This window comes from Thermobispora bispora DSM 43833 (assembly GCF_000092645.1).
GTDB classification, from domain to species: Bacteria; Actinomycetota; Actinomycetes; order Streptosporangiales; family Streptosporangiaceae; genus Thermobispora; species Thermobispora bispora.
Map to the genome: position 1 here is coordinate 853,217 of NC_014165.1, position 57,671 is coordinate 910,887.

The window sequence follows — 57,671 nt, forward strand, 5'->3', positions numbered from 1 at the left end:
TCGGGTTCTGCGGCCGGGGCGTGGCCGACCGGGCGAGGGGCCTCGGGGCGAGGGTCATCGTCACCGAGGTCGACCCGGTGAAGGCGCTCGAGGCGGCCCTCCAGGGGTACCAGGTCGAGCCGATGAGCCGGGCGGCCGAGCTCGGCGACGTGTTCATCACGGTGACCGGCAACCGGGACGTCATCCGGGCCGAGCACTTCGCGGTCATGAAGGACGGCGCGGTCCTCGCCAACGCCGGCCACTTCGACGTGGAGATCGACGTGCGCGCGCTCCGGGAGCTGGCGAGCGCGGTGCGCCACGGCGTCCGCCCCAACACCGACGAGTACGTGCTGCCGGACGGCAGGCGGCTGCTGCTCCTCGCCGAGGGCCGGGTGGTGAACCTGACGGCGGCGGAGGGGCATCCGGCCGCCGTCATGGACATCTCGTTCTCGGCCCATGCGCTCGCCGCGGCCTGGCTGGTCACCGAGGGGCGCGGGCTTCCCCCGGGCGTGCACGACCTGCCGTCCGCCATCGACGCGGAGATCGCGCGGCTCGAGCTCGCCGCCGCCGGGGTCACGATCGACACGCTCACTCCCGACCAGGAGCGGTATCTGCGCTCCTGGCGGCTCGGCTCCTAGCTCCCGGGCCCGGCGGGGCCGCGCGCGGAGCCGTACGGCCCGCGGCCCGGCCTGCGCCGGACCGCCGTCCCGGGCGCGCCCGTCACGGCGAGGCGACGGCCGGCGTATGGCACGGCGGCCCGCCGGGGCGGCGGCCCGCCCGGCGGGCTGGGCGGGCCGCCCGGCGAGCGGGGCCGCCCGGGTCCCTGACGCGGGTCACCCCGGCCGTGCCGTACGGCGGGGCGGTGGCTCCGATCCGGGGGAGCCGTGGCGGTCACCCGAGCTCGCCGGGGATGGCGGCGGCGATCGCCGCGGGCGGCGGGCCGGGGTGGACGACGCCGAGGCGCCGGGTGGCGCGGGTCATGGCGACGTACAGGTCGTTGCGCCCGCGCGGCCCGGCGGCGAGGATCGCGGCCGGGTCGGCGATGAGGACCGAGTCGAACTCCAGCCCCTTGGCCTGGCGCACGCCGAGCACCACCACCGGGCGCTCCAGATCCGGGACGGCGCCGTAGGAGGCCTCCGGGACGACCGCGGCGATCGCCTCGCCGAGCTCGTCCCGCCGGGCGTCCGGGACGATCACCGCGAGCCGCCCCTCGCCCAGCGACGCGAGCTCCCGGGCGGCGCACTCGGCGAGCACCCGCGGCAGCTCCTCCGGCGTGGTGCGCAGCCGCCACGGGGGCACGCCCGTCTCCCGCACCGAGCGGGGCGCCTCGGGCTCCGGCTCCCCGGCCGGGGCGGTGGCCGCCAGCGCCCGGGTCGCGGCCGTCATGATCTCGGCGGGGGTGCGGTAGTTGACGGTGAGCCGGGCGAGCCGCCAGCGGTCGCCCACGTGTGGCCGCAGCACCCGGTCCCAGGAGGTGGTGCCCGCGGGGTCGCCGGTCTGCGCCACGTCGCCGACGATGGTCATCGACCGGCCGGGACAGCGCCGCATGATCATGCGCCAGGCCATCTCGGAGAGCTCCTGCGCCTCGTCGACGACCACGTGCCCGAACGCCCAGGACCGGTCACCGGCGGCGCGCTCGGCGAGGGTGCGGTGGTCGGCCGCCCCGTGCCGTTCGGCGAGCCGCCGGGCGTCGATGACGTCGGTCGCGATGAGGATCTCGCCCTCCTCGCCCTCCTCCAGGTCGCTGGAGCGGGAGCCGACGAGGATGTCGAGCACGCCCTGCGCGTAGGCGATCTGCTCGGCCCGTTCGATCTCCTCGGGTGTGGGGCCGGTCCGGGGGGCCTCGCCGAGCAGCTCGGCCGCCTCGTCCAGCAGCGGCACGTCGGCCGTGCTCCAGCCGCCGCCGGGCGGGCGCTCCAGCAGCTTCCGCTCCTGTTCGCTGAGCATGGGCGCGGCGGTGGCGAGCCGGCCGGGGTCGGCGAACAGGTCCGTCAGCAGCCGCTGCGGGGTCAGGATGGGCCACAGCTCGTCCAGCGCGGCCCGCACGCCCGGGTCGGCTTGCAGTTCCTTGCGGAGCTCGGCCAGGTCGGCCTCGTCGAGCATGGTCTCCCGGCCGCCCTGGGTGAGCGGGCCGGGGCCGGCTTCGAGCAGCTCCGCGGGGTACCCGGCCGCGAGCAGGGCGCGCCGGTCGGCCTCGGTGAGCCCACCGCCCGGGTCACCGCCGTCGAGCGGCCGGCCCTCCTCGTCGAGCGCGACGGCCTCGAGCCGCTCGGCGGCCTGCCGGGCGAGCAGGTCGAGGATCTCGCGCCGGAAGATCCGCCCGGCCTCGTTGTGGGTGGCCCGGCCGGCGCGGGCCCGCTCGGCGGCGCGCAGGCAGTCCCGCTCCGTAAGCCGCAGGGTGCCGGGCCCGTACGGGATCTCGACGTCCCCGCGGGACGGCGCCTGGCGGTCCCGTACCGCGGCGGCGATCACCTCGGCCATCACGGCCCGGCCCTTGATCTCGGCGGTCTCCGGCGGCTCGGGCCGGTCGGCGACCACCCCCGGGAACATCTCGCCGACCGTGGTGAGCAGCACGTTCGTCTCGCCGAGGCCGGGCAGCACCTGGCCGATGTAGCGGAGGAAGGCGGGGTTGGGGCCGACGACGAGCACGCCCCGGGAGGCGAGGTGCCGGTGCGTGTAGAGCAGGTACGCGGCGCGGTGCAGCGCCACGGCGGTCTTGCCGGTGCCGGGACCGCCCTGCACGACGAGCACGCCGCGGTGGTCGGAGCGGATGATCTCGTCCTGTTCGGCCTGGATGGTCTCGACGATGTCCTGCATCCGGCCGGTCCGGGCGGCGTTCACCGCGGCGAGCAGCGCGGCCTCGCCGACGAGCCCGTCCTCCGCGCCGGCCGCTTCCCGGTCGAGGAGCTCGTCGTCGAGGGCGGCGACGCGGCGGCCGCGCAGGGTGATGTGGCGGCGCCGCCGCACCCTCTCGGGGGCGGCCGCGGTGGCGAGGTAGAAGGGGCGGGCGGCCGGGGCGCGCCAGTCGAGCAGCAGCGGCTCGCCGTCCCCGGCGTCGTCGTCCGCGGAGATGCCGATGCGCCCGATGTAGCGGCGGCGGCCGTCGCGCATGTCGAGGCGGCCGAAGCAGAGGCGGTTCTCGGCGGCGTCGAGCCGTGCCACCCGGTCGGCGTACCGGGCGACCGCGGACTCCCGCTCGATGAGCGCCTGCTCGGTGCCGCCGTGCTCGCGGAGCACCGTGGCCAGCCGCTGGGCGGCCTCCTCCCGCAGCTCGTCGAGGCGGCGGTAGAGCATGTCGACGTAGGCCTGCTCGCGCGCGATCTCGCTGTTGGCCAATTGCCGCTCCTCTGATACGATATAATTAAAGGTGTTCGTGTGCCTGCAGGTCATGCAGGTGTCCATGGTACTGCCTTCCGGCATGCGCGTGCGCGCCTTCGCGTCCTGATCCATACACCGCGGCCGCCGGCAGCAGCTCAGCGCGGTCACCGCGCCGTCACCGTGCCACCCCGCTATCCCATGGCCGTGCGTCCATGGGGATGCCGCGTCGCCGAAGCCGTGATCCCGCCCTCGCGCCCGCGCCGCTCGCCGGCCGTCACCGCTCATCGCCTGATCGTCGCCGAGGCGGCCTGCCGGATCCCGCCTTCGCTGACCCCTTGGCGCCGCCGCGGCCGGGGTGGTCGCCGCGATCAGCGCGCTCGGCCCATCCCGTCCACGGGGCAGGCGATTCTCCGATCGTGCCCGGCGCGTCCCGGCCCGTGGAGGAGGCGTGGGGAGGCCGGCCCGGGGTCGGTGCGGGTCGTGCGGGTCAACCGGGGTGGCGGCGCGCGGCCGCCATCCTGCGGCACCCCACGTCCCGGCCCTCGCGGCCCCATGAGCGTACGGCCACGGTCCCGCCGGAGGCCCACGGCCTGATCCTCGCGGCCCCATGGGCGTGCGGCCGCGGCCCCGCCGGAAGCCCGAGGCCCGCCCGGGGACCGCGGCGCGTGGACGGCCCGCGCACGTCAACCTTGGCATTTCTCGACGTATGCATATCGGCGGACATTTGTCACATTGAGTGGGGCCGGCACGGTGCCGCGATTATCGCCGCGCCCCTTTTTGAGTTTCGGCGGAACCCAAAATCCGCGGACCGGGTGTGGCGGATGCGATCCGGCGCGGAAACCGCCCGGCATCCGGGGCGCCAGCATTAGAGGATCGTTCCTGCAGTGCGCCGGGCCACAGGAATCCGTCCGCCGGCCGCCGGAAGACCGGCCGGCGAGCCCGCCCTCAGCCGCGTTGCGGCGCATCATCCCAGGTGAGCGCGGGTGAGATGGTGCGGCCGCCTGCGAGCCATGCCATGCCGTACCGGTAGGAAAACGTGTTAGTAAACCGGTTGGCCGGCGGATAGTCAACCTTCGCCGGATAAGTTATTCAGACCTGTTACGTAAAGCCATGAATTACCAATGACTTTCCCCTCATCCCTTTTTAAGCCGATCAATTGGGGTATACGATTGACGTACGTGGCTGAGGTCGATCATCGTGACACCCGTTTGGCCGACGACCTGTATTTCGTCGTGCATCACGACCGGACCGGTCGGATGCGGCTCCATCCACGGCTGATCGACCTCGGGCTAGCCGCCGCCATCCTGGGTGAGCTCATGCTCGCCGGGCGGATCACCGTCCAGGAGGCCTCCGGGCAGCCGCGGGTCGTCCCGGTCGATCCGGAGGCGACGGGGGACGCGGTCACTCAGCGGGCGCTCGACCACATCGTCGCCGAACCGTTCCATCCCTTCCGGGTCTGGCTGGAGTTCCTCGCCAAGACCGCCCGGCGCGACGTGGCGGACCGGATGGCCGCCGCCGGGCTGCTCCACCCGCCGGGACGGGGCCTGCGGCGCCGATGGGTGCCGGTCGACCCGGACGTGGCCGTGATCCCCACCGGCCGGCTCAACCTGGCGATCCAGTACCAGGAGCCGATGAGCACCCAGGAGAGCGTTCTCCTCGGACTGGTCGTCGCGACCGGGGCGGCGAAGGTCGTGCTGTGGGACCCGGGCTCCGGGCACATCCGCGCCACGATCGCCTCACTTCCCCCGCCGTACCGGGAGCTGATCGCCCAGACCACGGCCGCTGTCGGCGGCGCCGTGCTCAGCCGCCGATAGCCAACCCCCTCCCCAGGAGAAGCAATGTCCCTCACGGAGCAACGACAGAGCGTCGTCACCGCGGCGCTCGCCAAGGACGCGCTCGGCGTGCCGTCGGTGGTGTTCTTCGTCATCTCCGCGGCCGCCCCGCTCATGGTGAGCGCCGGAGTGGTCACCACCGCGTACGCCGCGACCGGGGTGCTCGCGGTGCCCCTCGCCTTCATCGTGCTGGGCGCCGTCCTCGGGATCTTCTCGGTCGGCTACGTCACGATGGCCCGCTACACGGTCAACGCCGGGGCCTTCTACGCGTACACCTCGCAGGGCATCGGCAAGCCGGTGGGCGTGGCGACCGCGTGGATCGCACTGATCGCCTACAGCGTCCTCCAGGTCGGCCTGTACGGCGTGATCGGCCCGGCCCTGGAGCCGCTGCTGACCGAGTGGTTCGGCGTGGCCCCGCCCTGGTGGGCCATCGCGCTCGTCGGCTGGGCGCTCACCGCCATCCTCGGCCTCATGCGGGTCGACGTGAACGGGCGCGTCCTGGCGGTGCTGCTCGTCGCGGAGATCACCATCGTGGTCGTCTACGGCATCGCCAACCTGTTCGCGCCGGCGCCCACCGGCCTCAACCTCGACGTGTTCAACCCGGCGAACTTCTTCGTCCCCGGCGTCGGCGCGCTGATCGCGCTCTGCGGCGCGGCGTTCTCGGGCTTCGAGGCGTCGGTGGTCTTCTCGGAGGAGTCCAAGGATCCGAAGCGCACCGTGCCGATGGCGACCTACGTCGCGCTCGGCATCATGACCGCCCTCTACACGCTCTCCGCGTGGCTGATGACCGTGCCCGTGGGCAAGGACAAGATCATCGACGCGGCGCGCGACCAGAGCACCGAGCTGCTGTTCGGCCTCGCCGGCCAGAACATCGGGTCCTTCGCCGCGACCATCGGCTCGGTCCTCTTCGTGACCAGCATCTTCGCCGCGATGATCGCCTTCCACAACACGCTCGCCCGCTACGTGTTCGCGCTCGGGCGGGAGAACGTGCTCCCGGCGTTCTTCGGCCGTACCTCGCCGACCGGGTCGCCGGCCGCCGGCTCGCTCGCCCAGAGCGCCAGCGGCCTCGCGGTGATCGTCATCTACGCGGTCTTCGGCCTCGACCCGCTCACCCAGCTCTTCTTCGTGGCCGGCGCCTTCGGCGGACTCGGCATCCTCCTGCTGCTCCTGGGCACGTCGATCGCCGTGCTCTTCTTCTTCGCGAAGCGCACGGATCTCAACGAGACCGCCTGGCGGACCCGGATCGCCCCGGCCATCGCCACCGTGCTGCTCCTGACCGTCCTCGCGGTCGCCATGGCCAACTTCGACGTCGTGCTCGGCGTCTCCCCGGACTCGCCGCTCCGCTGGGTGCTGCCGGGCGTCTACGTCGCCGCCGCCGTGCTCGGCGTGGTGTGGGGGCTGGTGCTCCGCGCCAGGCGCCCCGAGGTCTACGTGAACATCGGCCTCGGCCCGGAGGCCGACCTGAGGAGGAGGCCATGACCGAGATCATCCGGGTTCAGCCCGGCGGCACGGCGGCCGAGGACGTCGCCAAGATCATCGCCACGGCCTTCCACGAGCTGGAGATGTCCGCCTGGCTCGTCCCGTCGGACGAGGAGCGGCGCCGGGTGATGCCGCCCTACTTCGCGCTGTTCACCGAGCACGCCCTCGCCCACGGGGAGGTCTACGCCACGGCCGACATGTCGGCGGTGGCCGTCTGGCTGCCCTACGAGACCCCGCCACCGGAGATCCCCGACATGGGCCCCCGGCTGGCGGCGGTGGCCGGCCCGCACGCCGAGCGCTTCGACGCCCTGGGCGAGGCGATGGACAAGCACCATCCCACCGATCCCCACCACTACCTGGCCTTCCTCGCCGTGCTCCCCGAGCGGCAGTGCCAAGGGCTGGGCAGCAAGCTGCTCGACCACTACCACGCCCGGCTCGACGCGGCGGGGAAGCCGGCCTACCTGGAGGCGAGCAGCCAGCGCAGCCGGCGGCTCTATTTGCGCCACGGCTACCGGGACCACGGCGAACCGCTGAACATCCCCGGCGGCGCGCCGCCGATGTTCCCGATGTGGCGCCCGCCCGCCTCCTGAGCGGACCCGCGGCCGGTGGGGCGTGGACCGGGCTAGCCCCGGCCTGCTCCGCCGGCCGGGCCGGTCCGCCACAGGTCGTCGACCGTCGCCGGCACCCAGCCCAGCCGCTCGTTCTGCTCGGCCGCCGTCCGGAGCGCGGTGTCGAACCCCTCGGCCCGCATCCTCCGGTCGGTGTAGAGCACGCCGGTCACCCCCGCCTGGAGCGCGTAGGTGATCGCGGTGCTCACGGCCGCACCGACGAAGCTCACCGCCGTGCCGATCCCCTCGATCGCCTCGAACGGCCGGAACAGCACGAGCACGACCGAGCCGAGCAGCCCGGCGATCAGGTTGGTGAGCACGACGATGCCGAGCACCCGCCACGACCCGCCCTGCACCAGCCGCCACGAGCGGCGCAGGGCACCGGTCACCCCGAGCCCTTCCAGGGCGAGGGCCGGTGCGGTGACCGCCAGCCTCGCCACGAGGAACAGCACGTAGGCGAGGTAGGCGAGGCCGAGCAGGAGGAGCAGCAGCGTCCCGGCGGCGACCTGCCCGGACGGCAGGCCCGACGAGCCGAGCAGGAGCGTGGCGCCCAGCAGCGCGCCGGCCGGCAGGACGAACAGCAGGAGCTCGACCACGGCCAGCCCGAGCAGCTCCGCGACCCGGGGACCGGTCGCCCGCCACGCCTCGCCGAGGCTCATCCGCCCGCCGAGGACCGACCGGCCGAGGACCGGGCTCAGCACCCCCGTGTAGACCGTTCCCCCGGCGAACGCGACCATGGCCGCGAGCAGCTGCCCGAGGAGGACGACGGAGAACCAGTTGAGCATGGTCCGCAGGCTCTCCGGGTCGGTCACCTCCGTGGGCAGGTTCCCGGGGACCTGGCGGACGAGGGCGTACTGCACCACGCCCGCGATGAAGGTGGTGATCGCGGCGATGATCGCCGCCGGCGCGAGCACCGCCTGCGGGTTGGCCCGGAGCAGGTTGACCACGCCCGCGTAGATCTCGGGGAGGACGAGCGGCCGCAGCGGGATGATGCCGGGCTGCGGCGCGAGCGGGCCGAAGCCGTACGGGGGGACTCCGCCCGGTGGCGGGCCGCCGTACGGGCCGGCCGGGCCGTAGGGGCCGTGGGGTCCGTACGGACCGGGGCCCGGGGGCGGGGATCCGTGGGCCCCGTGGTGCGGCCGCGGGGCGCCGGGCTCCTCGGGTACCTGGCCGGAGCTGTTGGTCATGCCCCCATGCTGGCATGCCGGTGCGCCCGGCACGCACCGTCGCCCGCGGAGAGCGGACGGGTCATCGCGGGCTTTTCTTAACGGCGCTTACACTCCATCCTTTGTCATGGTCGTGTGACACCCAAGGGCTAGTCACAGGTACGCTTCCGTCTTAACTGCGGCAAAACGCCCGGATCTTGCCCAGCGTGGATCGAATGAGGAGCCATGAAAGGACGCGTGCTGGTCGTCGATGACGACGCCGCTCTCGCCGAGATGCTCGGCATCGTCTTGCGCGGCGAGGGCTTCGAGCCGTCGTTCGTGTACGACGGTGACAAGGCGCTTGATGCGTTCCGTGAGATCCGACCGGACCTCGTCCTCCTTGATCTTATGCTCCCCGGAGCAGACGGCATCGACGTATGCCGCCGCATCCGCGCTGAGTCCGGCGTGCCGATCGTCATGCTGACCGCGAAGAGCGACACGGTCGACGTGGTCCTCGGCCTGGAGTCCGGCGCCGACGACTACATCATCAAGCCGTTCAAGCCCAAGGAGCTCATCGCGCGCATCCGGGCGAGGCTCCGCCGTACCGAGGAGCCGACCCCCGAGATCCTCCAGATCGGCGACATCACGATCGACGTGGCCGGCCACTCGGTGAAGCGGGGCGACCAGACGATCAACCTCACGCCGCTGGAGTTCGACCTGCTGGTCGCGCTGGCGCGCAAGCCGCGCCAGGTGTTCACCCGAGAGGTGCTGCTCGAGCAGGTCTGGGGTTACCGGCACGCCGCCGACACCCGGCTGGTCAACGTCCACGTCCAGCGGCTCCGCGCGAAGATCGAGAAGGACCCGGAGCACCCCGAGATCGTGGTGACGGTCCGGGGTGTCGGCTACAAGGCCGGCCCGGCGTAATCCTCTCGCCCGGTCATGTCGACGCCTGCGAGGAGTCGAACCCGCCGGCGGACTCCGCGGCAGATCGCGCGGGGCGTACGCAGGCGTGCCCGGCGCGCCGCGGGCGCGGTTCGCCGGCTGTGGCGGCGATCCCTGCAGCTGCGGGTGGTCACCAGCACGCTCGTCCTTTCCATGGCCGTGGTGGTGGTGCTGGGGGTCTTCCTCATGCAGGCGATCACGACCTCGGTGCTGCACAGCAGCGAGGTCGCGGCCTTCCAGGAGGCGCGCGCCAACATCGCGACCGCCAGCGGGTTCCTCAGCACCCCGCCCGCCGAGGTCGCGGACATGTCCCAGGGCGACCCCGGCGGCACCCGGACCGGCAACCCGGTGGAGGAGGCGGCGGACGCCCTCGCTGTGCGGTCCGGGGGCCGCTACCACGTCGTCATCCTCAACGAGCACCGGGTGGGCGAGGGCCGCGCCACCGGGAACGTGGACCGGGCCAGCATCCCCGAGGCCCTGCGGCAGAAGGTCCGGACGAGCCAGGAGGAGCGGCAGCTCTACCGGCAGTACGCCTCGATCAAGTACCTCGGCCGGCACAAGCCCGAGAAGGGTCTCATCGTCGGCGCCCGGGTGAACGGGAGCTACGAGATCTACCACCTGTTCCCGCTCGTCGCCGAGGAGCGGACCCTCTACTCGGTGCAGCGGATGCTCATCGGGACCGGCATCGCGCTGCTCTTGCTGCTCGCCGGGGTGGCCTCGCTCGTCACCCGCCAGGTGGTGACCCCGGTACGGCTCACGCGCCAGGCGGCGGAGCGGCTCGCGGCCGGCCAGCTCGAGGAGCGGCTCAAGGTGCGCGGGGAGGACGACCTCGCCCGGCTCGCCGCCTCCTTCAACGAGATGGCCTCCAACCTCGCCGTCAAGATCCGGCAGCTCGAGGAGCTCTCGCAGGTGCAGCGGCAGTTCGTCTCCGACGTCTCGCACGAGCTGCGCACCCCGCTCACCACGATCCGGATGGCCGCGGACGTGCTGTACGAGAGCCGGGAGTCCTTCGACCCGGGGGCGGCGCGGGCGGCCGAGCTCATGCAGAACCAGCTCGAGCGGTTCGAGGCGATGCTCACCGACCTGCTCGAGATCAGCCGGCACGACGCCGGCGCGGCAACGCTCGACCTGGAGTCGGTCGACATGCGGGACGTGGTGCTGCGCGCCGTGGCGGACTCCGAGGCCCTCGCCGAGCGGCACTCGACCCGGTTCGAGCTCCGGCTGCCGAGCGAGCCGTGCATGGCCGAGGTGGACACCCGGCGGGTGGAGCGGATCCTGCGCAACCTGCTGTTCAACGCGATCGAGCACGGCGAGGGCAAGGACATCATCGTCACGCTCGGCGCCGACCGGGACGCGGTCGCGGTCGCGGTGCGGGACTTCGGCGTCGGCCTGAAACCGGGGGAGGAGAACCTGGTCTTCGACCGGTTCTGGCGGGCCGATCCCTCCCGGGCGCGGACGATCGGCGGGACCGGCCTCGGCCTGGCGATCGCCAAGGAGGACGCGGAGCTGCACGGCGGCTGGCTCCAGGCGTGGGGGGCGCCCGGGGAGGGCACCCAGTTCCGGCTCTCGCTGCCGCGGGTGGCCGGCACCGAGCTCAAGGGCTCCCCGCTGCCGCTGGTCCCGCCGGAGGTGGAGATGCGGCGCACCTGGCGCGGGCACGGCACGCCCGTGCTCACCCCGGCGATCAGCATGGTCCCCGAGGTCGGCGACGGGGCGAACGGCGGTCAGCAGGACCGGCGGGAGGGCGTGGGCGCCCGCCAGGGCCAGGAGGGGCGCCGGTGAGGGCTGAGCGGATCCGCCGCCGGGCCGTCCGGCGGTACGGCCTGCCGGGGCTGGCGTTCGCCCTGATCGCGCTGGGCGCGGGGTGCGCCATGGTGCCCGCGAACAGCAGCCCGCGCCTCGCCGACGAGGGCAGCGGGCGGGACACGCTCAGCCGGCCGTACGTCCGGATGATCGCCGAGTCCCCGAAGCCGAACGCCTCCCCGGAGGACATCGTCCGGGGCTTCCTCGCCGCCATCGCGAGCTTCGACGACCCGCAGCTCACCATCGCCCGGCAGTACCTCACCGAGGAGGCGGCCGTGCGGTGGAACCCGTGGCGCACCATGCGGGTGTACGAGGGGCGGATCTCCATGTCCGTCCCGGCCGCGCAGCTCGCCCGCGCCCAGGAGACCTCGGTCACCCTCCGGGGCACGGCGGTGGCGACCATCGACCCCGAGGGCCGGTACACCCCGGCGTCCGGCGAGGTCGAGGAGACGTTCACCCTGGTCAAGGTCGGCGGGGAGTGGCGCATCGCATCCGCCCCCAACGAGCGGCTGCTCTCCACCGACGACCTGCAGCGGGCCTTCCGCGCGGTCGACCTCTACTTCCCGCCCACCATCCCGGCGTACGGGCTCGTCCGCGACCGGGTGTGGGTGCCGATCGACCCCGCCCGGGGCCTGCCGGAGACCCTGGTCCGCCGCCTGCTCGCCGGGCCGACCAAGCCGATCGCGGACGCGGTGAGCACCGCCTTCCCGCCGGGGACCGACGTCAACCAGATCAGCGTCGAGGGCGACACCGTCGTGGTCGACTTCACCTCGGCGATCGAGTCGGTCCCGCTCACCCAGATGGAGGCGATGAAGGCGCAGCTCGCCTGGACCCTGGGCGACCTGGCCACCGGCCGGACCATCGAGATCCGGGTGAACGGGGAGCCGTTCCGCGACGGCGGGCTCCGCTTCCGGCCCGCGGACTACGCCCGGTTCGACCCGGACGCGATCGGCTCCCAGCCGCAGGCCTACTACATGCAGCGCGGCCGGTTGCACCGGGTGAAGGAGAAGGGCGGCGGTGAGCCGGTCGCCGGGGCGGCCGGTGAACCGGGCACCGCGTTCATCCACCCGGCGGTCTCCGCCGACGACCCGCCCATGGTGGCGGCCCTGGTGGCCGGGGACGGCATCTACACCACGACGATGGCCCGGGGTGTCCAGTGGCAGCGGTGGATCGCCGGCAAGGACCTCACCCCGCCCTCCTGGGACCGGTACGGCGCGGTGTGGACGGCCGAGTGGGCCGACGGCCGTACCCGGGTGTGGGAGGGGATCTCCGGCCAGGCCCGCCGGGTGTTCATCCCCGAGGAGCTCGCGGCCGAGCGCGTGGCCGCCCTGCGGGTCTCCCGCGACGGCGCCCGGGTCGCGATGATCATCGAGGGGTCGAAGGGCCGCAAGGTCAAGATCGGCACGATCATCCGGCAGGGCCAGCAGTCCCGGATCGACAACGTGTTCACGCTGATCGACGCCCAGGAGGGCCAGGAGATCAAGGCCATCGCCTGGCAGGGCTCGGCCGAGCTGCTCGTGCTCACCAAGGGCAAGGGCGGCCAGGAGCTCGCCACCTGGTCGGTCATGGAGGGCATGCCGGTCCCGGACGCGGCGATCAAACTCGACGCGCAGGCGGAGATCGACCGGATCGCCGCCGCGCCGGACCACGTGCTCGCCGCGGTCGACGTGGACGGGGACCCGAAGACCGCGGACAGCGAGGTGCGCAGCTACGACGCGGACAAGCGGACCTGGACCCCGATCGCGAAGGACGGCGCCACCGACCCGATCTACCCGCTGGGGTGACCGGCCGCCCCGCTCGGCCTGCTCGTGCTCCCCGCCGCCTCCGAGGGCGCCGGGCGCGCCGATCACCGGGGTGACCCGCCGCCCGCCGGGCCGTTGTGGCGGATCGCGGTGCGCCGGGCGTGCCGGGTCGCCGGGGTCACCCGCCGCCCAGCCGGGCCGTCCTCCGGATGCGCCTGCCGTGCGGGGACGGTGGTCTCCCGGGCGTGCCACTCGGACGCCTGCCGTTCGCGAGGCATGGGGGTGCCGGGTCACGTGACCGCGCCGGCCGGGCGTGTTCTGTCGGTGGCGGGCGGCATGCTCGGGGTGTGCTCGCCGCCCTGCTCGACCTGCTCCTGCCGCCCCGCTGCGCCGGTTGCGGGGCGCCGGGCGCGCCGGCCTGCCCGGGCTGCACCGCCCTGCTGCGGGCGCCAGCCCCGCGCCCGCCGGAGCCCGCGCCACCGGGTCTGCCGGAGTGCTGGTCGGCGGCCCGCTACGCGGGCCCGGCCCGGCGGATGATCCTCGCCTACAAGGAGCGCGGCCGTACGGCTCTCGCCCCGGTCCTCGCCGGATGCCTCGCCGAGGTGGTGGCCGCCGCGCTCGGCGGCCGGCCCGCGCCCGTGGCGCTCGTCCCGGTGCCCAGCGCCCGGGCCGCCGTGCGGCGGCGCGGGCACGACCCCATGGGGGTGCTCGCCACCCGGGCGGCCGCGCTGCTGCGCGAACGCGGCGTGCCGGCGGTCGTGGTGCGAGCGCTCCGGCCGGCGAGACGGGTCGCCGACCAGGCCGGGCTGACCGCGGCGGAGCGGGCGGCCAACCTCGCCGGGGCGCTGGAGGCCCGGGCGCCGCGGGGCCGGTGGCCCGCCGGGCTCAGCGCGGTGCCGGTGGACGACATCGTCACCACGGGGGCGACGCTCGCCGAGGCGTCACGGGCGCTGCGCGCGGCCGGGGCGAGGGTGGCGTTCGCCGCCACGCTCGCGGCGACCGGCCGCCGCCGGCCGGCCCGGCACGCCCGCCCGGCGGCGGTGGCGCGGGAAGGGGACGCATGAGGCGGGAAAGGGACGGCCGCCGGGGCGGCGGAACCGGGCCGATTCCCGGCCGGGGAGAGGCCGGGCCGCGGCCCGGGAACCAGGGAACGGCCCGCCGCCGGGCCGGCGGGTGAAGGGTGATTGTCCCCACAGGCCGTTACGGAAGGTGACCGACGAGAATCAATGCGGGCGGCCGCGGGCCCGTCCTCCGCCGTGCCGTACGGGAGCGTCTTCGCTGATCATCGGGGATGCCCGGTTCAAGGGCCGGACGCTGGTGGGGCGGTGTGTGCATCGGTCAACAACGGTGAGCAATGGGAACGGTTAACGCAAAGTGATCGTTCGGGCGATCCCACTGCTGACATTCCGCGCGTCACGGGCTAGCGTGCAGACATGGCACCCGTTCGGGTCCGTGGTTGCGCCGGACCGTTTCCGGGCTCGGAGACGGTCTGGCTAGCCGATGCCAGCCGCAGGCGAAACGGCCCACGTAAGGCGACTCTTGGTCGTCCGATCACGGTGCGGCTTAGAGGTAAGTCCTGCCCTCTCGGAGGTCCAGATGTCCTCTGCAAGAGGAGAAGGGCAGTAGTGGCGAGTGAGCTGCGAACCCCTCAGCAGGCGGATGTGGGGACGAAGACCAGGTCGGCCGGACGGGTGCCCTGCACAAGCGCTGAACGCCACCGTCGATGGGCGAAGGGGGGCTGGTGGTGGACATCATCGTCAAAGGGCGCCACACCTCGGTCAGCGATCGGTTCCGTGAGCTCGCGGTCTCCAAGCTGACCAAGCTCGAGCGCTACGACAGCAAGCTCATCCGCATCGACGTGGAGGTCTCCAGCGAGAACAACCGGCAGAGCGCGCAGCGGGAGCGGGTCGAGCTGACCGTCCACTCCCGCGGCCCGGTGATCAGGGCCGAGGCGTCGGCGGAGGACCGGTTCGCCGCCCTCGACATCGCGCTGGACAAGCTGGAAGAGCGGCTGCGCCGGCTCCGCGACCGCAGGAAGTCCTACCACGCCAACCTCCGCCGTGCCCCGGCGCCGGCCCCCAGCGCGCCCCCGGCGGAGCAGCCCGCGGAGAGCGCGACGGCCGAGGCGCCGCCCCAGTGGACGGAGGAGCAGGGGCAGGAGGCCGACGAGGAGTCCATCGTCCCGATCCCGATGGAGGGGGAGGGGCCGCTCGTGGTCAGGGAGAAGTTCCACAAGGCCGCCCCGATGACCGTCGACCAGGCGCTGTTCGAGATGGAGCTCGTGGGCCACGACTTCTACCTCTTCCGGGACAAGGACACCGGCGTGCCGAGCGTCGTCTACAAGCGCCGGGGCTACAACTACGGTGTGCTGCGGCTGATCGAGGAGTGATCGCCGCGCGGCGGGCGCGGGCGGCGGCCCTGGTGGCCGCCGCTCCGTTGCGGCCGGGCCCGCGACGAAGATCCACACGCACTGGGGAACCCGTGTAATGATGGCGATCTAGCGTCCTTGGCCCCCACAAGGAGGTTCCGTGACCCGACCCGACGAGGCGGTCGCAGCGTCCGACCGTGGCGAGCCCATCCGCGTGCTCATCGTCGACGATCACGCGCTGATTCGCCGCAGCCTCGAACTCGCCCTGACCGCGGAACCGGACATCGAGGTGGTGGGGGAGGCCAATGACGGCCTGGAGGCGGTCGAGTTGGCCTCCCGGCTCATGCCGGACGTGGTCCTCATGGACGTCCGAATGCCGCGGCAGGACGGGATCGAGGCGACCAGGGCCATCAAGGAGGCCGTGCCGAGCGCCCGCATCATCATGCTCACGGTGAGCGACGAGGAGGAGGACCTCTTCGAGGCGATCAAGGCAGGGGCGACCGGTTACCTGCTGAAGGACGTTCAGATCGACGAGGTTCCCGACGCGGTCCGCGGTGTGTACGAGGGGCAGTCGCTCATCAACCCGGCCATGGCGGCCAAGCTGATCAGCGAGTTCCAGACCCTGAGCCGCCGGGAGGCGGAGCGGCCCCCCCAGGTGCCGGCTCCCCGGCTGACCGAGCGGGAGATGGAGGTGCTCCGGCTCGTGGCGAAGGGAATGCACAACCGCGAGATCGCCAAAGCGCTGTTCATCTCCGAGAACACCGTCAAGAACCACGTCCGCAACATCCTGGACAAGCTGCAGCTCCACTCGCGCATGGAGGCGGTCGTGTACGCGGTGCGCGAGCGGCTGCTGGAGATCACCTAGCGCGGACGCGGGTGTCCCGGCCACCCGGGCGACGACGGGCGGCGCGATGCTCGCCCGGACGGCGGGAGGGGGCCGCCGGTCGTGCCGGACCGTGCGCACGCCGGCGGCGCGGCATGCCGGGCAACGGCTCCTCGGTGTCCTCGTGTCGGGTCGATGCGCTCCGGGACGGCCGCGGGCGGCCGCGCGGAGGCGGCGGGGCGGAACCGCGGGCAGGACAGACGAGGACGCCGCCGCGAGGGCGGCGGCGTCGGGAGACTCGGCACCGGGATGGGCCCGGGGACATCGTTGCGGGCCTGATCAACGGCCGGATCGGCCGGCGCCCACGGTCCGGGGCCTGACCGGCCGCCCCGGGCGGGATGCGTCAGGACCGGCGCTCGAACGGGGAGTAGTGCTCTTCCACCGGGACCTGGCGCGGCGCGTCCACGATCACGTCCGAGAAGACGTCGAACACCAGGGCCAGCACCCCGCCGACCGCGCAGATGCCCACTCCGACCCAGACGAGGGTCCAGTTGGGCCCCATCGTCAGGGCCACGCCACCGAGAAGGAAGCCGATGAGAATGATGGTGATGGCGAGCCAGGATTTGGCACGTCCCGCCGAGTGGCCGCCGTCAAGTCCGCTCTGAGTCATATCCGTTTTCTACCCGATGGGGATGGTGGTCGCAGCATCGGGGGAACGCCAGCGGCGTCCCCACCGTCTATGAGAAGATCATTCCCATTGACCGCTGGCGAGGCGCGTCGTGGGTCGGGTGGCTGTGTCTCGCAGTGGAACCGCCTACGATGGCAACCGGGGAAATCGTGTCTCGTCCTCACCCCGGGTGAAGCGCCGGGGCAAGACCTGCGAGGAGCTTTACAAGGTGCCAGCCATTCTGTCCAAGATCCTTCGCGCCGGCGAGGGCAAGATCCTGCGTAAGCTCAAGCGGATCGCCGAGCAGGTCAACGCCATTGAAGAGGACTTCGTCAAGCTGACCGACGCGGAGCTGCGCGCTCTCACCGACGAATACAAGCAGCGGTACGCCGACGGCGAGTCCCTCGACGACCTGTTGCCCGAGGCGTTCGCGACCGTCCGTGAGGCCTCCCGGCGGGTTCTGGGCCAGCGCCACTTCGACGTGCAGATCATGGGCGGCGCCAACCTCCATATGGGCAACATCTCCGAGATGCTCACCGGTGAGGGCAAGACGCTGACCTGTACGCTACCCGCCTACCTCAACGCCCTCACGGGCAGGGGGGTCCACGTCGTCACGGTCAACGACTACCTGGCCCAGCGTGACGCCGAGATGATGGGCCGGGTCTACCGGTTCCTCGGCCTCGAGGTGGGCGTGATCCTGGCGAACATGCCGCCGGACCAGCGCCGCAAGGCGTACCAGGCCGACATCACGTACGGCACGAACAACGAGTTCGGCTTCGACTACCTCCGCGACAACATGGCCTGGTCGCTCGACGAGTGCGTCCAGCGCGGCCACTACTTCGCGATCGTCGACGAGGTCGACTCCATCCTCATCGACGAGGCCCGTACCCCCCTGATCATCTCCGGCCCCGGCGAGCAGTCGGCCAAGTGGTACCGGGAGTTCGCCAAGATCGTGCCCAGGCTCCGCCGGGGCACCGAGGGCAAGGACGGTGAGGAGCCCACCGGCGACTACGTCGTCGACGAGAAGAAGCGCACCGTCGGCATCCTCGAGTCGGGCGTGGAGAAGGTCGAGGACTGGCTGGGCATCGACAACCTCTACAAGCCCGAGCACACGCACCTCGTCCAGTACCTCAACAACGCCCTCAAGGCGAAGGAGCTGTTCAAGCGGGACCGGGACTACATCGTCGTCGACGGCGAGGTCCTGATCGTCGACGAGTTCACCGGGCGCATCCTGCACGGCCGCCGGTACAACGAGGGCATCCACCAGGCGATCGAGGCCAAGGAAGGCGTCCCGATCAAGGACGAGAACCAGACCCTGGCCACGATCACGCTTCAGAACTACTTCCGGCTGTACGAGAAGCTCGCCGGTATGACCGGCACCGCGGCCACCGAGGCGAACGAGTTCTGGCAGACCTACCGCCTCCACGTCGTCCCGATCCCGACCAACCGTCCGATGATCCGCAAGGACATGCCGGACGTGGTCTACAAGACCGAGGACGCGAAGTTCGAGGCCTGCGTCGAGGACATCAAGAAGCGGTACGAGAAGGGCCAGCCGGTTCTCGTCGGCACCACGAGCGTGGAGAAGTCCGAGAAGCTCTCCCGGATGCTCAAGCGCGCGGGCATCCCGCACCAGGTGCTGAACGCGAAGAACCACGCCAAGGAGGCCGCGATCATCGCCGAGGCGGGCCGCAAGCACGCGGTCACCGTGGCGACGAACATGGCGGGCCGCGGTACCGACATCATGCTCGGCGGCAACCCCGAGTTCCGCGCCCACCGGGAGCTGCTCGAGCGCGGCCTCTCGCCGACCGAGACCCCGGAGGAGTACGAGAAGGCCTGGCCGGAGGCGCTGGAGAAGGCGAAGGAGGCGGTCAAGGCCGAGCACGACGAGGTGGTCAAGCTCGGCGGGCTGTACGTCCTCGGCACCGAGCGCCACGAGTCGCGGCGGATCGACAACCAGCTGCGCGGCCGGTCCGGCCGGCAGGGTGACCCGGGCGAGTCCCGCTTCTACCTCTCCCTCGAGGACGACCTGATGCGCCGGTTCAACTCCGCCAAGGTCGAGGCGATCATGAACCGGCTCAACATCCCGGACAACGTGCCGATCGAGTCGAGCATCGTCACCAAGGCGATCGCGTCGGCGCAGCACCAGGTCGAGCAGCAGAACTTCGAGATCCGCAAGAACGTCCTCAAGTACGACGAGGTGATGAACCGGCAGCGGTCGGTCATCTACGCCGAGCGCCGCAAGGTGCTGGAGGGCGCCGACCTGCGCGAGCAGGTGCGCCGGTTCATCGGCGACGTGATCGACGCCTACGTCAAGGGCGCGACCGAAGAGGGCTACGCGATCGACTGGGATCTCGAGAAGCTCTGGAAGGCGTTCGCCCAGCTCTACCCGATCTCCATCACCATCGACGACGTGATCAAGGAGGCGGGTGGCGAGCGCGAGGACCTGACGCCGGAGCTCATCGCCGAGAAGGTCAAGGAGGACGCGCTCAAGGCCTACGACCGGCGCGAGGAGGAGCTCGGCGCGGAGACCATGCGCGAGCTGGAGCGCCGGGTCATCCTCTCCGTGCTCGACCGCAAGTGGCGTGAGCATCTCTACGAGATGGACTACCTGCAGGAGGGCATCGGCATGCGCGCCTATGCCCAGCGGGACCCGCTGGTCGAGTACCAGCGCGAGGGCTACGAGATGTTCAACGCCATGCTGGAGGGCATCAAGGAGGAGTCGGTCGGCTACCTCTTCAACCTCCAGGTCGAGGTGCAGGAGAACCCGATCGTCGAGGAGAACGCCGAGGGCGACTCGGCGGTCGCGGAGGCGAGCCAGATCATCGCCAAGGCCCTGCGCCAGCCCACCAGGCCCGAGGAGATGATCTACTCGGCGCCGACCGAGACCGGCGACGTCGAGGTGAGCCGGGTGCGCTCCACGCCCGAGCAGCGCGCCGCGTACGGCAACGTCGAGCGCAACGCTCCCTGCCCGTGCGGTTCGGGCCGGAAGTACAAGCGCTGCCACGGCGCGCCGCAGAGCGCCAAGTCGTAGCCCGCCCAGTCCTGCCCTGCCGCCCCGCCGGCCGTACGCCGGCCGCCGGCGGCCGGCGCCCGCGTGCCCTGCGGCGGATGTGCCCGTCCGCCGCGGCGCCGCATGGCCGAGCCATGGTCAAGTCCGGCCGCCGGTGTGGTCGTCGCCCGCTGCGCAGGGGGAGTTCCGGCGGCCTGGGTCTTGACCGTTCGGTGCGGTCACGGGCTGCCCGGCGGCCGGAGCCGCGCCGCCCGGCCGGACCCACGGGAAGCCCCGATGACCGGGGTCATCGCCGCCTGGCAGGGCAAGGCGACCAAGGCCATCGTGGTCACGCCGCGGGCGGGACCACCGGACGGCCCGGGAGCGGGGTATCGCCACCCGGCCGGACATGGGAGAGCCCGATGGCCGGAGTGATCACGGCTCGTCACCGGGCGGGCAGGCCGGCCGCCGTCATCGTCGCCCGGACGGAACGGCCGGCGGCCTGGCCTCCAGGGCTCCGCCGCCCGCTGGGGCATGGGGAGATGCGCTTCGGGGTCATGGCCGTACGGCGGGGCCACCGGGGCGGCCCGCCGCCGGGGTCAGGCGGTCTCGAACTCGGTGACCAGCCACTGCACCCCGAACCGCTCCAGCCGGACGGCGAGCACCCGGCTGCGCGCCCCGCAGTGGACGAGCAGGCACATCTCGATCGCACCGTCGCGGGGCCGCTGCACGTGGGGCGGCCCGACGAGCGGCGGGCGCTCCGCGTTGATCATCTTTCCGGCCCGCAGCAGCTCGCGATAGGCCCGCTCGGCGAGCCGGTCCTGCACGGTCTGTGGCGGCCGCCTGCCGCAGAGGACCTCGGCGAGCGCCTGGCCGAGCCCGCGCAGCATCCGCTCGCTGGGAACCGGTCCGGCCGGCCCGGCGGTGCGCCGCGTCCGGGCCGGCGGCCGCGGCGGGGCGAGCGCGAGCGAGCCGTACGTCACCGGGGCCGCAGTCTCCTCGTCGTCGTACGGGGGATCGGCCGGAGGCACCGCGACGCGCCTCGGCAGGGGGATGGTCTTTCGCATCGCTGACTCCGTCGGGGTCGGGTCGAGACGGCGCTCATGACTCCGCCCCAATGGAGGTTCCGGCCTTCGCCGTTGATACACGTGCCGCCAACTTTCTCGCCCGGCACCCTGATCCGTGGTGATTCGCCGGGAAAGACCGCCGCGAGTTGGCGCGGTGGTCCGGGGGATCGGCGCGATTCCGGTGCGGGGATGGGGGTTGGTTCCGGCGGCCGAAAACACGGCCGGGTACGCCGGAGCGCTCAGCGGTGGTGCGGGCCGCCGCCCTCGCCCGCCGGGGCGGCCCCCCGGGGCCGCCGGCCGGTGACGGGGCTGCACGGACGGCAGGCGGGTGACGGACCTGCCCCGGGCCGGCGACAGGCCTCCATAGACGCCGGGCCGATGACGGACCTGCCCGGGCCGCGGGCGCCGCCGCCCGGGCCCTACCGCGGGACGGCCGGCCGCGGGCGTCTCCCCCGGAGGACGCGTCAGCCGCCGGTCCCGGCCGGAGCGCCTCTCGCCGGACGCCTCCCCTCGGGGCGCAGGGCCCGGGCGCACAGGGTGAGACCGTCCGCGAGCACCTTGCGGGTCGCGTCGTCGACCTCGGCGAGCATGACCTCTTCGATCTCATCCAGCGAACGATCGCATCGCTTGAGCACCGACAGCCCTCTCCGGGTGAGCCGGGCGCACAGCACGCGCCCGCCGTTCGGGTGGGGGTCACGGCGGACCAGCCCGCGTTGTTCCAGGTCGCGGATGACGAGGTTCATCGCCTGTGGCGTGACGAAGGCGATGCGGGCCAGCTCCGCCGAGGACAACCCGTCGCGCAGACGCAGCTCGCTGAGCGCCATGTAGGCGGTGGTGGTGACGCCGTGCCGGGCGAGCGCCTCGTCCAGGCGGGCCCGGATACGGCGCTCCAGCCGGAACACCAGGTAGCTCAGGCGCGGTGCCGACGCGGCCGGCTGAGGAGCTCGAGAGGTACGAGGGGCGGTCACCGCAAAACGATAACGTGCGCCCGCCGATGTAAGTTTCGCGACCAATATCAACTTGCTTTATAACAAGTGGCTTGATAATCAGCGCAAAGCCGTCTCACCCGGCCGGACCAGCGAGATCGCCGCACGAGCCGGTCTTGACCCCCGCTCGAAGCCGTGCCTACTTTCCCCCTGGCACCCCAGGGGTCGGCGGCCGCGAACCCCCTATGGCGAGCAGAGGAGAAGCGGTACCCCGAGGAGGGGAAGGCGAATGAAACGAGCGAGAGCGTTATGGGCGGGCGCCTGCGCGGCGCTGCTGTACGCCTTGGTCGCTCTGGTGTCCCCGAACCAGGTCACAGCGGCCACGCTCACCGAGGTGACGAACTTCGGCCCCAATCCCGGCAACCTGCGCATGCACATCTACGTGCCGAACAACGTGCAGCCGAACCCGGCCATCGTGCTGGCCATGCACCCGTGCGGCGGATCCGGGCCGTCGTTCTACTCTTCCACCGAGTTCGCGACGCTGGCCGACCGGTACGGCTTCATCGTGATCTACCCGTCCGCGTCGAAGAAGATGAACTGCTTCGACAACTGGTCCGACGAGTCGAAGGTACGCGGCGGGCAGACCGACCCGGTGTCGCTGATGTCCATGGTGACCTACGCCTTGCAGCAGTACCACGGTGATCCGGACCGGGTGTTCGCGGTCGGCAGCTCCTCCGGCGCGATGATGACCAACGCCATGCTCGCCCTGTACCCGGAGGTGTTCAAGGCCGGGGCGGCGTTCATGGGCGTGCCCTTCACGTGCTTCCCCAACGAGGCGGCGTTTCAGCCGGGCTTCAACTCCGCCCCGTGCGTCGGCAAGACCGCGCAGGAGTGGGGCGACGCGGTGCGCAACGCGAACCCGGGCTATCACGGCCCCTGGCCGCGCATGCAGCTGTGGCACGGCACCAACGACTTCGTGGTCTCCTACTCCGAGCTGGAGGAGGAGATCAAGCAGTGGACCAACGTGCACGGGCTGAGCCAGACGCCGACCAGCACCGACACGCCGCAGCCCGGCTGGACGCGCCGCAGCTACGCCGACTCGTCCGGAACCGTCCAGGTCGAGGCGTACACGATCCAGGGCGCCGGGCACACCCTCCCGATGAGCGGCATGGCCGCCTACGCCATCGAGTTCTTCGGTCTCACCGGCACATCGCCGACCGCGACCCCGACCGCGACCCCGACGGTGACCCCGACCGTGACCCCGACCGGGGGCCCGACGAGCGCCCCCTGCCGGATCCGGTACGTCCCCAACACCTGGAACAACGGGTTCACCGCCAACGTGACGATCACGAACACCGGGAGCACCGCCATCAACGGCTGGACCGTGACGTGGACCTGGCCGGGCAACCAGCAGATCACCAATGCGTGGAACGCCACGATCACCCAGTCCGGCCAGCAGGTCACCGCGCGCAACGTCGGCTACAACCCCACGATTCCTCCTGGGGGCAGCACCGACTTCGGCTTCCAGGGGATCTATAGCGGCACCAACACGTCGCCGAGCCAGTTCGCGCTCAACGGCACCCCCTGCGTCACCGAGTAGCCGCTCGCGCACCGCGAGCCGGCCCTCCTGACCTGCCCTGTCCTTCCGGATGCGCGCCGCGGGTCCGCGGCGCGCATCCCGCCTCTTCGGCATCCGCGCGTCATGGACGCGCGGAACGCTCGGCGCCCTCCGGGGCGAGCCCAGGGGCGGGCGCGCCGAGGGCGGCCTTGAGCTGGTAGCGGTCCGCCCGGTAGGTGGAGACCCCGTACTCGGCGCACACCCCGCCCGCGAACGACCGGCGGTGCAGGACGAGGACGGCCGCCCCGCCGGGCAGGCCGAGCAGGCTCGCGTCCGCCGGATCGGCGGTCCCGGCGGTGATGGTGAGCTCCCCGCCGTCCATGACGATGCCGTACCGGGCCTCCAGCAGGGCGTGCAGCGACCGGCCGGTCAGGTCGGCCTCCTCCAGGCCGGGGGCGAGGGCGGCCGGGATGTGGGTCCGGTCGATGCCGACCGGCTCCCCGTCCGCGGTGCGGAGCCGTTCGATGACGTGCACGGCGTCACCGGGCCGGATGCCGAGCCGGGCGGCCAGGTGCGGCCCGGCCCGCACCACCCGGCGGCCGAGCTCGCGGGCGCCCGGCGCCATGCCGCGCGACCGGATGTCCTCGGTGAACGAGGTGAGGGGCAGGGTCAGCTCGATCCTCGGCTGCGCCACGAAGGTGCCCTTGCCCGGCACCCGCTGGAGCCGGCCCTCCGCCACCAGCCGGTCCACGGCCTGCCGTACGGTCATCCGGGAGAGCCCGTAGCGGCGGCACAGCTCCCGTTCGGACGGGATCGGGGCGCCGGGCGGCAGCTCGTCGCGCTCGATCAGGTCGAGCAGGATCTCCCGGAGCTGGGCGTACTTCGGGACCGGGCCGTGGGGATCGATCCCGGGCACCGCCACCTCCCTGCCGGATTCGATCATGATCTTGCCCGGAATGGGCTATGGTTCGTACTGGTCTAGTCCGGACTAGACCACATCCGCCGAATCACTGTCAACCGTGGTGGCAGAACAAGGACAGAGGGCCGGTACCCCGATCCGCCGAGCGAGGACGATCCGCCATGACCACGACGATGCGCAAGGAGATCGCCGAGCAGCCCGCCGCCATCCAGGCGACGCTGGACGCCCTGCTGCCCCGGACCGGTGAGATCACGGCGCTCGCCGAGGGCACCCGGCACGTGCTGTTCATCGCCCGGGGCACCTCGGACAACGCCGCGGTCTACGGCCGCTACCTGATCGAGACGCGGGCGGGCCGCCTCACCGCGCTCGGCGCGCCCTCGGTCGCCACGGCGTACCGCCGCCGGCTCGACCTCGACGGCGTGCTCGCCGTGGGGCTCTCCCAGTCCGGCCGGACCGAGGAGATCGTCGACACGCTGCGGTGGGCCCGGGACTGCGGCGCGAGGACCATCGCGATCACCAACGGCGGGGAGTCCTCGCCGCTCGCCCAGGCCGCCGACCTCGCCCTGTGCACGCTCGCCGGAGAGGAGCGGGCGGTCCCGGCGACCAAGACCTACACCACCCAGCTCGTCGCCCTCGCCGTGCTCGCCATCGGGCTCGGGGCCGACGTGGACCCCGGGGAGCTGCGGCGCGTCCCCGAGGCGGTCGCGGCCTTGATCGAGGACCCCGGGGATATCGGCGCGGTGGTGGACGGGCTCGCCGGCAAGGCCGGCCTGGTGGTCTCCGGCCGTGGGCTGGTGTACTCCACCGCGCTCGAGCTCGCGCTCAAGCTCAAGGAGGCCTGCTACCTGCACGCCATCGGCCTCTCCTACGCCGACCTGCTCCACGGGCCGATCGCGGTCGTGGACGCGGACACCCCGGCCATCCTGGTGGCCGCGGGGGAGGGGCCGGTGCTCGCCGGCACGGTCGCGCTCGCCCGGCGGGTGCGGGACGCGGGCGCGTCCGTCTACGCCATCGGCGGAGGGGAGGAGCTCGCCGGGGCGGCCACCGCCGCGCTGCGCGGCCCCGAGCTGCCCGAGTGGCTCGCCCCGCTGGGGCTGATCGTCCCCGGGCAGCTCCTCACCGAGGCGCTCGCCCGCCGGCTCGGCATCGACCCGGACGCCCCGCGCGGGCTGCGGAAGGTCACGCAGACCGGCTGACCTGGTGGTGAGTCTCCGGCATCGGCCGGTACTGCCACGGTGCCGATGTGACTATGGTGAATGGCGTGTCAGGACCGCGTCGTGGTGTCGGGGGCGGCCGGAGGCCTGGCCGTGGACGCGGCCTCACCCCACTGATCGCCTTATCGCTGCTCATCGTGGCCGGCTGCTCGACCGGTGCTCCCGCGCCGCAGCCGCCGCCCGCGTCCGCTCCGCCGTCCGAGGCGACGCCCGGCCCGGGCGCGGGGCAGAGCCCGTCGCCCAGCCCTTCGCCCTCGCCCGGCGGCGAGGCCGCAGGGCTGCTCGCGCGGATGAGCCTCGAGGACAAGGTCGGCCAGCTCTTCATGATCGTCGTGTACGGCCCGCGGGCCGGCGCGGCCCACCAGGAGAACACCGCCCGGTACGGCGTGGCCACCCCGGCCGAGGTGGTGCGCAGGTTCCGCCCCGGCGGAGTGATCCTCTTCCCGTGGGCGGGCAACATCTCCACCGCCGAGCAGGTCGCCGCGCTCACCACCGGGCTCCGGAAGGCGTCCCCCCTGGTGCCGCTCATGGTCGGCGTCGACCAGGAGAACGGCGAGGTGGCGCGGCTGGGGTCGCTGGTGACCAAGCTGCCGGGCGCCCCGGCGATCGGGCGGACCCGCGATCCGCGGCTCGCGCGGGACGTGGCGCGGGTGACCGGTGAGGAGCTGCGCGACCTGGGGATCGCGGTGGACTTCGCGCCGGTCGCCGACGTCAGCGCCAAGGGGTCGTTCATCCGGTCGCGGGCCTACGGGTCCGATCCGAAGCTCGTCTCGGCCATGGTGCGGGCGGCCGTGGAGGGGTTCCACGCCGCCGGCGTCGCCTCGGTCGCCAAGCACTTCCCCGGGCACGGCGGCACCAGCGTGGACAGCCACCAGGACCTGCCGGTCATCACGTACTCCAAGGCCCGGTGGCGGCGCGTGGACGCGCCGCCGTTCCGGGCGGCGATCGAGCGCGGCGTGGACGCGATCATGACCGCGCACGTGGCCATGCCGAGGCTCGACCCCTCCGGCGACCCCGCCACGCTCTCCCGCGCGGTGATCACCGGCCTGCTCCGCGGGGAGCTCGGGTACGACGGGGTGGTCGTCACCGACGCGCTCGACATGGCCGGGGTGCGCAAGCGGTACGGCGACGCCGAGGTGGCGGTGCGGGCGATCCTCGCCGGCGCGGATCTGCTCCTCATGCCGCCCGACCTGCCCACCGCGTACCAGGCGGTGCTGACCGCGGTGCGGTCCGGCCGCATCCCCGAACGGCGGATCGACGAGTCGGTGCTCCGCATCCTCCGGCTGAAGGAGCGGCGCGGCGTCCTCGGGCCCACCCGCACCGATCCGGGCGGGGTGAAGTCGGCCGAGCACCTCAAGGTGGCGCGGCGGGTGGCGGCGGCCATCGCCGACGCCAGGTAGCGCGGCGCGGCCGGGCCGTACCCCTCGGATCCGCCCGGCTCGCGGGTGAGGAAGGCCGCGTGAGGTGCTCGGGGACGACCGCCGGAAATCAAGATCAACAACAGATTAGAATCTTGTTTTAGAATTCCTCCCGGACGGTCATCTCGCCACGGGAGGCGGTGCGGTGCTCAAGGGCGTGCTCATCGACTGGGGTGGTGTGCTCACCACGAGCATGGCCGAGTCCGTCGCGAGGTGGATGGAGGCCGACCGGATCGATCCCCACCACTACCGGCAGGTGATGCGGGAGCTCCTCAACCACGCCTACGCGGGCGGGCCGGGGGAGAACCCGATCCACGCCCTCGAGCGGGGCGAGATGCCCGCCTCCGAGTTCGAACGGCGGCTCGCCGCGATGCTGCGCACGGTCGACGGGGAACCGCCCGAGGCCGCCGGCCTGCTCACCCGGATGTTCGCCTGGTTCCGGCCCGTGGCGGAGATGCACGACATGCTGCGGATGGCCCGCTCCCACGGCCTCGCCACGTGCCTGGTGTCCAACTCGTGGGGGGTCGAGTACCCCCGCGACGGCTGGGACGAGCTGTTCGACGCGGTCGTCATCTCCGGTGAGGTGGGGATGCGCAAGCCCGAGCCCGGCATCTACCACCACGCGCTCGGCCTGCTCGGGCTCGACGCCCCGCAGTGCGTGTTCATCGACGACATCAAGGCGAACATCGAGGCGGCCCAGGCGCTCGGCCTCGTCGGCATCCACCACCGGGAGCCCGCCACGACCCTGTCGGAGCTGGAGCGGCTGTTCCGCCTGCCCTTCCGCCCGGCCCGGTGAGCGGCCGCGGCCCGGACACGCCAGGTCCCGGCTCCGCTGCGGGCCCGCCGCCCGGCCGTAGGGTGAGATCCTGGTTCCCGTTGGCAGCCGCGGTGCGCGTCATCGGTGAGCCGGGACGGGGTCCCGTCCCGGTGTGACCGCCAACCGCGAGATCAGGTGAGTCGAGGAACGCATGCGCGTCTATCTGCCGTGCACGCTCCCCGCGCTGGCCGAGGTGCTCAAGGCGGGGGAGCTGGGACCGGCCCCGTTGACCGGTTACGCGGTCACCCCCGCGTTGATCGAGTGGTACGCCTCCGGCGACACCGAGGAGCTGGAGTACGTCGCGATGACCGAGGCGGCCCGCGCCTCGCTGCGCCTGCTCGCCGCCGCCGGCCCCGGAGTGGTGGCCCGGCGCGTGGTGATCGCCGCCGAAGTCCCCGAGGAGGCCGTGGCGGCCGGCACCGACCCGGCCGAGCGCGGCCGGGTGGAGGTGCGCAAGCCCGTCCCGCTGCGGAAGATCGCGTCGGTCCACGTGGACGACCCGGCCGCGATCCCCGACATCGAGGCGGCGATCGCCGCGCTGCCCGGCGCCGACGCCGGGGACGAGGACGCCCGCTTCGTGGTCGACGGCGCCGAGGACCACGAGCTGATGTGGTACGCCCGGCAGGAGATCAGGGATCTGCTGGCCTGACCGGCGGCGTTCACGGGGATGTCATGGCCGGCCGCTACCTTCGGGGGTGATATGACGCACATAGTCTGGGACTGGAACGGGACTCTCTTCCACGACATCGAAGCGGTCGTCCAGGCGACCAACCGGCTTTTCCAGCCGTACGGCATCGGCCCGTACGACATCGAGGGCTTCCGCGAGGTCTACACCCGGCCGATCTGGGTGGCGTACGAGCGCATGCTCGGCCGTCCGCTCCGGGAGGGCGAGTGGGAGATGCTCGACCGGGGGTTCCACGAGCACTACCACAGCCTGATGGAGGCCTGCCAGCTCACCGAGGGCGCGCTCGCCAGCCTGCAGGCCTGGCAGGAATCCGGCCGGACCCAGTCGCTGCTCTCCATGTGGCGGCACGAGCGGCTGGTCGGCAAGGTGAGCGAACTCGGCATCGACGGGCACTTCGTCCGGGTCGACGGGTCGCGCACCTCGTCGGGCGGGCACAAGGCCGAGCACATGGTGGAGCACCTCCGCGCCCTCGGCATCGACCCCGAGAAGGTCGTGGTGATCGGCGACAGCGTGGACGACGCCCACGCCGCCCAGCACGTCGGCGCCCGGGCGATCCTCTACGCCGGGGGCATGACCAAGCGGTCGGAGCTGGAACGCGTCGGCGTCCCCGTCGTGGACCGGCTCGCCGACGCCCTCGACCTGATCTGAGCCGCGCCCGGCCGGCAGGCGCTCAGGCGGCCGGCGCGCCCCACGCCGGTGATACTGATTGGGCATCCGCAACCCCAGTGATCCTCACGGAGGCCGCGATCAACCGCCTCGTTCTCTGGAACGTCGATCTCACGCTCGTCGACGTCAGCATCGTCACGCGCGACGCCTACGCGGACGCGTTCCGGATGGTGACCGGGCGGCCGATGGTGAAGCTCGCCCCGGCCCTGGGCCGCCCGGAGTCAGAGATCATCTTCGAGACCTTGGCCATCAACGGCATCGCCGCCGAGGAGCACCACCTGCCGCGCTTCCTCGACGCGCTCGCCGTGAGCTTCGCCGAGCGGCGGGACCGCCTGGCGAAGGACGGGCGGATGATGCCGGGCGCGCGGGACGCGCTCAAGGCGCTGTCCAAGCTCAAGGGAGTGGTCCAGTCGGTGCTCACCGGCGGCATCCGGGACAACGCCGTGCTCAAGCTCAAGGCGTTCCGGCTGGACAAGTGGATCGACTTCGAAGTGGGCGGCTACGGGGAGGAGGTCTACCCCAAGGCCACCCTCCTCCAGGTGGCGCAGAGCCGGGCGAAGGAGAAGTACGGCGCCACGTTCACCAAGGAGAACACCGTGTTCATCGGGGACTCCCCCCGGGACGTCCAGGCGGCGAAGTTCGGCGGCGCCCGGATGATCGCCGTGGCCACCGGCCGCGCCACCGCGAGCGAGCTGGAGGAGGCGGGCGCCGACATCGTCCTCCCCGACCTGGAGAACGCCTCCGAGGTCGTCGCCGCGGTCGCCCGGCTCACCGACCCGGCGGAGCGGCCCGTGCGCTGACCGGGCGTCCCGGTTCGTCCCCGGGCGCTCGTCCCACCGGGCCAGGTGCCCCGGCGGGCGGCTCGGGGCGTCCCATCCGAGGACCGGCTCGCCTGGGCGGCGGGCCGTTGCCGTCCACCCCGGCCGAATGCCCTCGGGGTGTCCCGTGTGTCCCATCCCGGGGCGGATGCTCTGCGCGGGTCCCGGGGTGTCTCATCCCAGAGCCGGGTGGGTGGTCCTCGACGGCGGCATGCCGTACCTCCTGGGCGGACGGCCTTGGGCGTCTCCCCCGGGGCGTTCCACCTGAAGGCCGGGCGGCCTTCGCGGCGGGGCCGGCGTGCTCCGCCGGAGGGCCGGGCGCCCTCGCCCGGCCGGACCGGACGTCCCCTCGCGCGGGCGGACCGCAACCCCCGGGCGGCCGGCGGAGCGACCCGGGGTACTGACATCCGCCCTCCGGCCCGCCAAGATGGTCCCATGGTTCAGGAAGGCGATCTGCTCTGGGAGCCGACCCACGAGGTCATCCGCGCCGCCCGGATCACCCGCTTCCAAGAGTGGCTGGGGCGCGGCGGCCAGGACTACCCGGAGCTGTGGCGGTGGTCCGTCGAATCACCGGAGGAATTCTGGCCCGCGATCTGGGACTACTTCGGCGTCGTCGGCGAGCGCGGAACCGGTCCCGTGCTCTCCGGCTCGATGCCGGGCACCGAATGGTTCCCGGGCGCGCGGCTCAACTACGCGGAGAACGCGCTGCGCGGCGACCCCGACCGGCTCGCGGTGATCTTCCGCGATGAGGCGGGGAACCGGCGGACGTTCACCCTCGGCGAGCTCCGCGCGGAGGTGGGCCGGGTGCGGGCCGGGCTGGCCCGGCTCGGCGTGGGCCGCGGCGACCGGGTCGCCGCGTACGTCCCCAACATCCCGGAGGCCCTCATCGCCTTCCTCGCCACGGCGTCCCTCGGGGCCATCTGGTCGTCCTGCTCCCCGGACTTCGGCGCGTCCAGCGTGGCCGACCGGTTCGCCCAGATCGAGCCGAAGGCGCTGATCGCCGTGGACGGGTACCGCTACGCCGGCAAGCCGTACGACCGGTCGGCCGTGGTCCGGGAGATCGCCGCGAAGCTGCCGAGCCTGCAGGCCGTGGTGTGGGTCCCGCTGTTCGGCGGGGACGGCCCCGCCCCGGCGGCCGACGGCGGGGTGCGCGCCCTGTCCTGGGCGGAGCTGCGGTCCGAGGAGGCCGGGCTCGAGTTCGAACGGGTCCCGTTCGGCCACCCGCTGTGGGTGCTGTACTCGTCCGGCACCACCGGCCTGCCCAAGCCGATCGTCCACGGCCACGGCGGGATCGTGCTCGAGCACCTCAAGTCGCTCTCGTTCCACCAGGACCTCGGCGAGGGCGACGTGTTCTTCTGGTACACCACCACCGGCTGGATGATGTGGAACTACCTCATCGGCGGCCTGCTGGTCGGCGCCACGGTGGTGCTGTACGACGGCAGCGCGACCCACCCGGGCACGGACGCGCTCTGGCGGCTCGCCGCCGACGAGGGAATCACGTACTTCGGCACCGGCGCGCCGTACCTGCTCGCCTCGATGAAGGCGAAGGTACGGCCCACCGGGCTGGAGCGGCTGCGGGGGATCGGATCGACCGGGTCCCCGCTCCCGCCCGAGGGCTTCGCCTGGGTCTACTCGGACGTGAAGGCGGACGTGCAGCTCGGCTCGTTCTCCGGCGGCACCGACGTGTGCACCGGCTTCGTCGGCGCCGTGCCGCTGCTGCCCGTGCGGGCCGGGGTGATCCCCTGCCGCTGCCTCGGCGCCTCGGTGGAGGCCTACGACCCGGAGGGCAAGCCGCTGATCGGCGAGGTCGGGGAGCTGGTGCTCACCAGGCCGATGCCCTCGATGCCGGTGATGTTCTGGAACGACCCGTCGGGGGAGCGCTACCGGGAGTCGTACTTCGCCGACTACCCGGGCGTGTGGCGGCACGGCGACTGGATCAAGATCCTCCCGGACGGCGGGTGCGTGATCTACGGCCGCTCCGACGCCACGCTCAACCGGGGCGGGGTCCGGATGGGCACCAGCGAGTTCTACCGGGTGGTCGAGCGCTTCGACGAGATCGTCGACAGCCTGGTGATCGACACGGGCCGGCTGGGGCAGGAGGGCCGGCTGCTGCTCTACGTGGTGCTCGCCGAGGGCGCCTCGCTCACCGAGGAGCTGACCTCGGCCATCCGCGCGGCGCTGCGCACCGAGCTGTCCCCGCGCCACGTGCCCGACGAGATCCACGCCGTGCCCGGCATCCCGCGCACGCTCTCCGGGAAGAAGCTCGAGGTCCCGGTCCGCAAGATCCTGCTCGGCACCCCGGTCGAGCAGGCGGCCAACCCGGACGCCCTCGCCAACCCCGAGACGCTGCAGTACTTCGTGCCCCGGAAGTGAACTGGCGCCGGGCACGCCCCGGAAGTGATCCTGGGCCGGGCGTCCGCGCGGCCCCGCCGCCGGGGCGGCTCGCCCGGCGATGGTGCGGGGCGTGGCATCTGGGCCGGGTACCGCCCTGGGGCGGGGCGGCTCGCCCGGTCCCGGGCAGGTGTCCGGGACCGGATCCGGCCGGCGCAGCCGTGGCCGGGTCCGGCCGCCCGCCCCGGCCCGCACCGTTCGACTGCCGGCCCAGTACCGGTCGCCCGGCCGGCCCGGCACCGATCGCGCGGCCGGCCCGCGCGGCCGTCCGCGGTGACGGTACGCACCGCCGCCGATCGGCCACCTGGCCCTCGGCTCCGCTGGGGGAGACCGCCGTCCGTCCCGGTCATGCCCTGGTGTCCGGCGGTCATCCGCCGGTGCCCGTGGACGGGGTTTCGGACCATTTACGGACCGGTCGGCCGCGCTGATTCTTGACCGAAAACGGCCAGGTCACCGGACGCCTATGTTCATGATCGTGCACTAAATTGACGAATGCCGCGGGCGTAGGGTGAGATCAGGGCTGACGGCCCGTGGTTTCGGTCACAGAAGATCAAGCGCCGCCGGGAGTGGGCATGCAGCGGGGTGGGCACGGGGGCGCTCCGCCGCCGCAGTGTGCGGCCGGAGCGGTGGGCCCCCGCGCGGCGAGGCCGGGCGGCCCAGGCGCGCGTTCCCGCTTCGGCGTCCACCCCGGCACGCGGCCCGGTCGCAGCGGATCGGGCTCCGCCATGCCCGGCCGGCGGCGCAGCGGCGGTGGGATGCTACTCTCATCCATCTGCTCGTGCGTGGTCCCGGACTCTCCGACAACGGGGTCGGGGAGCCGCCGGGGGCCCGCGATGACGTTCGCGGAACGCCCGGCGGACCGCGAGACCGGCCGGCGATCCGCACGGCGCATGACCGCCGGCCCGGCGACGGCACCGGGCGGCCGTCCCGCCGATCGGGACCGATACAGGCCGCTCGTCCCGGGCACCGTTCCAGAGGGGAGGGCCTGGTGCCGTGGATCCCGGGTCATGGGCCGGCGTGGCTGATTTCCTGCACGCTCACAAAGGAGTGAGTAACACGATGTCGCTCGATGTAGCGCTAAGCCGGGACGAATCGGATAAAGCGCTGGACGAGCTCCTCCGCGCCGCGGCCGAGGCCTGCGCCGACACGCTCGGCGTGCGGCAGGTCGACGGCGAGGACGTGCTCGGCTATCTGCGGCGGTACTACAAGAACGTCACCCCCGAAGAACTGACCGGGCGCGGCCTCGCCGAGGTGTACGGCCCGGCGCTCGCGCACCGCCGCATGGCCGAGCTGCGCCCGCAGGGCCGGGCGCTGGTCCGGGTTCACACCCCCACCCGCGATGAGGACGGGTGGGAGACCGGCCGCTCCGTGGTGCAGATCGTCACCGACGACATGCCGTACCTCGTGGACTCGGTGACCGCCGAGATCGACCGGCACGGCATCGGGTGCTACCTGGTCGTCCACCCGCAGCCGGAGGTACGGCGGGACGTGACCGGCGCGCTCCTCGACCCCGGCGCGGAGCACCTCAGCGGCCAGGTGATCCGTGAGTCCTGGATGTACATCGAGATCGACCGGCAGCCCGACCCGGCCAGGTGCGCCCGGCTCGAGGAGGACCTGCAGCGCGTGCTCCTCGACGTCCGCTCCGCGGTCGAGGACGCGGACAAGATGCGGGCGCTCGTGCTGCGGATCGCCGACGACCTCACCGCGGCCCCGCCCCCGGTCGACGCGGCCGAGGTCGGGGAGAGCGCCGACCTGCTCCGCTGGCTCGCCGACGGGCACTTCCTCTTCCTCGGCAGCCGCGAGTACCGGCTGTCCCGCGCCGAGGAGGGCGAGCACCTGAGCGCCGTGCCGGGCACCGGTCTGGGCATCCTCCGCGCCGACAAGGCCGAGTCGGACAGCTTCGCCGCCCTCTCCCCGGAGCTCAGGGCGCGGGCCCGGGACCCCCGGGTCCTCATCATCACCAAGGCGAACAGCCGTTCGACGGTCTCCCGCCCGAACTACCTCGACTACGTGGGGGTGAAGGTCTTCTCCCCCGAGGGCGACGTGATCGGCGAGCGCCGGTTCCTCGGCCTGTTCACCCACACGGCCTACAGCGAGTCGATCACCCGGATCCCGGTGCTCCGGCGCAAGCTCGCCGAGGTGCTCGACCGGGTCGGCATCGCCGCGGACAGCCACGACGGCAAGGACCTCATCGAGATCCTCGACACCTACCCGCGCTCGGAGCTCTTCCAGACCTCGGTCGACCACCTCGTCCCGATCGCGCTCGGCCTGCTCCGGCTCCGCGAGCGCAAGCAGGTGCGGCTCTTCCTCCGCCGGGACGACTACGGCCGGTACATCTCCTGCCTGATCTTCCTGCCGCGCGACCGGTACACCACGAAGGTCCGGGTCGCCATGCAGCGGATCCTCCTGGAGGAGCTGGGCGGCACCTCGTTCGACTACAGCGCCGTGGTCGGCGAGTCGATGCTCGCCCGGCTGCACGTCGTGGTCCGCGGGGAGCCGGACACGCCCGTGCGCGAGCTCCCCGAGAACGTGGAGGAGCTCGAGGCCCGGCTCGCCGCGGCCGCGCGGATCTGGGAGGACGACCTCGCCGCCGCCCTCCAGGAGCTCTGCGGCGACGAGGAGGCCGCCCGGCTGATCGAGCGGTACGGCTCGGCCTTCCCGGAGGGCTACAAGGCGGACTTCTCCCCGTACGACGCGGTCGCCGACATCAAGCGGCTCGAGCGGCTCAGCGACGACCCCGCCGACATCGGGATGAACCTCTACCGGCCCGAGGGGGCGGCCGCCGGCGAGTACCGGTTCGCGCTCTACCGCCTCGGCGCGCCGATCTCGCTCTCCCGGGTGCTCCCGCTCCTCCAGCGGATGGGCGTCGAGGTCGTGGACGAGCGGCCGTACGAGATCACCCGGGACCACGGCGCGTCCGGCCAGGCGTGGATCTACGACTTCGGGCTCCGCTTCACGCCCCCCGCGGACGTGGACGAGCGGGAGCTGCGGCGCCTGTTCCACGACGCCTTCGCCGTGCTGTGGCGCGGCGACGTGGAGTGCGACGGCTTCAACGCGCTCGTGCTCGCCGCCGGCCTCACCTGGGAGGAGGCCGAGGTGCTGCGGGCCTACGCGCGGTACCTCCGGCAGGCCGGGACCACGTTCAGCCAGGAGTACATCGAGCGCGCCCTCCTCGGCAACGTCCGGATCGCCCGGCTGCTGGTCCGCCTGTTCGAGGCCCGGTTCGACCCCCGGCTGCCCGCGGACGCGCGGACCGAGGTCTGCGACGCGCTCAACGAGGAGATCCTCGCCTCGCTCGACGACGTCGCCTCGCTCGACGAGGACCGGATCCTCCGGGCCTACCTCGAGATGATCAACGCGACGCTCCGGACCAACGTCTTCCAGCCGGCCCGCGCCGACGGCCGGGACCCCGGATCGGGCGGGAGCAAGTTCGTCACCGGCAAGCGCAAGCCGTACATCTCGCTGAAGTTCGACCCGCAGGCGATCAGCGTGCTGCCGCAGCCGCGGCCGAAGTACGAGATCTTCGTCTACTCGCCGCGGGTCGAGGGCGTGCACCTGCGCTTCGGCAAGGTCGCCCGGGGCGGGCTCCGCTGGTCGGACCGGATGGAGGACTTCCGCACCGAGATCCTCGGCCTGGTCAAGGCGCAGATGGTGAAGAACACCGTCATCGTCCCGACCGGGTCCAAGGGCGGGTTCGTGGTGAAGCGCCCGGTCACCGGCGGCCGGGACGAGCAGCTCGCCGAGGGCATCGCGTGCTACCGCCAGTTCATCTCCGGCATGCTCGACCTCACCGACAACCTGGTCGGGGGCCGGGTGACGCCGCCGGCGGACACGGTCCGGCACGACGGGGACGACCCCTACCTGGTGGTCGCGGCGGACAAGGGCACCGCGACCTTCTCCGACATCGCCAACGAGGTGGCGCGGGAGTACGGGTTCTGGCTCGGGGACGCGTTCGCCTCCGGCGGCTCGGTCGGCTACGACCACAAGGCGATGGGCATCACCGCCCGCGGCGCGTGGGAGTCGGTGAAGTTCCACTTCCGGACCATGGGCATCGACGTCCAGACCACCGACTTCACCGTCGTCGGGATCGGCGACATGTCCGGTGACGTGTTCGGCAACGGCATGCTCCAGTCCGAGCACATCAAGCTGATCGCCGCCTTCGACCACCGGCACATCTTCGTCGACCCCTCGCCCGACCCGGCCCGCTCCTACGCCGAGCGGCTCCGGCTCTTCCGGCTCCCGCGCAGCTCCTGGGACGACTACGACCGGTCGTGCATCTCCCCGGGCGGCGGCGTGTGGCCGCGGACGGCCAAGTCCATCCCGGTCTCCCCGCAGATGCGCAGCGCCCTCGGGCTGCCCGACGGCGTGACGTCGCTCACCCCGAACGAGCTGATCAGCGCGATCCTGCGCGCCCCGGTGGACCTGCTGTGGAACGGGGGCATCGGCACCTTCGTCAAGGCCACCGCGGAGAACAACGCCGACGTCGGGGACAAGGCCAACGACGCGGTCCGGGTGAACGCCTCCGAGCTGCGCTGCAAGGTCGTCGGCGAAGGGGGCAACCTCGGCTTCACCCAGCTCGGCCGGATCGAGTACGCGCTGGGCGGCGGGCTGATCAACACCGACTTCATCGACAACTCGGCCGGCGTGGACACCTCCGACCACGAGGTGAACATCAAGATCCTCCTGGACGAGGCGGTCCGCGACGGCGAGATCTCCGCCGAGGAGCGCGACCGGATCTTCCTCGGCATGACCGACGAGGTCGCCCGGCTGGTGCTCGAGGACAACTACGCGCAGAACCTCGTGCTCGCCGCCGCCCGGGCGCAGGCGCCGGAGATGCTCCACGTCCACACCCGCTACCTGCGGAAGCTGGAGCGCGACGGCCTGGTCGACCGGAAGCTGGAGTCCCTGCCCTCGGAGAAGGCGCTCGCCGAGCGCCGGCAGGCCGGCCTCGGCCTCACCGGCCCGGAGTTCGCCGTCCTGCTCGCCTACACCAAGCTGCTGATCGACTCCGAGCTGCTCCAGTCGGACATCCCCGATGAGCCGTACCTGGAGTCGTGGCTCGTGTCGTACTTCCCGTCGGCGCTCCGGGAGCGGTTCCGCTCGTACATGGACGCCCACCCCCTCCGCCGGGAGATCATCACCACCCGCGTGGTGAACGACGTGGTCAACTTCGGCGGGACCACGTTCCTCTTCCGGTTCTGGGAGGAGACCGGGGCCTCCACCGCCGACATCGTCCGCGCCTACCTGGTCACCCGCGAGGTGTTCGACCTCCCCGGCGTGGTGCGCCAGATCCAGGCGCTGGACAACAAGGTGGACACCGCCACGCAGCTCGCCATGCTCTTCGAGGCGCGGAAGCTCTCCGAGCGGGGGACCCGGTGGCTGCTCGTCAACCGGAGGCCGCCGGTGGAGCTCGGGCCGACGGCCGAGCTCTTCGCCAAGGGCGCCAGGGAGCTGCTCGGCGTTCTGCCGTCGCTGCTCGTCGGCCGGGACCTCGCCGCGTACGAGGAGCGGAGGGACCACTTCATCGCCCGCGGGGTGCCGAAGGACCTGGCCGAGCGCATCGCGGTGATGGTGCCCGCCTACTCCACGTTCGACCTGGTGGAGATCGCCGCCCAGACGGGCCGGCCGCTCCAGGAGGTGGCCGAGGTCTACTTCGCCCTGGCCGACCGGCTGGAGCTCACCCGGCTCCGGGAGCGGGTGATCGCGCTGCCGCGGGACAGCCGGTGGAGCTCCATGGCCCGCTCCGCGCTCCGCGACGACCTGTACGCGGCGCACGCCGTGCTGACCCGTCAGGTGCTGACGGTCAGCGAGGCCGGGCTCTCCCCGGAGGAGCGGCTCGACCGGTGGACCGAGGCGAACCGGCCGGCCCTGGCCCGGATGCGGCAGACGATCTCCGAGATCTGGGAGAGCGGCACCTTCGACCTCGCCACGCTCTCCGTGGCGCTGCGCGCGGTCCGGACGCTGGTGACCGCCAGCGACCTGCCGTACGCCGAAGGCTGATCAGCGGTTGGTCGCGCTCGACACGGCGCCCTCGTACCCGATCACGTGCGCGGGCGCCGTGGAGGCCTTCGGCGGCACCGCGGCCACGTACTGCTGGGTCTCCTGGATCTGCCGCTCCTCGCGGATGATCGGGCCGCCGGCGCCGAGCAGCCACCGCGCCTCGGGCGGGATGGGGACCGGCCGCCCCTCACCGCACTTGAGCTGCTCCTTGCCGGGCGACCAGGTGGACGTCCGGACCAGGGTGTAGGCGACCAGCGCCCCGCCGTCCGCGGTGCGCAGGGCGAAGACGGGGTACCTGGCGGCGAGCGCGAAGATCGACCGGTAGTTCATGCAGTCCCGCTCCCGGGCCGTGCGCCGCGTCTCCTCGATCTCGGCGTAGAAGCCGGTGGTGTGCGGCCCGGGGGCGATCAGCCCTGACGCGAAGCCCTGGGGCCCCTCCTCGGCGATCGTCGCGTGCAGGGGGCCCATGAGGTTCGGGCTGACCGCGACCGACTGGTCGCGGGGGTCGAGGGCGGTCGCGTACCCGTCGTCGTCGAGCGCGATCTCCGGCAGGCCCTCCTCCGGGTAGAGCAGGGACTCGTGGCTCACCTGCCACCGCGCCCCCTCGCCCTGCCGGGCGAAGACGAGCACGGCGAGCCGGGTCTCCCCGGACGGGTCGCGCCGCTCCGCCGTGGCGAGGAACCACTGGGGCGACCGGCCCGGGCTCTGCCGGGGCACGTACACCTCCCGGCGGCCCCACGAGTAGCGGGGCGGGTCGCCGCCGTGGGAGTGGATCGCGGCCAGCGTGATCATGCGGTGGCCGTCCCGGGTGAGGGCGAGCGCCCATCGGTCGGCGAGGGCGGCCCGGACCACGTCGTCGGTGGCGAGGTGGGTGTCGAGCGCGTCGCGGGCCTCGTCGAGCGTCACGGCCTGATCCGGCGGGCCCGGGGACCCCGGCGTGGCCGGCGTCTCCTCGGCCGCGGCCGGGGTCGTCGCGGCATGCTCCGCCGCCTCGCCGCTGGAGCAGGCGACCGTGGCACAGGCGAGGGCGAGGGCGAGCGCGCCTCGCACGATCCTCGTCACGCCGTCCTCCCGCTGCGACGCGGTGCCACCACCATCGCCACGTGGAACCTGACCGCGTCCGTGGTTCGCGTACCCTTTACAGACGTGGCAGTCATCGATCCGGCCGAACAGATCAACGAGCTTACCGGCACTCTGAGGGGCATCCAGGACGTCCTCGACATCGACGGCCTGCGTAAGCAGATCGCCGAGTTGGAGGAGCAGGCTGCCGCGCCCGATCTGTGGAACGACCCGGAGAAGGCTCAGCGGGTCACGAGCCGACTTTCCCACCTGCAGGGTGAGGTCAACCGCATCGAGGAGCTGGCGCGCCGCCTGGAGGACCTCCCCGTGCTCTTCGAGCTCGCGGCCGAGGAGGGGGACCAGGAGGCGCTCGCCGAGGCCGAGCGGGAGCTGGCCAAGCTCAAGTCCGACATCGGGGCGCTCGAGGTGCGGACGCTCCTGTCGGGCGAGTACGACGAGCGCGAGGCCCTCATCACGATCAACGCCCAGGCCGGCGGGGTCGACGCGGCCGACTGGGCGCAGATGCTGCTCCGCATGTACCTCAGGTGGGCGGAGCGGAAGGGCTACCCGACGGAGATCTACGACACCTCGTACGCCGAGGAGGCCGGGATCAAGTCGGTGACCTTCACGGTCAAGGCCCCCTACGCGTACGGCACGCTCAAGGGAGAGCACGGCACGCACCGGCTGGTCCGGATCAGCCCGTTCGACAACCAGGCCCGGCGGCAGACCTCGTTCGCCGGGGTGGACGTGATGCCCGTCGTCGAGCAGACCGACGACATCGAGATCAACGAGGACGAGATCCGGATCGACGTCTACCGTTCGTCTGGCCCGGGCGGCCAGGGGGTGAACACCACCGACTCGGCGGTCCGGATCACCCACCTGCCCACGGGCATCGTGGTGTCGTGCCAGAACGAGCGGTCCCAGCTACAGAACCGGGCGACCGCGATGGCGGTGCTCAAGGCCAAGCTGCTCGAGCGGAAGCGTCAGGAGGAGGCTCAGGCGATGGCCGAGCTGCGTGGCGAGACCACGACCTCCTGGGGCACGCAGATCCGTAACTATGTGCTGCATCCGTACCAGATCGTCAAGGATCTGCGCACGGGTGTGGAGTCCGGCAACCCGACCGCGGTGCTCGACGGCGATCTCGACCAGTTCATCGAGGCCGAGATCCGCTGGCTGCGCCGCCAGGAGGCGAGCAAGGAAGAGAAGCAGGAGAACAAGGGATGAGCTAGCCTTACGGGCCTCGGGTCGCCTAGTATCCGCTGACGTGCTTCAGTGCCAGCAGGGCCGCCACCAGGAGTACGGCCAGGGCGATGACCACAGGTGGCAGGCCCGTGATCCCGTGGTGATGGACTTTGGCCCTACCTTCCCGGCAGACGGGGCAGCGCCCCTCCACGACGGGGCCAGAACACGCCGCGCAGATGAGATGTTCGCAGCTCATACCGGATCGACCGCCCCTGAAACCTAGCGCATATTGATTAACTTCCGTTATGGACGTTCTATGCCAGTCTTACCCCCTAGACTGGCCCTTGGCCAAGCGGATGCTCGGCTCACTGACGAGTGGCCGGCGGTTACCGGCCGAAAGTCCCACCCCCTAGACTGGCTAGCCGTGATGCGCCCGTGATCCATTTCGATAATGTCACCAAGGTCTACCCGAACCAAAGCCGACCAGCCCTCGACCGCGTGACGCTCGACATCGGCAAGGGCGAGTTCGTCTTCCTGGTCGGCCCATCAGGGTCAGGGAAGTCCACATTCCTCCGGTTGATCCTTAGGGAGGAGAAGCCGGATTCCGGCACGATTCATGTCGCCGGAAAGGACCTGTCGCGGCTGTCCAACTTCAAGGTTCCGCACCTGCGACGCCGGATCGGCTGTGTTTTCCAGGACTTCCGGCTGCTGCCCAACAAGAACGTCTACGAGAACGTCGCGTTCGCACTCGAGGTCATCGGGAAGCCTCGCAGGTTCATCCGGAAAGTGGTCCCCGAGGTGATCGAACTGGTGGGGCTCGAGGGCAAGGCGCATCGCATGCCCCATGAGCTTTCCGGTGGTGAGCAGCAGCGGGTGGCCATGGCCCGCGCCTTCGTCAACCGGCCCATGATCCTGCTGGCCGACGAGCCGACCGGGAACATCGACCCCGCCACCAGCATCGGAATCATGAAGGTGCTGGACCGGATCAACCGGACTGGGACCACGGTCCTCATGGCGACCCACGATGCCGCCATCGTCGACTCCATGCGCAAACGCGTCGTGGAGCTGGAGGACGGCAAGATCGTCCGTGACCAGTCGCGCGGCGTGTACGGCCAGGCGTATTAGGAGTGATCGATGCGGGCAGCTTTCATCTTCTCCGAGGTCTGGATAGGCCTGCGGCGGAACATCACGATGACCATCGCGGTGATCGTGACCGTCGCCGTCGGCATGGCGCTGCTCGGCGTCGCGCTGATGATCAATTCCCAGGTCATGTCCCTGACCGGCTACTGGGCGAACAAGGTCGAGATCTCGGTCTACCTGTGCAGCAAGAACTCGTCCTTCCCCGCCTGCCGGAACAGGGGCGCGGCCACCGAGGAGGAGAAGGCCCGGCTCAAGCAAACGATCGAGAGCCTGCCCGACGTGGAGCGGGTCGAGTTCGAGGACCAGACCCAGGCCTACAAGAACTTCCAGGCGACCGAGACCAACCGGCTCCTGCTGTCGATCACCAGCGTGGAGGACATGCCGGAGTCGTTCCGGGTCAAGCTCAAGGACCCGGAGAAGGCGAACGCCGTTCAGGAGGCACTGACCGGGCAGCCCGGGGTGTCGAACATCGTCAACCAACGGGAGCTGCTCCAGTCGCTGTTCGGCTTCATGGGGAAGCTGAGGAACATGGCCCTCGGCGTGGCGATCCTCATGTTGATCGCGGCGACGCTGCTGATCGGCAATACCGTGCGCCTGTCCGCCTATAACCGGCGCCGGGAAACGGCGATCATGCGGCTGGTCGGCGCCTCCAACCTCTACATCCAGCTGCCCTTCGTCATGGAGGGCCTGATCGCAGGGCTCATCGGCGGCGTGCTCGCCGCGGTCCTGCTGATCATCACGAAGATCCTCATCTTCGAGGGCATCCAGATGTACATGGCGGCCCCGCTGAGCTGGAACACGGTCGCCGTGATCATCTTCGTGACCATGGCGGTGGGCGTGGTGATCTGTGTGCTCGCCTCGTTCATCACGCTCCGCCGCTACCTGCGCGTGTGACGGACGCCGGAACACCCCGCGCCGGAACGCTCCGCGCCGGCGGTGTTCCGGCGTCCGCCGCGCGTGGTCGGCACTCCTCTCCCCGGCGGTAGGCTCCCCGTATGCCACGTGAGACCGGGCGCAAGCTGATCGCGCAGAACAGGCGTGCGAAGCACGACTACTTCATCGAGGACACGTACGAGGCCGGCATCGTGCTGACCGGGACGGAGGTCAAGTCGCTGCGCGCGGGCAGGGCCAACCTCACCGAGGGGTACGCCACCGTGAAGGACGGTGAGGTCTGGCTGATCAACGTGCACATCCCGGAGTACAGCCACGGCACGTGGACCAACCACGCGCCGCGCCGGACCCGGAAGCTCCTCCTGCACCGCAAGGAGATCGCCAAGCTGGAGGCGGTGCTCAAGGAGCGCGGTCTCACCCTGGTCCCGCTCTCGCTGTACTTCAAGGACGGCAAGGCCAAGGTCGAGATCGGCGTCGCCCGGGGTAAGAAGAGCTACGACAAGCGGCAGGCCCTGCTGGAGAAGCAGGCCAAGCGGGAGATGGCCCGGGCCATGTCGAACGCCCTCCGCCGCCGGGGAGGCCGCTAGGCCGTGTCCGCCCACGCGAGAGCCGTACGGGCAGCGCTCGCCTTGGGACTGGCCGTACCCCTGCTCACCGGGTGCCTGGAAGAGTCGTCCCCGCACGAGGCGGTGCGCGAGTTCCTCGTCGGCTGGCAGACGGGGGACTACGCGAGCGCCGCGCGCCGCGCCGACGCGAATCCGGCCACCGTACGGAAGGCGCTGGCGGACGCCAAGCAGCAGCTCGACGCCGCCTCGATCCGGTTCTCGATCAAGGGGATCACGCGGGACGGCGACACCGCCCGGGCCGACTTCCACGCCGAGGTGGATCTCGGGGAGAACACCCCGCTGTGGGAGTACGACGGCAGCCTGCCGCTCCGCCTGGTCGGCGGGCGGTGGAAGGTCCGGTGGTCGCCGAGCGTGATCCACCCCGACCTGCGCCCGGGGCAGCGCTTCGCCGTGGCGACCAAGCCGCAGGGGCGGCAGCCGATCCTCGACCGCCACGGCGATCCGCTCCAGAACGAGACCGTCCTCTACGTGGCCGGCGTCTACCCGGCGGAGATCAAGGACCCGGAGCGGCTCTGCGGGGAGCTCTCCCGGGTCACCGGGTTCGCCCAGGACCGCCTGCTCAGCCGGATCCGCTCCGCGCCGCCGAAGGACTTCGTCGCCCTCGCGACGTTCGGGCGGACCAAGTACGCGCAGATCCACCAGCGGCTCCGGGCGATCCAGGGCATCCGGATCGTCACGGACAACGCCCCGGTCGCGCCGAAGTCGCCCACTCAGATCGTCGGCCGGGTGAGCGCGATCACCCCCGAGGCCGAGCAGGCGCTCGGCGGGCCCCAGCGGGCCGGCGACTCCTTCGGCCGGGAAGGGCTGCAACGGGCCTACCAGGACCAGCTCACCGGCACGACCGAGACGAGCGTGGTCATCCTCGACGCCCAGACCGGGCGCCAGATCAAGGAGCTTCAGGCCTGGCGGCCGGTGCGCAAGCCCACCCCGGTGCAGACGACGATCGACAGCCGGCTGCAGAGCGCCGCGGACGCGGCCGTGGTCGGCCCCCGGCCGGCGGCGCTCGTCGCGGTCCAGGCCTCGACCGGGCACGTCCTCGCGGTCGCCACGAACCAGCTCCACCAGGAGCGGGACGCGCTCGCCGGGCGGTACCCGGCCGGGTCGGTCTTCTCGATCGTGGCGGCCGACGCGCTGCTGAGGTCCGGCTTCAACCCGGAGCAGCGGGTGCCGTGCACCCCTGAGCGCTCGGTCGGCGGCGCCCGGTTCCAGGAGCCGGGGGTCCTCACCCTGCAGACGCCCACCTTCCGCACCGACTTCGCCCAGGGGTGCGTCACCGCGCTCGCCTCGCTCGCCCGGCGGGTCGACGGCGAGGCGATCCGCGTCACCGCGGCGCGGTACGGCATCGGCGTGGACTGGGAGCTCCCCCTCCGCACGTTCAGCGGCAGCCTGCCCCGGGCGGACAGCGACGCCGCGGTCGCCCGCATCATCGCGGGCCAGACGGTCCAGGTGAGCCCGCTCGCGATGGCCCTCGTCGCCGCCGCGGTGAACACGGGCACGTGGCGTCCCCCGGTCCTGGTCACCTCGCCGTCCACCCTCCCGGAGCCCTCGTCCGACGGGGCGCGGCGGCCCGAGGCGCAGCCGGTGCGGCTCGACCCGGGGACCGTGACGAAGCTGCGCGAGCTCATGCGCGCCGGGGTCACCTCCGGCATGGCCCGCGCCGCGGCCGCGCCCGGGGGCGCCGTGCACGGCGTGGCCGGGCTCGCCGACCACATCGAGGGGAAGAAGCGCACCAGCCTGTCGTGGTTCGTGGGCTGGCAGGGCGATGTGGCCGTGGCCGTGATGGCCGCGAGCGACGACAAGTCGGCCGCCGCGGCGATCGCCGGGAGCTTCTTCCGGAACGCGCGCGTCCGGTTGTGAGCGCCGGGACCCGAGCCCGCCCCGGCGACGAGCCGGTCCCGCGGGCCGGGAGCGCCGGTGACGGGCGGCCGGGCGCGGGCGGCCGCGAATCCGGGGCCGCGCCGCCGTGGCCACGGTCACGGGCCGATGGGGTGTCCGCACCCCGCTCGGCGGCCCCGGCGAGATCTCGGGGTCACGGAAGAACTCCGTGAGGTCACGGTGAGATCTCGGCAACATCTCCGCACGGCGAGCAACCTTTCGGGGTGCGCCCGGCGTCTTACCGGGTGACTGAGCGCCGCTTGGGGGGTTGCGGAGCTCAGTCGCCGTGATGAGACCAGGGCTCCATCTCGGGGGGAGCCCTGCCGTCCGGACCGGCTCGACCCTGCCGGTCGGCCCCGGAGGCACGTGCTAGCGCGGCGCCTCCGGGGCTCTCGCTTTTCGGAGCCTTTTCCGGGTGCGCCTTCCGGGTGCGCGCCGGGGCTTTCCGGGTGCGCGCCGGAGCCGGGCGCGGGCGGAATAAACGGTCGCCGCACCGATGTCCTACTAGGTAGACTGAAGGTGCTCATCGGGCGAGCTTGACAACTGCACAGGGGGTGACTGGCTTCGACTTCGGCACTGCAAGTCAGGGGAAGCGGGTCGGGGACGGCGGACATCACCCCGTCAACACTGTGTCCGCGAAAAATAAGTGCCAACAAGAAGCACGCTGAGGTTAGCCAGGCTTCCCTGGCTCTCGCTGCCTGATCAGCGAGACCTCTGTCAGTCCGGGAGCGCCTCCGGCCCGGTACTGACATCGGTAGGAGGCTGACCGGCCGGCTCGGTCACGGAGCCGTCCGGGACATCGCACAGTGACTGGGCCTGTCGGCGACTTGCCTGCGTGAGCGCCGGGGCCGAGTAAAACGCCTAGCAGGCTGCACCCGGAGAAGCCCTGGCTTGGTGTTGAAGGACGCGGGTTCGATTCCCGCCACCTCCACGACGAACGGCCGATGCGACGCATCGGCCGTTTTTCGTTGAAACCCCACCGGATCAGGCCGGATAAGCTCGTGGCGGCAGGCCGGGGCGCCGTCCCGGCACCGTGCCGCGTCCCGTCCGGGTGCGGACATCCGCCGCGCCGGGTGGGAGCGGCCGGCGCCGGCGGACGGGCCACGGCCGGAGCGGAACCGGGCGGAAGGAGGATCGGTCGTGGTCGGGCCAGGCGGGCGTGTGGTGGTGCGGCGCGCGATCCCCACCGAGCCGGCCGTCCGGGGATCGGCGTCGCTCTTCCTGACCGAGGCGGCCCGGCAGGGGGTCCGCGCCGACCGGCGGATGCTCTACGTCGGCCCGGAGCCCGCGCCCGCGCACGTCGCCGAGGCGCTGCGGGTCGAACCGGGCACCGAGGTGATCGCCCGGCGCAAGCTGCTGCTCGCCGAGGGCGTTCCGGTGCGGGTCGCCACCAGCTTCCTCCGCCTCGACCTGTTCGGCGGCACGGCGCTGAGCCGGCCCGGCTTCCTCACCCCCAGCCTGCAGGCCGCGATCGAGGCGCTCGGCCACCGGTTCGGCCGCGCCGAGGAGTACCTGATCGCCCGCCCGGCCACCGGAACCGAGGCGGAGACGCTCGAGCTCGGCGCCGGCGAGTGGGTGGTCCAGATCCTGCGGACGAGCTACTCGGCCGACGACACCCCGATCCACGCGCTGGAGACCGTCTGCGCCGCCTCCCGCCACGTCTTCCCGATCACCCAGGTGAGCGGGGCGGACGAGTTCTGAGCCCGGCTCGGGCGGGCCGCCGGCCGTCCCGGCGCACCGGCCCGGTCGTGCGCGAACCCCACCTGCCCGCGTGACCCCACCTTCGCGCGTACCCCCGTGCCGGTCCTCCCGCGGCCCTCGCGTCGCCCACCGCTCACCCGGTCCCGTGGACCGGCCCGGCCGGAGGACGGGGCCGCCGCCGGGGGCGGGCGCCCGGGGACACCCCGGGGCGTGCTGAAGCCGGAGACGCTCGCCGAGATGCGGGAGCCGGGGCGGGGTGGCGCTGGTCACCCGTGCCTCCGGGCGCGGGAAAGCTCATCGAGGGGCGCGAAGGCGGATGCGCCGAGGGGTGGGCGCCCGGGGGAGGGCCGCCACCCCAGAACGCCCGGGCACGGACCGCCCGCGGGGCCGGACGGGTGCGCGGCCGGGCGGGGACCCCGGGTCACGAGGGGAGCTCCTCCAGGGTGACCTCGACGGTGGTGGTCCGGCCGAAGGCGCGGCGCAGCTCCACCCGCACCGTCTCCCCCGGCTTGTAGGTGGCGAGGATCTGGGAGAGCGTGTACGAGGTCCGGGTGGGCCGGCCGTTGATGCTGAGGATCACGTCGCCCGGCCGGATCCCCGCCCGATCGGCGGCGCCGCCGGGAGTGACCGCGCTGACCAGCACGCCGGTGGGGTTGCCGAACAGGTCGATCGCCGTGCCCGCGCTGATGCCGAGCGCCGCCCGGCGGGAGTTGACCACCTTGCCGTGCTGGATGATCTGCCGGGCGATGTCGACGGCGGTGTCGCTCGGGATGGCGAAGCCGATGCCCGGGGCCGCGCCGAGCTGGGGGTCGACCGCGGCGAGCGTGGGGATGCCGACCACCTGCCCGCGCAGGTCGACGAGCGCGCCGCCGCTGTTGCCGCGGTTGATCGGCGCCGAGGTCTGGATGGCGTCGATGATGGTCGCGCCCGGGAGGCCGTTCTGCGCGGGCGCCGAGACGGTACGGCCGAGGGCCGAGACGATGCCCTGGGTGACGCTGCCGGAGTAGCCGAGCGGGTTGCCCAGCGCCAGCACGATCTGGCCCACCTGGACCTCGGAGGAGCGGCCGAACCGGGCCGGGGTGAGCCCGCTGGGGTCGGCGACCTTGAGCACCGCGAGGTCGCCGGCGGGGAAGAGGTTCACCAGCTCCGCCCGTTTGGGCTCCCCGCCGGTGGCGAGCGTGACCTCGGCCTCGCGCGCCCGGCCGAGCACGTGGGCGTTGGTGATGATGTGGCCCTCGGCGTCGAACACCACGCCGGAGCCGAGGGACTCGGACGTGGTGACCTGCACGATCGATGGGAGCACGGCCTTGATCACCTGCTCGTACCGGCTCTGCAGCGCGCTCACCTCCGCGGGCGGCTCGGGGAGGAGGGCGGCAGAGGTGGGCGCGGGCGTGGTGACCTGCGTGGCGGAGGTGGCCTCGCCCGCGGCGTCGCCGCCGTCCGCATCGGCCTGGCATCCGGTGGCGCCGATGAGCAACGCCGCCGCCACGGTCCACGCTGACAACCTTGAGATCCTCATACCTCCTGGGTACCCCCGGCACGGGACCGGCGGGCGGTCATGACCGCACCGCGCGATGGGGCGGGTGCACCCCGGCCGCCGTCGCGGCCGCTCTGCCGGGCGGTGACGGGAGAGCGCCTCCCCGCCGCGGCGGTGCGGCGTTCCGGCACGGCATTTCCGGCATGGCGTTCATCGCCGCGGGGCGGCCGCGCACCGGCTCCGCGCCGCCCAGGCCGTGACGTGCCTCTTCGTGGCCCGGCCGCCGCGGGGCGGCTCCGCGTCGGTATGTACCCCTTAGGGGTAGGGGGTATCCGTGATATCGTGCCGGGCATGAGCACCGAGGCGGCGAACGCGGGCCGCCTGCGCGCCCGCGCGCTCTTCCGCCGATGGCCCACGGTGGCCGGCCTGGCCTTCGCCGCCGGCTACGTCTTCCGCATCACGACCGGGCTCGAACCGGCCCCGATCCTGGTCGCCGCCCTCGTCATCTACCTCGGCACGGCGGCACTGGGCAGGCCCGGCGCGGCGTGGCCGCTGTTCTTCGCGGCCGCCGCCGTGATCGTGCTCACCCGCGCCGCGCTGCCGGGGGTGCAACCGTCCTGGGTGCTGTTCGCGCTGGGCGTCCCCCTGCTGGGGTACGGCCTGGCCCGCCGGGCGTTCCGGCCGCTGTGGGGCCTGCCGCTGCAGACGCTGCTCTTCGCCGTCGTCGGCGGCCTCGCCGCGATCGGCCCGCTGCTCGGCGCCGAGACCGGCGGCCTGCTGATCGCGGCCGGCCTGCTCGCCCACGCCGCGCTCGACGTCCACCTGCTCCGGACCGGCCGGCTGGTCCCCCGCTCGATGGCCGAGTTCTGCGTCGTCCTCGACACCGCCCTGGCCGTGGCGATCACCGCGGTGGTGGCGCCGAACTGAACACGTCGTCGCCGGAACCGATCAGCCGGCCCCCGGGACCGCGGCCCGGCGCGCCGCCCGCCGGATCCGACGCCTTGGACCGGCGGCGCCGCCCGCCGGATCGAATGCCTGTGACCGGCGGCGTGGTCCGTCCGGCCCCGGCGGCGGAGGCCCGGCCGGCGCGCCGGGCACCCCGCGGCCGGCGCGCCGACGGGAGGCGCTCGGCCCGCGAACGGCGCCCGACGCCTCCTGGCCCGCCCGCGATGAGCCCGGCGGCGTGCGAGCGGCCCGGACGCGATGGCACGTGAGCGTCCCCGGACCGCCACGGACCGTGAGCCTCCCGGCCCGCGGCGGGCGCGGCCATGCGGCCGGACCCGGGCTCGCGTACGCTGCCGTCATGGCAGAGGGAGCCGCTGATCGATCGAACCGCCCGATCGACCCTCCGACGACGCCGCTCCCCGCGCTCGGCGCCACGCCCTCCGGCCCCGGACCGGGACCCGGAGATCCGGCCGCGCACGTGGACCCGGCCATGCTCACGATGCCCCTGCCCAGGGTCGCGCCGCCGCCTCCGGCCGGCGAGCCGGCGGAGCCCTCCGGGCGGGACGGCGGCGACCGTCCGGCGGAGGACCGGCGGCAGCGGCGTCGCTCCTGGCGCCGGGCCCGCTACGCGGCCCTCGTCGCGCTCGGGACGGCCGGCGCGGTGCTCGCCACGTTCTCGATCTTCTCCGCCGACCGGCCGGAGCCTCCGCCCGTGGCGGCCGGGGCGACGCCCGCGGCGAGCCCGTCGCCGTCGCCCACCGGGGCGCAGATCCCCGCGGTGCCGCTCCCGAAGCTGCCGGAGAACACGCCGCTGCCCGTCCGCCCCGGCCCGGGCACACCCGTGGTGGAGACCATCGAGGACCGGAAGGCGGGGATCGGTTACGCCAGGTTCGGCGAGCCGTGGCGGTCGGCGTGGCCCAAGGCGTTCACCTGCACCCAGATGGCCGGCCCGGTCCGGCGGCCGTTCGCGCTCATCGGGTCCAGGCCGCTGCCCGGCCCGGCGCCGGGGAGGCTCACCACCCCCCAGGCGTACCAGGCGATGGCGCTGCGCGCCGTGCGGTGGACGCTGCGCTACCAGCCGCAGGGCGCCCGGGTGACCTGGACCGCCTCGCAGCCGGTGCCGCAGGGCACGGGCTGGCTGCTCGGCTACCGGGTCAGCTACCGCGTCGACGGCGAGACGCGCTCGTCCGAGGCGATCGTGGCCGTGGTCGGTACCGGCCGGGCGCGGCCGGCGCTGCTCTTCGCCACCGTTCCCGACGATCGCCCGGAGCTCTACCGCGATCTGAACACCTTGATATCGACGCTCCGTCCGCTCTAGCGCCGTTTGAATTTTCCTCTAGAATAAAGTTCTATTAGCCTGTCTCGCGGTGGAGGAGCAATGGCGATAGGGCTCAGCGAGGAGCACCGAGCACTCCGGGAGTCGGTGCTCGGATGGGCGGAGCGCACGATCCCGGCCGAGGCGGTGCGCGGCGTCGTCGGCGCGCTCACGGAGTCGGCGGAGGAGAAGCGCCCCGCGTTCTGGACCGGCCTCGCCGAACAGGGCCTGCTCGGCCTGCACATCCCCGAGGAGCACGGCGGCTCCGGGTACGGCCTGCTCGAGACGGCGGTCGTGATCGAGGCGCTCGCCGAGCGGGTCGCGCCGGGTCCGTACGTGCCGACCGTCTTCGCCAGCGCGGCGATCGCCGCCTCGGAGGCGAAGGCGAAGGAGCAACTGCTGCCCGGCCTCGCCGACGGCTCACTGATCGGCGCGGTCGCCCTCACCGGATCGATCCGCGGGGTCCGCGAGGGCGGCGAGCTCAAGATCAGCGGTACCGCTGAGCCCGTGATCGGCGGCGGCGTCGCCGACGTCCTCGTGCTGCCCGTGTCGGCCGACGGGGGAGAGGAGTGGGTGGCGATCGACGCCGCCCAGGCCACGATCACCCCGGTCCGGCCGCTCGACCTCACCCGCGGGGTGGCGAAGGTGGAGGTCGACGGCCTCGCCGTACCCGCCGAGCGCGTCCTGACCGGCCTCGACCGGACCGAGGTGCGCAACCTCGCCGCGATCCTGTTCGGCGCCGACGCCGTCGGGGTCGCCGCCTGGTGCGTCCGGTCCGCGGCCGACTACGCCAAGGTGCGGGTCCAGTTCGGCCGCCCGATCGGGCAGTTCCAGGGCATCAAGCACAAGCTCGCCTGGATGCTCGTGGCGCTGGAGCAGGCGCGGGCCACGGTGTGGGACGCCGCCCGCGCCACCGGCGGCGCGGAGCGGGAGTACGCGGCCGCGATCGCCGGCGTGATCGCCCCGGACGCCGCGGTCCGGTGCGCCAAGGACGCGATCCAGACCTTCGGCGGCATCGGGTACACCTTCGAGCACGACGCGCACCTCTACTACCGGCGCGCCCTCACCATCCGGGCCGCGCTCGGCCGGTCGGCCGAGTGGTCCGAGCGGGTCGCCGAGCTCGCGCTCCAGGGCGTCACCCGGGAGATGAAGATCGAGCTCCCCGAGGAGGCGGAGGCGCTGCGCGAGACCATCCGCGCCGAGCTCGCCGAGATCGCGAAGCTCGAGGGGGTCGAGCAGCGCCGCGCGCTGGCCAAGGCCGGCTTCGTCATGCCGCACCTGCCCCGGCCGTGGGGCCGCGACGCCTCCCCGCTCGAGCAGGTGCTCATCCACCAGGAGCTCCGGGCGGCGAAGATCAAGCCGCCGCAGCTGATCATCGGGGCCTGGGTGGTGCCGTCGATCGCGGTGTACGGCACGCCCGAGCAGCAGGAGCGGTTCCTGCCGCCCACGCTCAGCGGCGAGATGGTCTGGTGCCAGCTCTTCTCCGAGCCGGGCGCCGGTTCCGACCTGGCCTCGCTGCAGCTCAAGGCCGAGAAGGTCGAGGGCGGCTGGAAGCTCAACGGCCAGAAGATCTGGACCTCGTTCGCGCAGTACGCCGAGTGGGGCATCTGCATCGCCCGCACCGACCCGTCCAAGCCCAAGCACGACGGCATCACGTACTTCCTCGTGAACATGAAGTCCCCGGGGATCACGGTGCGCCCGCTGGTCGAGATGACCGGGGAGACCCTGTTCAACGAGGTCTTCTTCGACGACGTGTTCGTGCCCGACGACATGGTCGTCGGCGAGGTGAACGACGGCTGGCGGGTGGCGCGGAACACGCTCTCCAACGAGCGGGTGTCGCTCTCCTCCGGCTCGGGCGGCACCGGATCGTCCGTGCCCGACCTGCTCGGCCTGGTGCGCCGGCTCGGCCGTGAGCTCACCCCGGTCGAGCGGCAGGACGTGGCGCGGGTGGTCTGCGAGGCCCACTCGATCAACGCGCTCGCGCTGCGGGTCACCCTCAAGCAGCTCGCCGGCACCGAGCCGGGCGCCGACGCGTCGGTGCGGAAGCTCGTCTCCACCACGCACGCGCAGCACGTGGCCGAGGTTGCGGTGAACCTGCTCGGCCCGGACGCGGTCGCCGCGGCCGACGCCAGGCTCGGCGACGCCGGCTACTGGAACCGGGCCGTGCTCGCCACCCGGGCGATGACCATCTACGGCGGCACCACCGAGGTGCAGCTCAACATCATCGGCGAGCGCCTGCTCGGCCTGCCGCGCGACCCGGAGCCGGGCAAGTAACCGGGCGGCGGCTCAGGCACGGGACCGGACGGCGGCCCGGGCCGGTGACCGGGCGGCCGTCCGGCGCGTGGGCGGCTCCCGGGTCCGCGCGGCCCGGGGCCGCCCCATAGCCTGTACGGCATGCCGCAGCGCCTCCATCGGCTCCTGCCCGCCCTGCTCGGGCTGGCGCTCGGCGTGCTGGCACTCGGGCCGGCGCTCGGGCCGGGGTTCGTGCTCCGGTACGACATGGTCTTCGTGCCGGACCCGCCGCTGCGCGCCGAGCCCGGCGGGGCGTTCCCCCGCGCCGTGCCGAGCGACCAGGTGGTGGCGCTGCTGTCCGCGGTGCTGCCCGCGGAGGCCGTGCAGAAGCTGATCCTGCTCGGCGTGTTCGTGCTCGCCGCCTCCGGGGCGGCGGCGCTCGTGCCGGGCGGCCGGACCGGGCCGCGCCTCGTGGCGGCCGCGTGCTACGCCTGGAACGCCTACCTCGCCCAGCGGCTGCTGCTGGGGCACTGGGCCCTGCTGCTCGGGTACGCCGGGCTGCCCTGGGCGGTGCGGGCGGCGGCCCGCGGCGGCGTGCCGCGCCTGCTGCTCGCGCTCCTTCCCGCGGCCGCCGGCGGCTTCAAGGCCATGCTCATCACCGCGCTCGCCGTGCTCCCGGTGAGCGCGCTGGCCGGGGCGCGCCGCCTCGCCACCGCCGGCGGTGCGATCGCGCTGTTCAGCCTGCCCTGGCTGATCCCGGCGCTGCGGGCCACGGCGGAGACCGACCCGGCGGGCGTGGCCGCCTTCGCGCCGCGCGCGGACGGGCCGTTCGGCACGCTCGGCAGCCTGCTCATGCTGGGCGGCGTGTGGAACGCCGAGGCGGAGGTCCCCGGCCAGGGCTGGTGGGCGATCGCCACCGTCCGCCTCGTCGTCACCGCGGTCGCGCTCGCCGGCTTCGCGGGCACGGTGCGGGCGGGGTGGCCGGCCGCCCGCGGGCTGGGGCTCGCCGCGGCGGCCGGGCTGCTCATCGCCTGCACCGGGGCGTTCGCGCCCGGCGCGCTCCGCACCCTGATCGAGTGGTGGGCCGGGTTCGGGACGCTCCGGGACGGCCAGCTCTTCATCGCGCCGCTCGCCCTCGCCGAGGCGCTCGGGCTCGCCGCGGCCGCCTCCCGGCTGGGCCGGATGGCGGTGGCGGTGGCCGCCGTGCCCGTGCTCGTCCTGCCGACGTTCGCGCTCGGCGCGTTCGGCCGGCTCGCCGCCGTCGAGTACCCGGCGGAGTGGCGGACGGTCCAGCGGATCGTGAACCGGGATCCGGCGCCCGGGGCGCTCGTCTCGCTCCCGTGGGGGGCCTACCGGGCGTTCGAGTGGAACGGCGGCCGGGTGGTGCTCGATCCGGCGACCAAGCTCTTCGCCCGCCGGGTGCTGTGGGACGACACCCTGATCGTGGGCACGGCCGAGGGCCCGATCCGGGTCGCGCCGGAGGACCCGGAGGCGCGGCGGATCGGGGCGCTGCTGGCGCGGGGCGGGCCGCTCACCGCCGCGCTGCGCGACGCCGGCGTGCGCTATGTCCTTGTCGCGGGACTTGACAAGAACCGGTTTCTGTCACAAGTCCCCGGCGCCCGGGTGGCATGGAGCGGTGAGGAGCTGCTCCTGCTCCGTCTTTGAGCAGGTCACCGCGGGGACTGGTCAGTTTGGCTACCATGCGGTAGCTTCATGGGTCACGTTTTGACTAACGCTATAGTCAGTGACGTGAATCACGTTCTAGTCTCGGGTCCACATGCTCGCACCGTGGAAGGGAGGAGGAGCCCGTGTTGAGAGTGGTCGCCGCTTTGGCGGTGGGCGCCGTTCTCGCCGGCGTGGCGTCGGTGGCCGTGGTGAACGTGGCCGCCCCGGCTCCGGAGCCACCGAACAAGCCGCTCTATAACTACGGCACGCGGTGAGCCCTCTGATCCGTTAGGAGCGGGGCCGAGTCTCATCCCGGATCCCATCCGCCGCACGTCCCCCGCGGGATCCGCGCCGGCCGTACCTGACGACCGGCGGCCGAGAGCGGCGGCACACAGCTTGTTCAAGGCATGGCTCAGCCATGCCTTGATCCGTCCCTGCCCGCGTTTCCCCCGCAGGTGTCGCGCCGTACGCGCCAGCCAAAGGAGTCGGTCGTGGTCGCACCGGGTGCGAAGGCAGCGCCGCCCAATCTCGCCTCTCCCCCCGAACCTCCCCCAGAGCAACGCCAACGGCCCACGCTCGCCCCAGGCCACGGCGATGCGGACGCGGGGCACGCGGCCGGGCCCGACGCCCCGCTGCGCGGCCTCACGGTGGCCCTGTGCAACTTCCGCGAGCCGTCCCAGACCGTCGCCGGAGGCGCGGAGGTCTTCGCCTGGCAGGTCGCGTCGTACCTGGTCGGCCAGGGCGCGACCGTCTACTTCCTCACCAGCCGGGAGCCCGGCCAGCCGCGGGCGGAGCGCCGCGACGGCATCGAGCTCCGCCGGATGGGCAACCGCTACCTGGTCTACCTGCTCGTCCCGCTCTGGCTGCTCCTCCGGCGCCGGCGGATCGACGCGGCGATCGACTGCATGAACGGCATCCCGTTCTTCACCCCGCTCGTCCTGCGCCGCCGGACCAGGATCATCTGCGTCGTGCACCACGTGCACCGACTGCAGTTCTACGCCTTCTTCCCCCGGTGGCTGGCCCGGATCGGGTGCTTCATCGAAGGGCCGGTCGCCCGGCTGCTCTACCGCAAGCGCACCACGGTCACGATCTCCGAGTCCTCCAAGCGGGAGCTGCGCGAGCGGCTCCGGTGGCTCGCCCCGATCGAGGTGGTCCACAACGGCAGCCCGGCGGTCCGCCCGATCGCCTCCCTCCCGGTGAGCGGCGACCCCGCCATCGTCTACGTCGGCCGGCTCGTCGGCCACAAGCACGTGGACCGGGTGGTGGAGCTCGCCGCCGAGCTCGCGGCCAAGCGCCCGGGGCTCCACGTGCACGTGGTCGGCCGCGGACCCGAGTACGACCGGCTCGCCGAGCGGGCCCGCCGGCCCGACGTGGCCGGGCGGGTGCACCTCCACGGCTACCTCCCCGAGGCGGAGAAGAACGCGATCGTCAGCGGCGCCCGGCTCAACGTCACCGCGTCCGAGTTCGAGGGCTGGGGCCTCACCGTGATCGAGGCCGCGGCGCTCGGGATCCCCACGGTCGCCTACGACGTCCCCGGGCTGCGCGACTCGGTGCGGGACGGCGTCACCGGCTGGCTGGTCAAGGAGGGGGAGCGGCTCGCCGACGTGGTGGACCGGGCGCTGGAGGAGCTCTCCGACCCCCAGGTGCGCGAGCGCATGTCCCGGGCTTGCCGGATGTGGGCCCAGGAGTTCACCTGGGGTAAGACCGGCGCTACGATAGCCGCTCTGATCACCGCGAAATTGGACGAAACGTCTAGAGAGAAGTCCTGAGCGCGACCGGACGGGCGCCCGGCGGAACCGCGCCACCGCCCGTCCACGTCCGCCGTCAAGGCAGCGTTGCGGGCATGTGGTTGAGCGAGGGGGCCGGCGAGGCGTGGCCGTGACCGGATCGACGAGGAGCCAGGAGCGTACCCGGCTCACCGCGGCGGATCTGCGCGAGCCCGCCGCCGGGCAGGCCGGTCCGGCGCGCCGGGAGGCGTCCACCCTGCGGCACCGGCTCCGGATGGTGGCGGCATGCCTCCTCCTCGCCGCGATCGCCTTCAACTCGGCGCCCGGGATGCTCATCCCGGAGACCAAGCTCGACCTGGCGATCGACCCGGCGGGCTTCCTCTCCCGTGCGCTCCACCTGTGGGACCCGGCCTACTTCGGGCACCTGCAGAACCAGGCGTACGGCTACCTCTTCCCGATGGGCCCGTTCTACCTGCTCTTCCACACGCTGGACATGCCCGCCTGGGACATCCAGCGGCTGTGGATGTCGCTCGTGCTCTGCGCCGCCTTCGTCGGGACGGAGCGGCTCGCCAGGGCCCTGAACATCGGGACCCCGAACACCCGGATCCTCGGCGGCCTCGCCTACGCGCTCGCCCCGCACGCGCTCGCGCTGATCGGCGTCAACTCCTCCGAGTTCCTGCCCTCGGCCGTACTGCCGTGGATCCTGCTGCCGCTGGTGCACGGCGCGCAGGGGCGGCTGAGCCCGCGGCGGGCGGCCGCGCTCTCCGCGGTCGCCTTCCTCTTCGCCGGCGGGGTGAACGCCGCGGCCGAGCTCGCGGTGCTCCCGGCCCCCTTCCTCTACCTGATCACCCGGAGGAACGGGCCCCGCAAGTGGCGGCTCCTCGCCTGGTGGCTGGTGCTCACCGGGGCCGTGACCCTGTGGTGGCTGATCCCCCTGCTCCTGCTCGGCGGCTACATCTTCTCGTTCCTGCCGTTCATCGAGACCGCCTCGGCCACCACCGGGGTCACCTCGCTCATCAACGTGCTGCGCGGCACGTCGAGCTGGATCTCGTTCCTCCCGGTGGACGGCAAGCCGTGGATCCCGGCCGCGTTCGACCAGGCCACCGTCCCCTGGCTCGTCGTGGCGACCGCCCTGGTCGCCGCGCTCGGCCTCACCGGCGCGGTACGGCGCGGCACCCCCGAGCGCGCCTTCCTCGCGCTCTGCGTGCTCACCGGCGTGTTCGTGATCACCGCGGGGCACGTCCACGACCTCGCCCACCCCTGGGCCGAGCAGGTGCGCGCCCTGTTCGACGGCCCGCTCGCCCCGCTCCGCAACCTCCACAAGTTCGACGCGCTGGTGCGGCTGCCCATCGCGCTCGGCATCGCCGCCCTGCCCACCGCCGGGCCGGTGCGCGTCCGCAAGCCCGCGATGGCGGTGTCGGCCGGGCTGCTCACCCTGACCCTGGTGCCGGTGGCGACCGGCGGGGTGACGCCCAGCGGGGCGTTCCCCGACATCCCGATGTACTGGCGGGAGGCCGCCACCTGGCTCAACCGCAACGTCGGCTCCGGCATGGTGCTCGTCATGCCGGGCGCGGCGCGGGGCGAGTACCTGTGGGGCCGGCCGCTCGACGAGCCCATGCAGTCGCTGCTCAAGGTCCGGTGGGCCACGCACACCAACGTCCC

At 72.7% G+C, this 57,671-nt stretch carries 41 protein-coding genes and 1 other RNA gene (2 of these 42 running past the window's edge); 34 read left to right on the forward strand and 8 right to left on the reverse strand.

Annotation, left to right across the window (positions count from 1 at the left end):
* Positions 1 to 617: the 3' portion of an adenosylhomocysteinase gene (locus TBIS_RS03820; protein ID WP_013131021.1), read on the forward strand. Its footprint begins 646 nt before the window's first position; 617 of the gene's 1,263 nt are visible here — the last part of the coding sequence; the start codon falls outside the window, past its left edge; it ends in the stop codon at positions 615 to 617.
* A 253-nt stretch (positions 618 to 870) separates the two neighbouring features.
* Here the strand turns inward: TBIS_RS03820 and TBIS_RS03825 are convergent, their stop codons facing one another.
* Positions 871 to 3,369 (reverse strand): HelD family protein, encoded by a 2,499-nt coding sequence (locus TBIS_RS03825; RefSeq protein ID WP_013131022.1) that lies wholly within the window; start codon positions 3,367 to 3,369, stop codon positions 871 to 873.
* 1,106 nt (positions 3,370 to 4,475) lie between these two features.
* Between TBIS_RS03825 and TBIS_RS03830 the strand changes: the two genes are divergently transcribed.
* Genes TBIS_RS03830 through TBIS_RS03840 form a run of 3 tightly spaced genes read left to right on the forward strand, consistent with a single transcriptional unit; the run spans position 4,476 to position 7,198 of the window.
* Positions 4,476 to 5,111: a GOLPH3/VPS74 family protein gene (locus tag TBIS_RS03830; protein WP_013131023.1), complete on the forward strand. Its 636-nt coding sequence runs from the start codon at positions 4,476 to 4,478 to the stop codon at positions 5,109 to 5,111.
* A 24-nt stretch (positions 5,112 to 5,135) separates the two neighbouring features.
* The gene (locus TBIS_RS03835; RefSeq protein WP_013131024.1) at positions 5,136 to 6,608 is read left to right on the forward strand and encodes an APC family permease; all 1,473 of its coding nucleotides are present in this window, start codon (positions 5,136 to 5,138) and stop codon (positions 6,606 to 6,608) included.
* Positions 6,605 to 7,198 (forward strand): GNAT family N-acetyltransferase, encoded by a 594-nt coding sequence (locus TBIS_RS03840; protein WP_013131025.1) that lies wholly within the window; start codon positions 6,605 to 6,607, stop codon positions 7,196 to 7,198. The genes TBIS_RS03835 and TBIS_RS03840 overlap by 4 nt, the downstream gene beginning before the upstream one ends.
* A gap of 32 nt (positions 7,199 to 7,230) precedes the next feature.
* On the opposite strand, the gene TBIS_RS03845 is transcribed toward TBIS_RS03840, so the two are convergent.
* Positions 7,231 to 8,403, reverse strand: coding sequence for a glycerophosphoryl diester phosphodiesterase membrane domain-containing protein (locus TBIS_RS03845; RefSeq protein ID WP_013131026.1), 1,173 nt, complete (start codon positions 8,401 to 8,403; stop codon positions 7,231 to 7,233).
* 204 nt (positions 8,404 to 8,607) lie between these two features.
* On the opposite strand from TBIS_RS03845, the gene mtrA reads away from it, so the two are divergent.
* The 6 genes from mtrA (at position 8,608) to TBIS_RS03875 (ending at position 16,081) form a co-directional block, all read left to right on the forward strand.
* A complete protein-coding gene (mtrA, locus tag TBIS_RS03850) occupies positions 8,608 to 9,285 on the forward strand; it encodes an MtrAB system response regulator MtrA (RefSeq protein WP_013131027.1) in 678 nt (225 codons plus the stop codon).
* A 15-nt stretch (positions 9,286 to 9,300) separates the two neighbouring features.
* The gene (mtrB, locus tag TBIS_RS03855) at positions 9,301 to 11,085 is read left to right on the forward strand and encodes an MtrAB system histidine kinase MtrB (RefSeq protein ID WP_013131028.1); all 1,785 of its coding nucleotides are present in this window, start codon (positions 9,301 to 9,303) and stop codon (positions 11,083 to 11,085) included.
* Positions 11,082 to 12,890 carry an LpqB family beta-propeller domain-containing protein gene (locus TBIS_RS03860; protein ID WP_013131029.1) on the forward strand — a complete coding sequence of 603 codons (1,809 nt, stop codon included), beginning with the start codon at positions 11,082 to 11,084 and terminating at the stop codon, positions 12,888 to 12,890. The genes mtrB and TBIS_RS03860 overlap by 4 nt, the downstream gene beginning before the upstream one ends.
* 305 nt (positions 12,891 to 13,195) lie before the next feature.
* On the forward strand, positions 13,196 to 13,912 hold the full coding sequence (locus TBIS_RS03865) for a ComF family protein (RefSeq protein ID WP_013131030.1): 717 nt from the start codon (positions 13,196 to 13,198) through the stop codon (positions 13,910 to 13,912).
* Positions 13,913 to 14,592: 680 nt separating this feature from the next.
* Complete coding sequence (hpf, locus tag TBIS_RS03870; RefSeq protein ID WP_050760620.1) at positions 14,593 to 15,237, forward strand: ribosome hibernation-promoting factor, HPF/YfiA family; 645 nt, start codon at positions 14,593 to 14,595, stop codon at positions 15,235 to 15,237.
* Between the two features lie 139 nt (positions 15,238 to 15,376).
* On the forward strand, positions 15,377 to 16,081 hold the full coding sequence (locus TBIS_RS03875) for a response regulator (protein WP_013131032.1): 705 nt from the start codon (positions 15,377 to 15,379) through the stop codon (positions 16,079 to 16,081).
* A gap of 361 nt (positions 16,082 to 16,442) precedes the next feature.
* Here the strand turns inward: TBIS_RS03875 and TBIS_RS03880 are convergent, their stop codons facing one another.
* Positions 16,443 to 16,709, reverse strand: a complete 267-nt coding sequence (locus tag TBIS_RS03880) for an HGxxPAAW family protein (RefSeq protein WP_013131033.1) — start codon at positions 16,707 to 16,709, stop codon at positions 16,443 to 16,445.
* Between the two features lie 226 nt (positions 16,710 to 16,935).
* Here TBIS_RS03880 and secA point away from each other — a divergent pair, with 226 nt between their 5' ends.
* Complete coding sequence (secA, locus tag TBIS_RS03885) at positions 16,936 to 19,737, forward strand: preprotein translocase subunit SecA (RefSeq protein ID WP_013131034.1); 2,802 nt, start codon at positions 16,936 to 16,938, stop codon at positions 19,735 to 19,737.
* A 557-nt stretch (positions 19,738 to 20,294) separates the two neighbouring features.
* Here secA and TBIS_RS03890 read toward each other — a convergent pair.
* On the reverse strand, positions 20,295 to 20,762 hold the full coding sequence (locus TBIS_RS03890) for an Rv3235 family protein (protein WP_013131035.1): 468 nt from the start codon (positions 20,760 to 20,762) through the stop codon (positions 20,295 to 20,297).
* A gap of 464 nt (positions 20,763 to 21,226) precedes the next feature.
* Positions 21,227 to 21,730 carry a MarR family winged helix-turn-helix transcriptional regulator gene (locus TBIS_RS03895; protein ID WP_013131036.1) on the reverse strand — a complete coding sequence of 168 codons (504 nt, stop codon included), beginning with the start codon at positions 21,728 to 21,730 and terminating at the stop codon, positions 21,227 to 21,229.
* 247 nt (positions 21,731 to 21,977) lie between these two features.
* Here TBIS_RS03895 and TBIS_RS03900 point away from each other — a divergent pair, with 247 nt between their 5' ends.
* Positions 21,978 to 23,288 (forward strand): extracellular catalytic domain type 1 short-chain-length polyhydroxyalkanoate depolymerase, encoded by a 1,311-nt coding sequence (locus TBIS_RS03900; RefSeq protein ID WP_013131037.1) that lies wholly within the window; start codon positions 21,978 to 21,980, stop codon positions 23,286 to 23,288.
* Between the two features lie 100 nt (positions 23,289 to 23,388).
* On the opposite strand, the gene TBIS_RS03905 is transcribed toward TBIS_RS03900, so the two are convergent.
* Positions 23,389 to 24,189: a GntR family transcriptional regulator gene (locus TBIS_RS03905; RefSeq protein WP_013131038.1), complete on the reverse strand. Its 801-nt coding sequence runs from the start codon at positions 24,187 to 24,189 to the stop codon at positions 23,389 to 23,391.
* Positions 24,190 to 24,326: 137 nt separating this feature from the next.
* On the opposite strand from TBIS_RS03905, the gene TBIS_RS03910 reads away from it, so the two are divergent.
* From TBIS_RS03910 to TBIS_RS03945, 8 genes are all read left to right on the forward strand, one after another.
* Positions 24,327 to 25,361 carry an SIS domain-containing protein gene (locus TBIS_RS03910; RefSeq protein WP_013131039.1) on the forward strand — a complete coding sequence of 345 codons (1,035 nt, stop codon included), beginning with the start codon at positions 24,327 to 24,329 and terminating at the stop codon, positions 25,359 to 25,361.
* Between the two features lie 308 nt (positions 25,362 to 25,669).
* Positions 25,670 to 26,779, forward strand: a complete 1,110-nt coding sequence (locus tag TBIS_RS03915; RefSeq protein ID WP_148231447.1) for a glycoside hydrolase family 3 protein — start codon at positions 25,670 to 25,672, stop codon at positions 26,777 to 26,779.
* 163 nt (positions 26,780 to 26,942) lie between these two features.
* Positions 26,943 to 27,593, forward strand: coding sequence for an HAD family hydrolase (locus TBIS_RS03920; RefSeq protein WP_013131041.1), 651 nt, complete (start codon positions 26,943 to 26,945; stop codon positions 27,591 to 27,593).
* Between the two features lie 172 nt (positions 27,594 to 27,765).
* A complete protein-coding gene (locus TBIS_RS03925; RefSeq protein WP_013131042.1) occupies positions 27,766 to 28,263 on the forward strand; it encodes a DUF6912 family protein in 498 nt (165 codons plus the stop codon).
* A gap of 51 nt (positions 28,264 to 28,314) precedes the next feature.
* A complete protein-coding gene (locus TBIS_RS03930) occupies positions 28,315 to 28,947 on the forward strand; it encodes an HAD family hydrolase (protein ID WP_013131043.1) in 633 nt (210 codons plus the stop codon).
* Positions 28,948 to 29,024: 77 nt separating this feature from the next.
* Positions 29,025 to 29,765: an HAD family hydrolase gene (locus TBIS_RS03935; RefSeq protein WP_013131044.1), complete on the forward strand. Its 741-nt coding sequence runs from the start codon at positions 29,025 to 29,027 to the stop codon at positions 29,763 to 29,765.
* A gap of 453 nt (positions 29,766 to 30,218) precedes the next feature.
* The gene (locus TBIS_RS03940; RefSeq protein WP_013131045.1) at positions 30,219 to 32,156 is read left to right on the forward strand and encodes an acetoacetate--CoA ligase; all 1,938 of its coding nucleotides are present in this window, start codon (positions 30,219 to 30,221) and stop codon (positions 32,154 to 32,156) included.
* Between the two features lie 1,077 nt (positions 32,157 to 33,233).
* Positions 33,234 to 38,174, forward strand: coding sequence for an NAD-glutamate dehydrogenase (locus TBIS_RS03945; protein ID WP_013131046.1), 4,941 nt, complete (start codon positions 33,234 to 33,236; stop codon positions 38,172 to 38,174).
* Here the strand turns inward: TBIS_RS03945 and TBIS_RS03950 are convergent, their stop codons facing one another.
* On the reverse strand, positions 38,175 to 39,236 hold the full coding sequence (locus TBIS_RS03950) for a DUF8094 domain-containing protein (RefSeq protein WP_013131047.1): 1,062 nt from the start codon (positions 39,234 to 39,236) through the stop codon (positions 38,175 to 38,177).
* Positions 39,237 to 39,320: 84 nt separating this feature from the next.
* Between TBIS_RS03950 and prfB the strand changes: the two genes are divergently transcribed.
* The 7 genes from prfB to TBIS_RS18510 all read left to right on the forward strand — a co-directional run bounded on the left by prfB (position 39,321) and on the right by TBIS_RS18510 (position 46,648).
* On the forward strand, positions 39,321 to 40,457 hold the full coding sequence (gene prfB, locus TBIS_RS03955) for a peptide chain release factor 2 (protein WP_013131048.1): 1,137 nt from the start codon (positions 39,321 to 39,323) through the stop codon (positions 40,455 to 40,457).
* A 393-nt stretch (positions 40,458 to 40,850) separates the two neighbouring features.
* Positions 40,851 to 41,540, forward strand: a complete 690-nt coding sequence (gene ftsE, locus TBIS_RS03960) for a cell division ATP-binding protein FtsE (RefSeq protein WP_013131050.1) — start codon at positions 40,851 to 40,853, stop codon at positions 41,538 to 41,540.
* Positions 41,541 to 41,549: 9 nt separating this feature from the next.
* Complete coding sequence (gene ftsX / locus TBIS_RS03965) at positions 41,550 to 42,449, forward strand: permease-like cell division protein FtsX (protein WP_013131051.1); 900 nt, start codon at positions 41,550 to 41,552, stop codon at positions 42,447 to 42,449.
* Positions 42,450 to 42,550: 101 nt separating this feature from the next.
* Complete coding sequence (gene smpB, locus TBIS_RS03970; protein WP_013131052.1) at positions 42,551 to 43,033, forward strand: SsrA-binding protein SmpB; 483 nt, start codon at positions 42,551 to 42,553, stop codon at positions 43,031 to 43,033.
* A gap of 3 nt (positions 43,034 to 43,036) precedes the next feature.
* Entirely contained in the window at positions 43,037 to 44,929 is a 1,893-nt protein-coding gene (locus TBIS_RS03975) for a penicillin-binding transpeptidase domain-containing protein (RefSeq protein ID WP_013131053.1), read from the forward strand.
* Positions 44,930 to 45,497: 568 nt separating this feature from the next.
* Positions 45,498 to 45,881: a transfer-messenger RNA gene (ssrA, locus tag TBIS_RS18505) on the forward strand.
* Between the two features lie 206 nt (positions 45,882 to 46,087).
* A complete protein-coding gene (locus TBIS_RS18510) occupies positions 46,088 to 46,648 on the forward strand; it encodes a GntR family transcriptional regulator (RefSeq protein ID WP_241019861.1) in 561 nt (186 codons plus the stop codon).
* Between the two features lie 421 nt (positions 46,649 to 47,069).
* On the opposite strand, the gene TBIS_RS03985 is transcribed toward TBIS_RS18510, so the two are convergent.
* The gene (locus tag TBIS_RS03985) at positions 47,070 to 48,152 is read right to left on the reverse strand and encodes a S1C family serine protease (protein WP_242384307.1); all 1,083 of its coding nucleotides are present in this window, start codon (positions 48,150 to 48,152) and stop codon (positions 47,070 to 47,072) included.
* A 324-nt stretch (positions 48,153 to 48,476) separates the two neighbouring features.
* Between TBIS_RS03985 and TBIS_RS03990 the strand changes: the two genes are divergently transcribed.
* The 7 genes from TBIS_RS03990 to TBIS_RS04015 form a co-directional block, all read left to right on the forward strand.
* Entirely contained in the window at positions 48,477 to 49,052 is a 576-nt protein-coding gene (locus tag TBIS_RS03990) for a hypothetical protein (protein ID WP_050760428.1), read from the forward strand.
* Between the two features lie 508 nt (positions 49,053 to 49,560).
* The gene (locus tag TBIS_RS03995; protein ID WP_013131057.1) at positions 49,561 to 50,388 is read left to right on the forward strand and encodes a hypothetical protein; all 828 of its coding nucleotides are present in this window, start codon (positions 49,561 to 49,563) and stop codon (positions 50,386 to 50,388) included.
* 60 nt (positions 50,389 to 50,448) lie between these two features.
* A complete protein-coding gene (locus TBIS_RS04000; protein WP_013131058.1) occupies positions 50,449 to 52,659 on the forward strand; it encodes an acyl-CoA dehydrogenase family protein in 2,211 nt (736 codons plus the stop codon).
* 120 nt (positions 52,660 to 52,779) lie between these two features.
* Positions 52,780 to 54,282: an MmpA family trehalose lipid delivery protein gene (locus tag TBIS_RS04005; RefSeq protein ID WP_013131059.1), complete on the forward strand. Its 1,503-nt coding sequence runs from the start codon at positions 52,780 to 52,782 to the stop codon at positions 54,280 to 54,282.
* 143 nt (positions 54,283 to 54,425) lie between these two features.
* Positions 54,426 to 54,557, forward strand: a complete 132-nt coding sequence (locus TBIS_RS20025) for a hypothetical protein (protein WP_013131060.1) — start codon at positions 54,426 to 54,428, stop codon at positions 54,555 to 54,557.
* 216 nt (positions 54,558 to 54,773) lie between these two features.
* On the forward strand, positions 54,774 to 56,051 hold the full coding sequence (locus TBIS_RS04010; RefSeq protein ID WP_013131061.1) for a glycosyltransferase family 4 protein: 1,278 nt from the start codon (positions 54,774 to 54,776) through the stop codon (positions 56,049 to 56,051).
* Positions 56,052 to 56,160: 109 nt separating this feature from the next.
* Positions 56,161 to 57,671, forward strand: partial view of an alpha-(1->3)-arabinofuranosyltransferase gene (locus TBIS_RS04015; protein WP_013131062.1) — the start only. Its footprint extends 2,605 nt past the window's final position; the window shows 1,511 of its 4,116 coding nt (coding positions 1-1,511); it begins with the start codon at positions 56,161 to 56,163; its stop codon lies off the right edge, out of view.

What these genes read in the sequence shown, in the direction of transcription:
- mtrB (WP_013131028.1), top strand. Translation starts at nt 9,301, where the DNA reads ATGTCGACGCCTGCGAGGAGTCGAACCCGCCGGCGGACTCCGCGGCAG.
- TBIS_RS03930 (WP_013131043.1), top strand. Translation starts at nt 28,315, where the DNA reads ATGACGCACATAGTCTGGGACTGGAACGGGACTCTCTTCCACGACATC.
- TBIS_RS03915 (WP_148231447.1), top strand. Translation starts at nt 25,670, where the DNA reads ATGAGCCTCGAGGACAAGGTCGGCCAGCTCTTCATGATCGTCGTGTAC.
- TBIS_RS03845 (WP_013131026.1), bottom strand. Translation starts at nt 8,403, where the DNA reads ATGACCAACAGCTCCGGCCAGGTACCCGAGGAGCCCGGCGCCCCGCGG.
- TBIS_RS03940 (WP_013131045.1), top strand. Translation starts at nt 30,219, where the DNA reads ATGGTTCAGGAAGGCGATCTGCTCTGGGAGCCGACCCACGAGGTCATC.
- smpB (WP_013131052.1), top strand. Translation starts at nt 42,551, where the DNA reads ATGCCACGTGAGACCGGGCGCAAGCTGATCGCGCAGAACAGGCGTGCG.
- TBIS_RS03840 (WP_013131025.1), top strand. Translation starts at nt 6,605, where the DNA reads ATGACCGAGATCATCCGGGTTCAGCCCGGCGGCACGGCGGCCGAGGAC.
- TBIS_RS03990 (WP_050760428.1), top strand. Translation starts at nt 48,477, where the DNA reads ATGAGCACCGAGGCGGCGAACGCGGGCCGCCTGCGCGCCCGCGCGCTC.
- TBIS_RS03825 (WP_013131022.1), bottom strand. Translation starts at nt 3,369, where the DNA reads ATGACCTGCAGGCACACGAACACCTTTAATTATATCGTATCAGAGGAG.
- TBIS_RS03995 (WP_013131057.1), top strand. Translation starts at nt 49,561, where the DNA reads ATGCTCACGATGCCCCTGCCCAGGGTCGCGCCGCCGCCTCCGGCCGGC.
- TBIS_RS04005 (WP_013131059.1), top strand. Translation starts at nt 52,780, where the DNA reads ATGCCGCAGCGCCTCCATCGGCTCCTGCCCGCCCTGCTCGGGCTGGCG.
- TBIS_RS03890 (WP_013131035.1), bottom strand. Translation starts at nt 20,762, where the DNA reads ATGCGAAAGACCATCCCCCTGCCGAGGCGCGTCGCGGTGCCTCCGGCC.
- TBIS_RS03910 (WP_013131039.1), top strand. Translation starts at nt 24,327, where the DNA reads ATGACCACGACGATGCGCAAGGAGATCGCCGAGCAGCCCGCCGCCATC.
- TBIS_RS04000 (WP_013131058.1), top strand. Translation starts at nt 50,449, where the DNA reads ATGGCGATAGGGCTCAGCGAGGAGCACCGAGCACTCCGGGAGTCGGTG.
- TBIS_RS03905 (WP_013131038.1), bottom strand. Translation starts at nt 24,189, where the DNA reads ATGATCGAATCCGGCAGGGAGGTGGCGGTGCCCGGGATCGATCCCCAC.
- TBIS_RS03925 (WP_013131042.1), top strand. Translation starts at nt 27,766, where the DNA reads ATGCGCGTCTATCTGCCGTGCACGCTCCCCGCGCTGGCCGAGGTGCTC.
- TBIS_RS03835 (WP_013131024.1), top strand. Translation starts at nt 5,136, where the DNA reads ATGTCCCTCACGGAGCAACGACAGAGCGTCGTCACCGCGGCGCTCGCC.
- TBIS_RS03900 (WP_013131037.1), top strand. Translation starts at nt 21,978, where the DNA reads ATGAAACGAGCGAGAGCGTTATGGGCGGGCGCCTGCGCGGCGCTGCTG.
- TBIS_RS03880 (WP_013131033.1), bottom strand. Translation starts at nt 16,709, where the DNA reads ATGACTCAGAGCGGACTTGACGGCGGCCACTCGGCGGGACGTGCCAAA.
- ftsX (WP_013131051.1), top strand. Translation starts at nt 41,550, where the DNA reads ATGCGGGCAGCTTTCATCTTCTCCGAGGTCTGGATAGGCCTGCGGCGG.
- mtrA (WP_013131027.1), top strand. Translation starts at nt 8,608, where the DNA reads ATGAAAGGACGCGTGCTGGTCGTCGATGACGACGCCGCTCTCGCCGAG.
- TBIS_RS03945 (WP_013131046.1), top strand. Translation starts at nt 33,234, where the DNA reads ATGTCGCTCGATGTAGCGCTAAGCCGGGACGAATCGGATAAAGCGCTG.